Annotated in this window: 49 protein-coding genes, 1 pseudogene and 1 riboswitch (2 of these 51 cut by a window edge); of the genes and pseudogenes, 18 read left to right on the top strand and 32 right to left on the bottom strand. The window is 68.2% G+C overall.

What is annotated here, in order from left to right; translation table 11 throughout:
- The 5 genes from ACFVT1_RS04515 to hisC all read right to left on the bottom strand — a co-directional run.
- Positions 1-1626: the 5' portion of a GAF domain-containing sensor histidine kinase gene (locus tag ACFVT1_RS04515; RefSeq protein ID WP_389792488.1), read on the bottom strand. Its footprint begins 81 nt before the window's first position; only the first 1626 of its 1707 coding nucleotides appear in the window; the start codon lies at positions 1624-1626; its stop codon lies off the left edge, out of view.
- Between the two features lie 106 nt (positions 1627-1732).
- Positions 1733-5251, bottom strand: a complete 3519-nt coding sequence (cydD, locus tag ACFVT1_RS04520) for a thiol reductant ABC exporter subunit CydD (RefSeq protein WP_389792490.1) — start codon at positions 5249-5251, stop codon at positions 1733-1735.
- Positions 5252-5329: 78 nt separating this feature from the next.
- Positions 5330-6331 (bottom strand): cytochrome d ubiquinol oxidase subunit II, encoded by a 1002-nt coding sequence (cydB, locus tag ACFVT1_RS04525; protein ID WP_389792492.1) that lies wholly within the window; start codon positions 6329-6331, stop codon positions 5330-5332.
- 18 nt (positions 6332-6349) lie between these two features.
- Positions 6350-7861 (bottom strand): cytochrome ubiquinol oxidase subunit I, encoded by a 1512-nt coding sequence (locus ACFVT1_RS04530; protein ID WP_389792494.1) that lies wholly within the window; start codon positions 7859-7861, stop codon positions 6350-6352.
- Between the two features lie 295 nt (positions 7862-8156).
- Positions 8157-9236, bottom strand: coding sequence for a histidinol-phosphate transaminase (hisC, locus tag ACFVT1_RS04535; protein WP_389792496.1), 1080 nt, complete (start codon positions 9234-9236; stop codon positions 8157-8159).
- A gap of 403 nt (positions 9237-9639) precedes the next feature.
- Between hisC and ACFVT1_RS04540 the strand changes: the two genes are divergently transcribed.
- From ACFVT1_RS04540 to ACFVT1_RS04550, 3 genes are all read left to right on the top strand, one after another.
- The gene (locus tag ACFVT1_RS04540; protein WP_362201687.1) at positions 9640-10752 is read left to right on the top strand and encodes a LacI family DNA-binding transcriptional regulator; all 1113 of its coding nucleotides are present in this window, start codon (positions 9640-9642) and stop codon (positions 10750-10752) included.
- Positions 10753-10925: 173 nt separating this feature from the next.
- Positions 10926-11984, top strand: coding sequence for a metallophosphoesterase (locus tag ACFVT1_RS04545; protein WP_389792498.1), 1059 nt, complete (start codon positions 10926-10928; stop codon positions 11982-11984).
- Between the two features lie 181 nt (positions 11985-12165).
- Positions 12166-12990 (top strand): hypothetical protein, encoded by an 825-nt coding sequence (locus ACFVT1_RS04550; RefSeq protein ID WP_389792500.1) that lies wholly within the window; start codon positions 12166-12168, stop codon positions 12988-12990.
- Between the two features lie 89 nt (positions 12991-13079).
- Here ACFVT1_RS04550 and ACFVT1_RS04555 read toward each other — a convergent pair whose 3' ends face one another.
- Together ACFVT1_RS04555 and thiC are read right to left on the bottom strand one after the other, a co-directional pair.
- A complete protein-coding gene (locus ACFVT1_RS04555) occupies positions 13080-13667 on the bottom strand; it encodes a GNAT family N-acetyltransferase (RefSeq protein ID WP_362201696.1) in 588 nt (195 codons plus the stop codon).
- Between the two features lie 176 nt (positions 13668-13843).
- The gene (gene thiC / locus ACFVT1_RS04560; protein WP_389792502.1) at positions 13844-15619 is read right to left on the bottom strand and encodes a phosphomethylpyrimidine synthase ThiC; all 1776 of its coding nucleotides are present in this window, start codon (positions 15617-15619) and stop codon (positions 13844-13846) included.
- Positions 15612-15745, bottom strand: a riboswitch (TPP riboswitch). Its footprint overlaps the gene before it by 8 nt.
- A 70-nt stretch (positions 15746-15815) precedes the next feature.
- Here thiC and ACFVT1_RS04565 point away from each other — a divergent pair.
- Positions 15816-17138 carry a YibE/F family protein gene (locus ACFVT1_RS04565; protein ID WP_389792504.1) on the top strand — a complete coding sequence of 441 codons (1323 nt, stop codon included), beginning with the start codon at positions 15816-15818 and terminating at the stop codon, positions 17136-17138.
- An 80-nt stretch (positions 17139-17218) separates the two neighbouring features.
- On the opposite strand, the gene ACFVT1_RS04570 is transcribed toward ACFVT1_RS04565, so the two are convergent.
- The 4 genes from ACFVT1_RS04570 to ACFVT1_RS04585 all read right to left on the bottom strand — a co-directional run bounded on the left by ACFVT1_RS04570 (position 17219) and on the right by ACFVT1_RS04585 (position 19480).
- On the bottom strand, positions 17219-17656 hold the full coding sequence (locus ACFVT1_RS04570) for an SsgA family sporulation/cell division regulator (protein WP_266747352.1): 438 nt from the start codon (positions 17654-17656) through the stop codon (positions 17219-17221).
- Positions 17657-17757: 101 nt separating this feature from the next.
- On the bottom strand, positions 17758-18528 hold the full coding sequence (locus tag ACFVT1_RS04575; protein WP_389792506.1) for an IclR family transcriptional regulator: 771 nt from the start codon (positions 18526-18528) through the stop codon (positions 17758-17760).
- Between the two features lie 244 nt (positions 18529-18772).
- Positions 18773-18985: a DUF5326 family protein gene (locus ACFVT1_RS04580; RefSeq protein ID WP_114249160.1), complete on the bottom strand. Its 213-nt coding sequence runs from the start codon at positions 18983-18985 to the stop codon at positions 18773-18775.
- Positions 18986-19162: 177 nt separating this feature from the next.
- Positions 19163-19480, bottom strand: a complete 318-nt coding sequence (locus tag ACFVT1_RS04585) for a cupin domain-containing protein (RefSeq protein ID WP_362210735.1) — start codon at positions 19478-19480, stop codon at positions 19163-19165.
- 68 nt (positions 19481-19548) lie between these two features.
- Here ACFVT1_RS04585 and ACFVT1_RS04590 point away from each other — a divergent pair, with 68 nt between their 5' ends.
- From ACFVT1_RS04590 to ACFVT1_RS04605, 4 genes are all read left to right on the top strand, one after another.
- A complete protein-coding gene (locus ACFVT1_RS04590) occupies positions 19549-19926 on the top strand; it encodes a phage holin family protein (RefSeq protein WP_362210738.1) in 378 nt (125 codons plus the stop codon).
- A 69-nt stretch (positions 19927-19995) separates the two neighbouring features.
- Complete coding sequence (locus ACFVT1_RS04595; RefSeq protein WP_389792509.1) at positions 19996-21126, top strand: cystathionine gamma-lyase; 1131 nt, start codon at positions 19996-19998, stop codon at positions 21124-21126.
- 195 nt (positions 21127-21321) lie between these two features.
- Complete coding sequence (locus tag ACFVT1_RS04600; RefSeq protein ID WP_389792510.1) at positions 21322-22218, top strand: LysR family transcriptional regulator; 897 nt, start codon at positions 21322-21324, stop codon at positions 22216-22218.
- A gap of 63 nt (positions 22219-22281) precedes the next feature.
- A complete protein-coding gene (locus tag ACFVT1_RS04605; RefSeq protein WP_389792512.1) occupies positions 22282-22761 on the top strand; it encodes an NUDIX domain-containing protein in 480 nt (159 codons plus the stop codon).
- Positions 22762-22838: 77 nt separating this feature from the next.
- On the opposite strand, the gene ACFVT1_RS04610 is transcribed toward ACFVT1_RS04605, so the two are convergent.
- Entirely contained in the window at positions 22839-24179 is a 1341-nt protein-coding gene (locus ACFVT1_RS04610; protein WP_389793336.1) for a globin domain-containing protein, read from the bottom strand.
- 264 nt (positions 24180-24443) lie between these two features.
- Here ACFVT1_RS04610 and ACFVT1_RS04615 point away from each other — a divergent pair, with 264 nt between their 5' ends.
- Positions 24444-25001 carry a DUF2269 domain-containing protein gene (locus ACFVT1_RS04615; protein ID WP_389792514.1) on the top strand — a complete coding sequence of 186 codons (558 nt, stop codon included), beginning with the start codon at positions 24444-24446 and terminating at the stop codon, positions 24999-25001.
- A 5-nt stretch (positions 25002-25006) separates the two neighbouring features.
- Positions 25007-25876: a GNAT family N-acetyltransferase gene (locus ACFVT1_RS04620; protein WP_389792516.1), complete on the top strand. Its 870-nt coding sequence runs from the start codon at positions 25007-25009 to the stop codon at positions 25874-25876.
- A gap of 50 nt (positions 25877-25926) precedes the next feature.
- Here ACFVT1_RS04620 and ACFVT1_RS04625 read toward each other — a convergent pair whose 3' ends face one another.
- Positions 25927-26352 (bottom strand): heme-binding protein, encoded by a 426-nt coding sequence (locus ACFVT1_RS04625; protein ID WP_389792518.1) that lies wholly within the window; start codon positions 26350-26352, stop codon positions 25927-25929.
- Between the two features lie 99 nt (positions 26353-26451).
- Positions 26452-27663 (bottom strand): MFS transporter, encoded by a 1212-nt coding sequence (locus ACFVT1_RS04630; RefSeq protein WP_389792520.1) that lies wholly within the window; start codon positions 27661-27663, stop codon positions 26452-26454.
- A gap of 140 nt (positions 27664-27803) precedes the next feature.
- Between ACFVT1_RS04630 and ACFVT1_RS04635 the strand changes: the two genes are divergently transcribed.
- Positions 27804-28271: a MarR family winged helix-turn-helix transcriptional regulator gene (locus tag ACFVT1_RS04635; protein WP_389792522.1), complete on the top strand. Its 468-nt coding sequence runs from the start codon at positions 27804-27806 to the stop codon at positions 28269-28271.
- Positions 28272-28331: 60 nt separating this feature from the next.
- On the top strand, positions 28332-28784 hold the full coding sequence (locus ACFVT1_RS04640) for a GNAT family N-acetyltransferase (protein WP_389792525.1): 453 nt from the start codon (positions 28332-28334) through the stop codon (positions 28782-28784).
- Positions 28785-29015: 231 nt separating this feature from the next.
- Here ACFVT1_RS04640 and ACFVT1_RS04645 read toward each other — a convergent pair whose 3' ends face one another.
- Complete coding sequence (locus ACFVT1_RS04645; protein ID WP_389792527.1) at positions 29016-30398, bottom strand: serine hydrolase domain-containing protein; 1383 nt, start codon at positions 30396-30398, stop codon at positions 29016-29018.
- A gap of 167 nt (positions 30399-30565) precedes the next feature.
- Positions 30566-31150 carry a dihydrofolate reductase family protein gene (locus ACFVT1_RS04650; protein ID WP_389792529.1) on the bottom strand — a complete coding sequence of 195 codons (585 nt, stop codon included), beginning with the start codon at positions 31148-31150 and terminating at the stop codon, positions 30566-30568.
- Positions 31151-31273: 123 nt separating this feature from the next.
- Here ACFVT1_RS04650 and ACFVT1_RS04655 point away from each other — a divergent pair, with 123 nt between their 5' ends.
- Entirely contained in the window at positions 31274-31873 is a 600-nt protein-coding gene (locus ACFVT1_RS04655) for a TetR/AcrR family transcriptional regulator (RefSeq protein WP_389792530.1), read from the top strand.
- Between the two features lie 93 nt (positions 31874-31966).
- Here ACFVT1_RS04655 and ACFVT1_RS04660 read toward each other — a convergent pair whose 3' ends face one another.
- The 4 genes and pseudogenes from ACFVT1_RS04660 to ACFVT1_RS04675 form a co-directional block, all read right to left on the bottom strand.
- Complete coding sequence (locus tag ACFVT1_RS04660; RefSeq protein ID WP_389793374.1) at positions 31967-32095, bottom strand: hypothetical protein; 129 nt, start codon at positions 32093-32095, stop codon at positions 31967-31969.
- Positions 32096-32495: 400 nt separating this feature from the next.
- Positions 32496-32909: pseudogene (locus tag ACFVT1_RS04665) on the bottom strand (serine hydrolase); the annotation flags it as partial.
- Positions 32910-33989: 1080 nt separating this feature from the next.
- Entirely contained in the window at positions 33990-35264 is a 1275-nt protein-coding gene (locus tag ACFVT1_RS04670; RefSeq protein ID WP_389792532.1) for a hypothetical protein, read from the bottom strand.
- A 41-nt stretch (positions 35265-35305) separates the two neighbouring features.
- Positions 35306-35818, bottom strand: coding sequence for a SigE family RNA polymerase sigma factor (locus ACFVT1_RS04675; RefSeq protein ID WP_389792534.1), 513 nt, complete (start codon positions 35816-35818; stop codon positions 35306-35308).
- 1119 nt (positions 35819-36937) lie between these two features.
- On the opposite strand from ACFVT1_RS04675, the gene ACFVT1_RS04680 reads away from it, so the two are divergent.
- Positions 36938-38329 carry a restriction endonuclease gene (locus ACFVT1_RS04680; RefSeq protein WP_389792536.1) on the top strand — a complete coding sequence of 464 codons (1392 nt, stop codon included), beginning with the start codon at positions 36938-36940 and terminating at the stop codon, positions 38327-38329.
- Positions 38330-38718: 389 nt separating this feature from the next.
- Here the strand turns inward: ACFVT1_RS04680 and ACFVT1_RS04685 are convergent, their stop codons facing one another.
- The 6 genes from ACFVT1_RS04685 to dnaB all read right to left on the bottom strand — a co-directional run bounded on the left by ACFVT1_RS04685 (position 38719) and on the right by dnaB (position 48499).
- Positions 38719-41382, bottom strand: coding sequence for a TniQ family protein (locus ACFVT1_RS04685; protein WP_389792538.1), 2664 nt, complete (start codon positions 41380-41382; stop codon positions 38719-38721).
- The gene (locus tag ACFVT1_RS04690) at positions 41379-42539 is read right to left on the bottom strand and encodes an ATP-binding protein (RefSeq protein ID WP_389792540.1); all 1161 of its coding nucleotides are present in this window, start codon (positions 42537-42539) and stop codon (positions 41379-41381) included. Before ACFVT1_RS04690 ends, ACFVT1_RS04685 begins: the two co-directional genes overlap by 4 nt.
- Positions 42536-45583 (bottom strand): TnsA-like heteromeric transposase endonuclease subunit, encoded by a 3048-nt coding sequence (locus tag ACFVT1_RS04695; protein ID WP_389792542.1) that lies wholly within the window; start codon positions 45581-45583, stop codon positions 42536-42538. Before ACFVT1_RS04695 ends, ACFVT1_RS04690 begins: the two co-directional genes overlap by 4 nt.
- A 205-nt stretch (positions 45584-45788) precedes the next feature.
- Complete coding sequence (locus ACFVT1_RS04700) at positions 45789-46178, bottom strand: hypothetical protein (RefSeq protein WP_389792544.1); 390 nt, start codon at positions 46176-46178, stop codon at positions 45789-45791.
- Positions 46179-46303: 125 nt separating this feature from the next.
- Positions 46304-46552, bottom strand: a complete 249-nt coding sequence (locus ACFVT1_RS04705) for a hypothetical protein (RefSeq protein ID WP_389792546.1) — start codon at positions 46550-46552, stop codon at positions 46304-46306.
- A gap of 468 nt (positions 46553-47020) precedes the next feature.
- Positions 47021-48499, bottom strand: coding sequence for a replicative DNA helicase (gene dnaB / locus ACFVT1_RS04710; protein WP_327368615.1), 1479 nt, complete (start codon positions 48497-48499; stop codon positions 47021-47023).
- Positions 48500-48958: 459 nt separating this feature from the next.
- Here dnaB and ACFVT1_RS04715 point away from each other — a divergent pair, with 459 nt between their 5' ends.
- Entirely contained in the window at positions 48959-50296 is a 1338-nt protein-coding gene (locus tag ACFVT1_RS04715; protein WP_389792548.1) for an MATE family efflux transporter, read from the top strand.
- An 88-nt stretch (positions 50297-50384) separates the two neighbouring features.
- Here ACFVT1_RS04715 and rplI read toward each other — a convergent pair whose 3' ends face one another.
- From rplI to rpsF, 4 genes are all read right to left on the bottom strand, one after another.
- Complete coding sequence (rplI, locus tag ACFVT1_RS04720) at positions 50385-50831, bottom strand: 50S ribosomal protein L9 (RefSeq protein ID WP_266747338.1); 447 nt, start codon at positions 50829-50831, stop codon at positions 50385-50387.
- An 18-nt stretch (positions 50832-50849) separates the two neighbouring features.
- Positions 50850-51086, bottom strand: coding sequence for a 30S ribosomal protein S18 (gene rpsR, locus ACFVT1_RS04725; RefSeq protein WP_003967857.1), 237 nt, complete (start codon positions 51084-51086; stop codon positions 50850-50852).
- 43 nt (positions 51087-51129) lie between these two features.
- Positions 51130-51741, bottom strand: coding sequence for a single-stranded DNA-binding protein (locus tag ACFVT1_RS04730; RefSeq protein ID WP_389792550.1), 612 nt, complete (start codon positions 51739-51741; stop codon positions 51130-51132).
- 74 nt (positions 51742-51815) lie between these two features.
- Positions 51816-52106 carry a 30S ribosomal protein S6 gene (rpsF, locus tag ACFVT1_RS04735; RefSeq protein ID WP_389792552.1) on the bottom strand — a complete coding sequence of 97 codons (291 nt, stop codon included), beginning with the start codon at positions 52104-52106 and terminating at the stop codon, positions 51816-51818.
- 277 nt (positions 52107-52383) lie between these two features.
- On the opposite strand from rpsF, the gene ACFVT1_RS04740 reads away from it, so the two are divergent.
- From ACFVT1_RS04740 to ACFVT1_RS04750, 3 genes are all read left to right on the top strand, one after another.
- Positions 52384-52710, top strand: coding sequence for a hypothetical protein (locus ACFVT1_RS04740; protein ID WP_389792554.1), 327 nt, complete (start codon positions 52384-52386; stop codon positions 52708-52710).
- A gap of 273 nt (positions 52711-52983) precedes the next feature.
- On the top strand, positions 52984-54102 hold the full coding sequence (locus ACFVT1_RS04745; RefSeq protein WP_362210796.1) for a peptidoglycan bridge formation glycyltransferase FemA/FemB family protein: 1119 nt from the start codon (positions 52984-52986) through the stop codon (positions 54100-54102).
- Between the two features lie 104 nt (positions 54103-54206).
- Entirely contained in the window at positions 54207-55238 is a 1032-nt protein-coding gene (locus ACFVT1_RS04750; protein ID WP_389792556.1) for an alanine racemase, read from the top strand.
- 76 nt (positions 55239-55314) lie between these two features.
- Here the strand turns inward: ACFVT1_RS04750 and ACFVT1_RS04755 are convergent, their stop codons facing one another.
- Both ACFVT1_RS04755 and ACFVT1_RS04760 read right to left on the bottom strand, forming a co-directional pair.
- Entirely contained in the window at positions 55315-56808 is a 1494-nt protein-coding gene (locus ACFVT1_RS04755) for a glycosyltransferase family 87 protein (protein WP_389792558.1), read from the bottom strand.
- A gap of 111 nt (positions 56809-56919) precedes the next feature.
- A protein-coding gene (locus tag ACFVT1_RS04760; protein WP_389792560.1) for a transglycosylase domain-containing protein crosses the window boundary here: on the bottom strand, positions 56920-57671 show its final stretch. It continues 1978 nt past the right edge of the window; only the last 752 of its 2730 coding nucleotides appear in the window; its start codon lies beyond the right edge, outside the window; its stop codon occupies positions 56920-56922.

The raw sequence follows: 57671 nt of genomic DNA on the forward strand, positions 1-57671 counted from the left end.
CGATTCCGCTCGGCGCGCCAGGTTCCGCAGCCCGCTGCGCCGGCCGCCCACCGGGATGCCCACCCCGTCGTCGGCGACCGACAGCCTCACCGCGTCCCTCCCGTCGGGCAGCGCAACGGTTGCGTCGACGACCACGTCGATCGCCGAGGCATCGGCATGCCGGAAGGCGTTGGAGAGTGCTTCCCGCAGCGCCGCGATCAGATTCTTCCCGGTCAGTTCACCGACCAGCGAGTCGACCGGGCCGAGGAAGCGGTGCGAGGGCTTGAAGCCCAGCGGGACCGCCGCCATGTTGATCTCGCGCAGCACGCGGGTGCGCAGCCCGGACGGCGCCTCGGCCGGCTCCTGCTGGAGCGCGAAGATCGCGGTGCGGATCTCCTGGATGGTCACGTCCAGTTCGTCGACCGCCCGGCCGACACCTGTCTGCACCTCGGGCACGACCGACCGGCGCTGGGCGCTCTCCAGCATCATTCCGGTGGCGAACAGCCGCTGGATGACCAGATCGTGCAGATCACGGGCGATCCGGTCACGGTCCTCGTACACCGCGAGCCGTTCCCGGTCCCGCTGTGCCTCCGCCATCATCAGCGCGAGTGCGGCCTGTGAGGCGAACTGGGTGGCGAGGGTCCGTTCCGTCTCCGTGAACGGCCGGTCGCCCCGGGCGCGGGGGGTGGCGAGCGCGCCCAGCACCCGTCCGCCGCTGTGCAGGGGCAGCAGCATGCTGGGGCCGAAGTGGTGGGCCAGCTTGGTGACCACGCGGGAATCGGTGGCCGAGTCGTCGATGAAGACCGCCTCGCCGCTCAGCAGCTTCGCCGCCACCGGGCTCTCCGGCCCGATGATCACCCCCAACGGCACGCAGGGGTCGTCCGCGGAGACGGCGACGATCTCCAAGCCGCCCTCCTCGGCCGGCAGCAGCACGACCCCGGCGGCGGACGCGGCGAGATGGCGGGCCTGCTCGGCGACGACGGCGAGCGCATCATCGGCGTCACCGCCGGAGAGCAGGGCGGTGGTCACCGCCACCGATCCGTCGATCCACCGCTCGCGCTGGCGTGCCGCCTCGTACAGCCGGGCGTTGCCGATGGCTATCCCGGCCTCCGTGGCGAGCACCCGCAGCATGTGCAGGTCGTAGTCGTTGAACTCGCCGCCGTCGACCTTCTCCGCCAGATAGAGATTCCCGAAGATCTCCCCCTGGACGCGGATCGGGACGCCGAGGAAGGTGCGCATCGGGGGATGGCCGGGCGGGAATCCGGCGAATCTGGGATCGACCGTCAGATCGGCGAGCCTCACCGGGACAGGGTCGTGGATCAGTGCGCCGAGCAGTCCCCGGTGGCCGTCGGGGCGGCGGCCGATCTCGTGCGCCACCTCGTCCGGCACTCCGTAGGTGACGAAATCGGAGAGCCCCTCGCCCTCCTCGTCGACAACGCCGATGGCGGCGTAGCGGGAGTGGGCGAGTTCGGCCGCCGTCTCGCAGATCCGGTCGAGGGTGGAGTGCAGTTCGAGGCCCGTGCCGACGGAGCGCATGGCTTCCAGCAGTTGCGGTACGCGGGCGGTGAGTTCGGTGGACAGGCCCTGCAGGCTGCGGGTCGCCCGGGTCGCGGCTTCGAGTGAGTCCTTGGGGTCCTGCTCTGGCATACCCCGAGACTAGTTAGTCCCTATTGGGGAGGAAAGTCGGCTATCGTGCCGACTCGCTCACACCCGTACGCCGACGGCTGCCCCGGGATCCCCTTCGGCCTCCCGCTCACACCCGTACGCCCACCGCCTCCTCAAGCACCCCTTCGGTCTCCCGCTCGCGTTCCAGCATCCGGCGCAGCGGGCCGTCCTCTGCGGCAAGACCGGCGTACGGGCCCCGCTGCACGACCCGGCCGGCATCCAGCACCACCACCTCGTCGACGGCTTCGAGCCCTTGCAGGCGGTGGGTGATCAGCACCGTCGTGCGCCCTCGGGTGGCGGCCAGCAGGTCCGCGGTCAGAGCGTCCGCGGTCGCCAGGTCGAGGTGCTCCGCAGGCTCGTCCAGGACGAGTACGGGGAAGTCGGCGAGGATCGCCCTGGCCAGTGCGAGGCGTTGGCGCTGGCCGCCGGAGAGGCGTGCGCCGTGTTCGCCGACCAGGGTGTCGAGCCCCTCGGGCAGCGCCTCGGCCCAGTCGAGCAGCCGTGCCTGGCCGAGAGCGGCCCGCAGTTCCTCGTCCGTCGCCCCGGTACGGGCCAGCCGCAGGTTCTCACGGATGGAACTGTCGAAGATGTGGGCGTCCTGGGCGCACAGCCCGACGAACCGCCGGACCGCGTCCCCCTCCAGGGCGGAGGCGTCGACACCGCCGATCCGGTACGTCCCCTCCCGTGCGTCCAGGAAGCGGAGCAGGACCTGCGCGAGAGTCGTCTTTCCGGAGCCGGAGGGCCCGACCACGGCGATCCGCCGACCGGCTGTCAGGCGGAGGTCGACGGAGTCCAGGGCGTCCCGTTCCGCTCCGGCGTACCGGGCGGACAGCCCCCGTACCTCCAGGGGGAAGGGCGACCCGGGCGTCTCGGCCGGGTTGTCCGGTTCGCGCACGGGCAGCGGGGCGTCCAGCACCTCGTACACCCGCTCAGCACTGCGCCTGACCCGCTGCCGGTACTGCACGGCGAGCGGCAGGCCGGTCACGGCCTCGAAGGCGGCCAGCGGCGTGAGCACCACCACCGCGAGCTCCACACCCGCGAGCCGCCCGTCGCGGACGGCGGGGAGGGCGACGAGTGCGGTGACGACGACGGTGAGGCCGCCGATCAGGGCGACGAGGCCGCCGCCGAGCGCCGTGGCGGTCGCCGCGCGGGCGGCGATGCGGGTCAGTACGCCATCGGCCTCCCGGGTCCGCGCCGTGCGGGCGGGCAGAGCCCCCGCGACGGTCAGTTCGGCGGTCCCGCCGAGCAGATCGGTGATCCGGGTGGCGAGATCGGCACGTGCGGGGGCCAGTCGGCGTTCCGCGTGGCGGGAGCAGGCGCCGCTGATCAGCGGCACTCCCGCTCCGGCCAGCAGCAGTCCGGCGGCCAGCACGACGCCCGCCGCCGGCAGCAGCCAGCCGACGAATCCGGCGGTCGCCGCTCCCACGACGACGGCGGTGCCGACGGGCAGCAGCCAGCGCAGCCAGTAGTCCTGGAGGGCGTCGACATCGGCGACCAGCCGGGAGAGCAGGTCTCCGCGCCGGGTCCGGCGCAGCCCGGCCGGCGCGATGCGCTCCAGCCCCCGGTAGACCGCGACGCGCAGCTCGGCGAGCATCTTGAGTACCGCGTCGTGCGACACCAGGCGCTCGGCGTAGCGGAAGACGGCGCGTCCGAGGCCGAAGGCGCGGGTCGCGGTCACGGCAACCATCAGATAGAGCACCGGAGGCTGCTCGGAGGCGCGGGAGATCAGCCAGCCGGAGACGGCCATGAGGCCGACGGCCGAGCCCAGGGCGAGACTTCCCAGCAGCAGCGCGAGCGCCAGCTGTCCGCGCTGCGCCCCCGCGGCCTCCCGGACCCGGGCGAGGACCCGCCCGGAACGGGCCGCGGTGTCCCGCAGCACCTCGCGTTCCGGCGCCGCTTCGTTTCCGCCGGCGGGTGCGCCCGTCGGCCGCGGCACCGCGACGGACGTCTCGGGCCTCTCCGGCCGGAGTGCCGTTCCCGGTTCCAGTCTCACGACCCGGTCGGCCACCGGGAGCAGCGCCGGGCGGTGCACGACCAGCAGCACGGTCCGCCCGGCCGCGAGCCTGCGTACCGCCTCGACGATCCCTGCTTCCGTCTCGCCGTCCAGGCTCGCGGTCGGCTCGTCGAGCAGCAGCACCGGGCGGTCGGCGAGGAAGGCGCGTGCGAGTGCGAGCCGCTGGCGCTGACCGGCGGAGAGGCCCGCACCGTCCTCACCGAGGAGTGTCCGCACGCCGTCCGGCAGTTCCGCCACGAAGTCGTGGGCCCCCGCGTCCCGCAGCGCCGCCGCCACCGCGCCGTCGTCCGCGTCCGGCCTGGCCAGCCGTACGTTCTCCTCGATCGTGCCCGCGAAGAGATACGGGCGTTGCGGCACCCAGGCGATCCGTTCCCGCCAGCGCTCCGGCGCCAGGGTCGCCAGATCGACGCCGCCGACCTGCACCCGCCCCTCGTCGGGTGCCGTGAAGCCCAGCACCACGTCGAGAAGAGTGGACTTCCCGACGCCGCTCGGGCCGACCAGGGCGACGGTCTCCCCCTCGTCCACCACCAGCGAGGCCGCGTCCAGCGAAGGCTCACTGCGGCCCTCGTGCCGTACGGTCACGCCCTCCAGCTCCAGTCGCAGCGACTCCGGGACGTCCGCCGTGCCGCCCCGCCGGGGCTCGGTCTCCAGGACCGAGAAGATCTCCTCCGCGGCCGAGAGTCCCTCGGCGGCCGCGTGGTACTGCGCTCCGACCTGGCGGATCGGCAGGTATGCCTCCGGGGCCAGGATCAGCACCACCAGGCCGGTGTAGAGGTCGAGTTCGCCGTGCACGAGCCTCATGCCGATGGTGACGGCGACGAGGGCCACCGACAGGGTCGCCAGCAGCTCCAGGGCGAAGGACGACAGGAACGCGATCCGCAGGGTCCGCAGCGTGGCCCGCCGGTACTGCGAGGTGATGGTGCGGATGGATTCGGCCTGCGCCTTGGCACGGCCGAAGACCTTCAGCGTCGGCAGTCCGGCGACCACGTCGAGGAAGTGCCCGGAGAGCCGGGACAGCAGCCGCCACTGGCGGTCCATCCGCGACTGGGTGGCCCAGCCGATCAGGATCATGAAGAGCGGGATGAGCGGCAGCGTGACCACGATGATCGCCGCCGAGACCCAGTCCTCGGTGACGATCCTGGCCAGAACGGCCACCGGCACGACCACCGCGAGTCCGAGCTGCGGCAGGTAGCGCGCGAAGTAGTCGTCGAGCGCGTCGACGCCCCGGGTGGCGAGCGTCACCAGGGACCCCGTGTGCCGGCCGCCCAGCCCGCCGGGCCCGAGCTCCGCCGCCCGCTCCAGCAGTCGGCCGCGGAGTTCGGACTTGACCGCCGCGCTGGCCCGGTACGCGGCCAGTTCGGTCAGCCAGGAGACCAGCGCCCGGCCGAGCGCCACCGCCGCGAGCAGGATCAGCGGGGTCCGCAACCCGGAGACGGTCGCCCCGTTCTCGAACCCGCCCACCACCACTTCGGCGATGAGCATGGCCTGGGCGATGACCAGCGCCGCGCCGACGACTCCGAGCGCCACCACGGCTGCCAGGAAGAGGCGGGTGGCGCGGGCGTAGCGGAGCAGGCGCGGGTCGATCGGTTTCACGTGAAACAGCCCCTGGTGAACTCGGTCGGTGGGCCGGGGCCCGTCCGGCGGGTCAGTGCCGGACGGGCCCGGATGGGTTCAGTGCGCTTCGGCGATGTGCTGCGTGCCGATGCGCTTGCGGAACACCCAGTACGTCCAGCCCTGGTAGAGCAGGACGACGGGGGTGGCGATGCCCGCACACCAGGTCATGATCTTCAGCGTGTACGGGGTGGACGAGGCGTTGGTGACCGTGAGGCTCCAGGCGTCGTTCAGCGAGGACGGCATGACGTTCGGGAAGAGCGCCAGGAAGAGCATGGCGACCGCGGCCGCGATGGTCACGCCGGAGAGCGCGAACGACCAGCCCTCGCGTCCCGCCGCGATCGCGCCGATCGCACCGACCAGCGCCACCGCAGCGATGATCATCGCCAGCAGGCTCCAGCCGTCTCCGTTGTCGATCTGGGTCCAGATCAGGAAGCCGAGCGCGAGCACGGCGGTGACCGGCCCCAGCTTCAGCGCCAGCCTGCGCGCCCGCTCCCGGATGTCGCCGACGGTCTTGAGCCCCGCGAACACGGCACCGTGGAAGGTGAAGAGGGTGAGCGTGACCAGTCCGCCGAGGATGGCGTACGGGTTGAGCAGGTCCCAGAAGTTGCCCACGTACTCCATGTCGGCGTCGATCTTGACCCCGCGCACGATGTTCCCGAAGGCCACGCCCCAGAGCAGCGCCGGGATCAGCGAGGTCCAGAAGATCGCGTGCTCCCAGTTGGTCTGCCACTTCTCCTCGGGCCGCTTCGAGCGGTACTCGAAGGCGACACCCCGCACGATCAGGCAGACCAGAATGATCAGCAGCGGCAGGTAGAAGCCGGAGAACAAGGTGGCGTACCACTCGGGGAAGGCGGCGAAGGTCGCACCGCCCGCGGTGAGCAGCCATACCTCGTTCCCGTCCCAGACGGGTCCGATCGTATTGATCAGAACCCGCCGCTCCTTGCGGTCACGGGCCAGCAGCTTGGTGAGGACACCGATTCCGAAGTCGAATCCCTCCAGGAAGAAGTAGCCGGTCCAGAGGACGGCGATGAGCACGAACCAGACGTCGTGGAGTTCCATCTCTCAGCTCCTTCGCTCTCAGTAGGAGAAGGCCATCGGCCGGTCGGCGTCTTCGTGATCGTCGCCGCCGATCCTGGTGGGCGGGTTGAGGTCGGCCTCCGTGAGCTCCGGCGGTCCGGCCTTGATGTACTTCACGAGCAGCTTGACCTCGATCACCGCCAGCACGGCGTAGAGCAGGGTGAAGCCGATCATCGAGGTGAGGACCTCGCCCTGGGAGACGCCGGGGGAGACCGCGTCGCGGGTCTGGAGCACGCCGTAGACGACCCAGGGCTGGCGGCCCATCTCGGTGAAGATCCAGCCCCAGGAGTTGGCGATCAGCGGGAAGAGCAGCGTCCAGAGCGCGACGATCCAGTAGCACTTGGCGAGCTTCGGGCTGAGGGCCTTGTTCTTGAAGAGGACCAGATGGGGAACTTCGTCCTCACCGGTCCGCATCGCCGGCGGCAGCATGAACTTCCGCCGCGTCAGCCACAGTCCGAGGATGCCGAGGGCGAAGGACGCCATCCCGAAGCCGATCATCCAGCGGAAGCTCCAGAAGGCGACCGGGATGTTGGGCCGGTAGTCGCCGGGGCCGAACTTCTCCTGCTCGGCCTTGTTGATGTCGTTGATGCCGGGGACGTACGAGGTGAAGCTGTCGTCCGCGAGGAAGGACAGTACCCCCGGGACGGAGATCTCCACGGTGTTGTGGCCCTTGGCCACGTCGCCGACCGCAAAGATCGAGAAGGGCGCCGACTCCTGCCCCTCCCAGAGCGCCTCGGCGGCGGCCATCTTCATCGGCTGCTGCTTGAACATGACCTTGCCGAGCTGGTCGCCGCTGACGGCGGTGAGGAGTCCGGCGACCACCACGGTGACCAGTCCGAGCCGCAGCGAGGTCCGCATCACCGGGATGTGCTTCTTGCGCGCCAGGTGGAAGGCCGCGATGCCGACCATGAACGCGCCTCCGACCAGGAAGGCGGCGGTGATCGTGTGGAAGAACTGGGCGAGCGCGGTGTTCTGGGTGAGCACGTGCCAGAAGTCGGTGAGCTCGGCCCGGCCGCGTTCCTTGTTGATCCGGTAGCCGACCGGGTGCTGCATCCAGGAGTTGGCCGCCAGGATGAAGTACGCGGAGAGGATGGTCCCGATGGAGACCATCCAGATGCAGGCGAGGTGGATCTTCTTCGGCAGCTTGTCCCAGCCGAAGATCCACAGCCCGATGAACGTGGACTCGAAGAAGAAGGCGATCAGAGCCTCGAACGCGAGCGGGGCGCCGAAGATGTCGCCGACGAACCGCGAGTAGTCGGACCAGTTCATACCGAACTGGAACTCCTGGACGATGCCGGTGACGACGCCCATGGCGATGTTGATCAGGAAGAGCTTGCCCCAGAACTTCGTGGCTCTGAGGTACTTCTCGTTGTTCGTGCGCACCCAGGCGGTCTGCAGGCCGGCGGTCAGCGCGGCGAGAGAGATCGTCAGAGGGACGAACAGGAAGTGGTAGACGGTGGTGATACCGAACTGCCATCGCGCCAGGGTTTCCGGCGCCAGAGCTAGCTCCACGTCGTCTTCTCCTTACGTCGCCGTAGTCGCACCGGCAATTTGCCCGTTAAATCCGACTAATCAGGGGAGGAAACAGGACACGCTTGTGAACGCGTTCACATTCACAAGCAATTATGACGTACGGACTTTCGGGACGTTCGGGCGGGGTACCCCTCTTGGGATGTTCCGATCAATCCCCCCGAAGCAGACACCCCGGGACACTCCCGTCCGGACGCCTTCCCCCACGAACGCGAAGGGTCCCGCACCTCGCCGAACGAGGTACGGGACCCTGGGCCCTCCGGCACGCGCAGGCGCCCTACAGCTCCTTGCGGAACGACTCCGCCGCCTTCAGGAAGAGGTCGTTCGCCTCGTCCTCCCCGATCGAGACCCGCACACCCTCGCCCGCGAACGGCCTGACCATCACCCCGGCCCGCTCGCACACCGCGGCGAAGTCGGCGGTACGGTCCCCGAGCCGCAGCCAGACGAAGTTCGCCTGGGACTCCGGAACGGTCCACCCCTGGTCCGCCAGCGCCCGCTGCACCCGGTCGCGCTCGCACACCAGGGAGCCCACCCGCCCCAGGAGTTCATCCTCTGCGCGCAACGAGGCGACCGCCGCGTCCTGCGCGAGCTGGCTGACCCCGAAGGGCACCGCCGTCTTGCGCAGCGCGGCCGCCACCGGCTCGTGGGCCACGGCGAAACCGACCCGCAGACCGGCCAGGCCGTACGCCTTGGAGAACGTCCGCAGCACCGCCACATTGGGCCGGTCCCGGTAGATCTCGATGCCGTCCGGAACCTCGACGTCGCGGATGAACTCCCGGTACGCCTCATCGAGCACCACCAGGACATCGCCCGGCACCCGGTCCAGGAACCGCTCCAGCTCGGCCCGGCGCACCACGGTGCCGGTCGGGTTGTTCGGGTTGCAGACGAAGATCATCCGGGTGCGGTCCGTGATCGCGTCCGCCATCGCGTCGAGGTCGTGCACATCGCCGCCGGTCAACGGGACCTTCACCGAGGTCGCACCGCTGACCTGCGTGATGATCGGGTACGCCTCGAAGGAGCGCCAGGCGTAGATGACCTCGTCACCCGGGCCCGAGGTGGCCTGGAGCAGCTGCTGCGCCACTCCGACCGAGCCGGTTCCGGTGGCGAGGTGCGAGACGGGCACACCGAAACGGTCGGCCAGCTCGTTCATCAGACCGGTGCAGGCCATGTCCGGGTAGCGGTTGAAGTTCGCGGCCGCCGCGAGGGCGGTCTCCATCACCCCGGGCAGCGGCGGATAGGGGTTCTCGTTGGAGGACAGCTTGAACGCTACCGGTCCACCGGCCGCAGCCGGCTTGCCCGGCACATAGGCGGGGACGCCGTCCAGCTCGGCGCGCAGCTTGGGGCTCGTCTCGCTCACCGCAGGTCCTCCTCGACCGTCTGTACACATCAATACTGCTCACCTTATGAGGATTGGGCGCTGCTGCGAATGGCCGAAGCGCCCCGACATCCCGGTACTGCCGGGACCGGGGCCGCTTCCTCGTCCGGTACGACCGGGAATGGGGGAGCGCTTCCCACCCCGATGCGCGCCGGTGGCTCACTCCGTGGCGCGCGTCCCTCGAAGAGGTGAGATGAGACCTCTTCGAGACATCGACCATTTAGTAGGCCCATCGGGTCCGATACATGACACACTACGGTCAACCCCGCCAACACCTTTCGTTCTCAAGGCATTTGGTGCTTATTGATCATGCAGAAACGTGCCTGTCAACGAGCACATATGCGATCAGGCCAACCTCCCGTCCGAGCCCTACTATCGGCTCGCCATGACAGCAGCAGGGAAGCACCAGGTGAGCCGGACGGAGACACCCCGGCGCGGCGGCCGGCAAGGACGAGCGGGAATCCGGGATGTGGCCGCCGCCGCCGGGGTCTCCATCACGACCGTCTCCGACGCGCTCAACGGCAAGGGCAGGCTCCCGGAAGCCACCCGCCGCCATGTCCGCGAGGTCGCAGAGCGCCTGGGCTACCGCCCTTCCGCCGCGGCCCGAACCCTCCGTACCGGCAAGTCCGGCCTCATCGGCCTGACAGTGACGACCTACGGGGACGAACCCTTCACCTTCACCGAGTTCGCCTATTTCGCCGAGATGGCCAGAGCGGCCACCTCCGCCGCGCTCGCCCGCGGCTACGCCCTCGTCATCCTGCCCGCCACCTCACGCCACGACGTCTGGTCGAACGTCGCTCTCGACGGCACCGTCGTGATCGACCCCTCCGACCAGGACCCGGTCGTCACGGAACTCGTACGCCAGGGGCTGCCCGTCGTCTCGGACGGACGGCCGGCCGGAACCCTCCCGGTCACCGCGTGGGTCGACAACGACCACCGGGCGGCTGTGCTCGACCTCCTCGACCATCTCGCCGCCGCCGGAGCCCGCCGCATCGGCCTGCTCACCGGCACCACGACCGACACCTACACCCGCCTGTCCACCACCGCGTACCTGCATTGGTGCGAGCGCGTGGGCCAGGACCCGGTGTACGAGTCCTACCCCGCCCACGACCCGTGCGCGGGCGCGGTCGCCGCAGACCGGCTGCTCGCCCGCCCGGACCGGCCCGACGCCGTCTACGGGCTCTTCGACCCCAACGGCACCGACCTCCTGGCGGCCGCCCGCCGGTACGGTCTGCGCGTCCCCGAGGACCTGCTGCTGGTCTGCTGCAGCGAGTCCACCGTGTACGCGACGACCGAGCCCCCCATCACGACCCTCTCGCTCAAGCCGCGCAGAATCGGCACGGCGGTCGTCCAGCTCCTGATCGACGCCATCGAAGGCGTCGATCACGACGGACCGGTGGAGCAGGTCATACCGACGGAGCTCATCGTCCGGACGTCCTCGCAACGCCGTCCGCCCCGCACCACGGTCAGCCCGCCCCGCTCCCCCGCCGGGGATTGATCAGGCGATTTCGGACCAAACAACCGGTGAACCCGATGTGCGCCCGGATTCACCACCCCTGGTGCGTCACACAGCACGATCCGCATTCCTATGATGGGCGCACGACACCGCGGACCGCCCCGACCAGCTGGGCCCGTCAGGTGTACGGCGGCGCGACGGTGGTGGAGGGGTCGATGACACAGGGGGCCGGTCAGGAACCCGTGGTGCGGACTGCGACGTTGCGTGACTTCCGCGTACCGCCCTATGCGCAGACCCCGGTGCCGCCTCCATCGCCGCACCCGGGCAATGCCGTTCCGGGGGACGAGCCGCCGGAGGGGTACACCCCCACCGCGCGCGACCTTCCGGTGATCAACCGCGGTGACACCGTCCAGGTGCGGACCGTCCCCGACCCGCGGCCCACCCCGGAGCCGGGGCTCGGACCGCTGTACGTCGTCGGCGACGTCCACGGCTATCTGGACGAGCTCCACGCCGCCCTCGCCGAGCAGGGCCTCATCGACGACGAGGGCAACTGGTCCGCGGGCAATGCCCGGCTCTGGTTCCTGGGCGACTTCACCGACCGGGGCCCCGACGGCATCGGCGTCATCGACCTGGTGATGCGCCTGTCCGCCGAGGCCGCGGCCGCCGGGGGCTACTGCAAGGCCCTCATGGGCAATCACGAACTGCTGCTCATCGGCGCCAAGCGGTTCAGCGACACCCCGGTGAACTCCGGCGCGGGCACCGCCACCTTCCAGGCCGCCTGGCTTCTCAACGGCGGCCAGAAGAACGACATGGAACGGCTCCAGGACGTCCACCTCCAGTGGATGTCCCGGCTCGACGCGATCGTCGAGGAGGACGGGCATCTGCTGATGCACTCCGACACGACGGCGTACCTCGACTACGGCAACACCATCGAGGACGTCAACGACACCGTGCACGCCATTCTCACGCGCAATGACGCCGATGAGTGCTGGGACCTCTTCCGGAAGCTCACCAAGCGGTTCGCCTTCCGTGACGAGGCGGGGCCGCAGGCCGTCCGGGAGCTGATGTCGGCCTACGGCGGACAGCGCATCGTCCATGGTCACAGCCCCATTCCGTACCTCCTCGGCGAGGTCGGCTCGGAGGACGGGGAGGACAGTTCCGGACCCGTGGTCGAAGGTCCGCACGTCTACGCGGACGGACTCGCCATCGCCATGGACGGCGGAGTGACCATGGCCGGAAAGCTACTGGTCGTTCGACTGCCCCTGCATGACTGACGTCCATCCGGGAAGACGCTCCACGACCTGACCACGCCGACCACCGGGCCTATTTACGGAAACCCCCTGTCACGTCGTGCCGTGGGCGCTCTACCATCGGCGTGTCAGTAGCAGGCTCTCCTCCGTTTCCGCCCAACTGCCCGGTTCTCACGGGCACTCAGGCCCGACGGAGCATCGGGGGATGCACATGAACAGCGCTCCGCATCTGCTGGCCGAGGACCGCCCCGAGTACGAGCGGATCCTCGACGACGCACTGCGCCATGCTCATGAACGACCAGATCTGGCCGCGGTCGGCGAGCGGCTCAACGCCGTACAGCTGCGCACCATGGCGCTGGACGCCACGGCAATGATCACCGCGACGGCCGCCACGGAGTACGAGCACTACGTGCAGGCCCGCGAAGAGCTGCGCGGACCGGCCGAAGAGGCGGACGAGGGCACGGGCCCCGGGTACGGCACGATCCGTCAGAACCAGTCGGGCGCCGGCGTAGGAGCCGTCGTCACGGTCCTGGCGCCGGTGCTCGCCGGCACCGCCGCGTTCATATTCCTGCTGGCCGGCTATCTGCTGAAACTACTCAGCCCGCCGCCGTCCTTCGCCTCCACCATGGTCGCCGCGGGCTGGTTCTTCGCGGCGGTCATGGCCGCTGCCATGCTGGCCGCCGCCGTCGGGCTGCTCGTCACCGCGCTGCGCAACGGATCGGCGCCGCTGCCCGCCGAGGATCTCGGGAACGAGCTGCCGGAGGATGTGGCGCGCGCCAGGGAGGCGTGGCGCCACGCCCTGCTGGAGCGCGGAATCCTTCCGTTCCTCAGGGACGCGCTCGCCGACCCGGACGCCGGACCCGCGGCACGCACACCGCATCGCTCGGCGAACCGCATCCCGAAGATCGGCTACAGCCGGCCGGACTTCACCAGCCCCGACGAAGGCCCGGCGGCGGGCCCCCGCCCGACCTTCACCAGCCCCGACTTCACCAGCCCCGACTTCGGCGGCCCGGAGCACGAAACGGACTAACCGGCCCCGGCCTCCCAGGAGAACCGTGCGGCCCGGCCGGTCCCCGCGCCCTTCACCGCGTACGGGCCACGCGCCAAGGCCGCCGCGGGTCAGAGATCCCAGGCCTTCGGGCGCGCCAGTGCCTCCCATTCGGGACGGAGCAGGGAGAGCACCGCGATGTCGTGGCGGCGTCCCCGGTGCAGACACGCTGATCGCTGTATCCCCTCCCGCACGAACCCCGACCTGGCGAGGACGGCGAGCGCGGCCGCGTTGTCCGTGTGGGTGACCGCCTGGAGGCGGTACATGGGCAGCTCACCGAACGCCAGATCCGTCAGCGCGTCGAGCGCGTCCGTGCCGTATCCGTGGCCGCGGTGCCGCGGGGCCAGCATCAGTTCGACGTCGGCCGTTCCGTCGGCAACGTCCTGTGCGGTCAGGGCCAGGTGGCCGACAGGTGTGCCGTCGGCCAGCACGACGATGAAGTCGTCCCGGTCCTGGTCGTCGTGATTGCGCTCGATGCGCTCCCGCAGCGATGCGAGTGAACGCGGCCAGATACCCATCGCATGGGCGGTTGCCGGATCGGACCGCCACTCCTGCAGCAGCTCGGCGTCATCGACTTCGACAGGAACGAACGCGATGTTCCGCCCCCTCCAGCACGGCTGCCGGTCTGCCTCGGTCGTCTCCGCCGCGATATCGCCCATGCGCGGATCCTACGAACACATGATCGCCCTGATCATCTGCTTTTCACCCGTCCCCCCGTTCACCGGCTCTCCGGCACCGCCCCTCCCCATCCCTGCCGTGCGCCCGCGGGAGGGCAGCGGCCGGGTGGTGAAGACCTGCCGCACGCCTTCACCACCCGGCCACGCATCGAACGGGATCAGTCCGTGATCGGCAGATAGACCCGGTTGCCGGCCGCCGCGAACTCCTTGGACTTCTCCGCCATGCCCGCCTCGATCTCCTCCGGCGAACCGCCGTGCTCACGGCGGATGTCCTGGGAGATCTTCATCGAACAGAACTTCGGGCCGCACATCGAGCAGAAGTGCGCCGTCTTCGCCGGTTCGGCGGGCAGCGTCTCGTCGTGGAACTCCCGTGCCGTGACCGGGTCGAGAGCCAGATTGAACTGGTCCTCCCAGCGGAATTCGAAACGGGCGTCGGAGAGCGCGTCGTCCCAGTCCTGCGCCCCCGGGTGCCCCTTGGCGAGGTCCGCCGCATGCGCCGCGATCTTGTACGTGATGACGCCGGTCTTCACATCGTCGCGGTTGGGCAGGCCGAGGTGCTCCTTGGGCGTGACGTAGCAGAGCATCGCCGTGCCCCACCAGGCAATCATCGCCGCGCCGATGCCCGAGGTGATGTGGTCGTACGCCGGAGCGACATCGGTGGTCAGCGGGCCGAGCGTGTAGAACGGCGCCTCCTCGCAGATCTCCTGCTGGAGGTCGATGTTCTCCTTGATCTTGTGCATCGGGACATGGCCCGGCCCCTCGATCATGGTCTGGACGCCGAACCGCTTGGCGATCGTGTTCAGTTCGCCGAGCGTGCGCAGTTCGGCGAACTGCGCCTCGTCGTTGGCGTCGGCGATCGAGCCGGGGCGCAGACCGTCGCCCAGCGAGTACGTCACGTCGTAGCCGGCGAGGATCTCGCAGAGCTCCTCGAAGTGCTCGTACAGGAACGACTCCTTGTGGTGCGCCAGGCACCACGCGGCCATGATCGAGCCGCCGCGGGAGACGATGCCGGTCTTGCGGCGAGCGGTCAGCGGGACGTACGGCAGGCGCACGCCGGCGTGGACCGTCATGTAGTCGACGCCCTGCTCGGCCTGCTCGATGACGGTGTCCTTGTAGATCTCCCAGGTCAGCTCCTCGGCCCGGCCGTCGACCTTTTCGAGGGCCTGGTAGAGGGGAACGGTGCCGATCGGCACGGGGGAGTTGCGGAGAACCCACTCACGGGTGGTGTGAATGTTGCGTCCGGTGGAAAGGTCCATGACCGTGTCGGCGCCCCACCGCGTCGCCCACGTCATCTTCTCCACCTCCTCCTCGATGGAGGACGTCACCGCGGAGTTGCCGATGTTGGCATTGACCTTCACCAGGAACCGCTTCCCGATGATCATCGGTTCGATCTCGGGGTGGTTGACGTTGGCCGGCAGCACGGCCCGGCCGGCCGCGATCTCCTCGCGCACCACCTCGGGCCCGACGTTCTCCCGGATCGCCACGTACTCCATCTCCGGGGTGATCTCGCCCCGGCGGGCGTACGCGAGCTGGGTCACCGGCTGCCCGTCCCGACTGCGGCGGGGCAGCCGCGGCCGGCCGGGGAAGACGGCGTCGAGGTTGCGCAGCCCGCCACGCGGCGAGGTGTGCCTGAGCCCGTCGTCCTCGGGGCGGGCGGGGCGGCCCGGGTACTCCTCGGTGTCGCCGCGCGCGATGATCCAGTTCTCCCGCAGCGGTGCGAGTCCGCGACGGACATCGGTCTCCGTGGTGGGGTCGGTGTACGGCCCCGACGTGTCGTACAGCGTCACGTCCTTGCCGTTGGTGAGGTGCACCTGACGGACCGGCACCCGGAGGTCCGGGCGTGAACCCCGGACATATCCCTTGTGCCAGCCGATGGACTTCCCGGCCTCGTCGCTCTGGTTCGAGGCAGGCGTGCGTGCGTCCGATGTGGTCATGAGACCTACTCCCTACGCCGGCATTACCCGGTAACAGGTTCGGCGGTCGGCGCAGCCTGTCCCGTACAGGTGTACGGATATCAGCGCCCTCTCAGCCCGGTGCTCCGAGCTCCCGCGTGTGCAAAGGTTCCTCCACGCTAGCGCCCCGTCCGGCGCGATGAACAGAGGGCCCTTCCCTTCTTGCGATGATCGGCCGGTGACGTCCCCCCATATCGACCCCGACCCGCAGGGCCATCAGCACGGCCACTCACACAGTCATGGTCCTGCCGCGCCCGTCTCCAAGCATCTGCGCAAGGTGATCGCGGCCGTACTCATCCCGTTCGCCGCCGCGGTCGTCGTCGGCCTGGCGGTGCTCTGGCCGGGCGGTGCGCCACCGCACGAGCGGACCGGTGTCGGTTTCGACCGGCAGACCCAGCAGGGAAAGGTGGTGAACGTCGACAAGGTGGACTGCAAGGAAGTGAACGCCGCCCAGATGCCCACCAGCGGCGAGACCACCCCGCCGTCGGGAAGCGGGCCGGGGCTGTGCGAGAAGGCCACCGTCGAGGTGACGACCGGTCACGACAAGGGCCGGACCTTCGTCGAGATCGTCCAGCCCGATGCACCGCGTCAGTTGCGCAAGGGGCAGGGCGTGGTCGTGGCCTACGCGCCCGACGCGCCCCATGACCTGCAGTACTCGGTGACGGATGTGAACCGGAAGTTCCCGATGACACTGCTGGCCGGGATCTTCGCCCTGGTCGTGGTCACGGTGGGCAGGATGCGCGGGGTGATGGCACTGATCGCGCTCGCCGTGTCGTTCGCCGTGCTGACCCTGTTCATCCTCCCGGCCATCCTCCAGGGTTCGAATCCCCTGCTCGTCGCGGTGATCGGGGCCAGTGCGATCATGCTGACCGCGCTCTACATGTGCCACGGCCTGACCGCCCGCACCTCGGTCGCGGTGATCGGCACACTAATCTCGCTCCTGCTGATCGGACTGCTCGGATCGCTCTTCATCGGCTGGGCGAGCCTGACCGGCAACACCGACGACAGCACCGGCCTCATCCACGGCCTGTACCCGCACATCGACATGAGCGGCCTGCTGCTGGCCGGTGTCATCATCGGTTCGCTCGGGGTACTCGACGACGTGACGGTCACCCAGACATCGGCGGTCTGGGAGCTGCACCAGGCGAACCCGACGATGGGCGCGCGGGGGCTCTACCGAGCGGCGATCAGGATCGGACGCGACCACATCGCCTCGGTCGTCAACACGCTGGTGCTCGCCTACGCGGGCGCCGCGCTGCCGCTGCTGCTGCTGTTCTCGATCGCCCAGAGCAGCGTGGGGACGGTGGCCAACAGCGAACTGGTGGCGGAAGAGATCGTGCGGACGCTGGTCGGCTCGATCGGACTGGTCGCCTCGGTGCCGGTGACGACAGTGCTCGCCGCGCTGGTCGTCTCCGCGGACCGCACAGGGCTCGGCGCGGAAGCCGGAGCTCCTGCACCCGTACGGACCGGGAGAGGCCGCCGTCGCAGGACGAAGCCTTGAACGCCCCCGTACGGAGAGCGATTCACCCGTTCGGCAGGTGTCGCGTTCGACCGGCGGGCCGGTCTGCGACGCCGTGCTCTTCAGCCGGCGTTCTGCTCCTCGGCGAGGATCCGGCCCAGGGCCTCCTCCAGGTTGCCCTCGAAGTCACCCAGCGTGCATTCCTGCCCGAGCGGCACGAGTTTGTCCGTCCGGTCGAGAAAGGCCACGAGCGGCGCCGTACCGGCCCTGAAGAGGGCGCGGTCCTCGCCCACCTGAAGCCGGATGTGTACATCGGAAAGCCCCTCGGGCTCGGTGGGCCCAATGTGCACATCGCCGTCGCCACTGGGACTGTTGAGGCCGTCGAGCAGCAGCTCACGGCCGAATGCCCAGGTGACGGGGGCGTCGCCGGGCAGATGGAAGGTCATCCGGATCGCATATGGATCGCACACTTCATACCGGAGCTCCACCGGGATCCGGAAAGAGAGCTCCTCCGAAACGAGGAAGCTCATCATGACCTCAGCTTGAACCGACTCGCGCATCGTTCAACCCCGCAGTAGATGAATCTGGCCAGGAATGATCCCCCGTGGCCCTATTGACGCCATCGTGGTGCACGCGATAGCAGATCACAAGGAGTGATTTTTCAGATACTGATAGAGAACACGAACGAACGCAAGAGGTTGGCCACTTCGCCACGTAGTTGTTCGACTGCGGGGAGCAACCGGTCTTCCTGCTCCAGGGGTACTGAAATCGCCATCGCGGCGGCGGTGAATCCGGCAGTGATCGGGATGGCCGCGCAGACCGTCCCCAAGGCGTACTCCTGCCGTTCGACGACAGGCTCCATCCGCTCCAATGACCGCAACCGCTCAAGGAGCGTCGCGCGGTCCCGCACCGAGTAGCGGGTCAGCGGCCGCACCGGGTGCCGGTCCAGATGGTCCTCGCGGGCCTTCTCGTCGAGCTGGCTCAGCAGGCACTGGCCGATCGCATGGGCGTGCCCGGTCTCCTGGAAGGACGCCCACTCGGCCACCGCGGGGGTGGCGGGGGTGTCGGCGACCGCGACGAGTTCGATCTCACCTTCGCGGTAGACGGCGCAGTACACCGGTGCGCCGATGGTGTCGCGCCAGCGGCTCAGCGACTCCGTCATCCTGCTGCGACGATTCTGCAGCGAACGTTCACCGACCAGGCGCTCGGCCGCGGTTCCCAAGAGGAACACGCCGCTCTCCCGGCGCAGATAGCCCTCATGGGTCAGGGTGCGCAGCAGGTGGTAGGCGGTGGGAAGGGGAAGGCCCGCTTCCCTGGCCAATTGCTTCGCGGGCGCCCCTTGCCGATGGGCGCCCACGGCTTCCAGCAGCCTCAGCGCTCGCTGAACCGAACCGATCAACGTCGGTACAGCAGTGCTCGATGCCGTGGTCAACGGTCACCCCCACGCATGGTGACGGGCGGTCAGCCCGCCTGTGGGGGCCGCCCCCACAAACCGCCGCATGACTGGGGTTCGGAGACCGAACGCCGTGCAAACCACTGGTCAGGGTGGTGGCGGACAGTTAATTCCCAGGTGGTGGCGGCGGACTGCCACCATATCGGCCGCATCCGCAAGGGGGGTCGTTTCGTCTTCTACTTAGCTCAGCTGGGCTAATCGCCGCGGTCGGCTTCCGATCGTCCTACCAGTCGCCGCGCGAGGAGGACGACGACATGAACTTGCGTACGACGAAAACGAGTCCGCCGACCAGGATCACGAAGACCAGGACCTTGAAGAGCAGACCGATCACGAATCCGACCACACTGGCGATCAGACCGCCGAACACGACGATCGCGATGACCGGCACCGCGATCCACTTCACCCACCAGGGCATCCCCGCGAATATCTCCCGCACGGCCATCGTCCTTGCCTCGTCTCTGTGAGTTCCTGTTCCGATGCTTCTTCGATACCTCGATGCTAGAGGCGCGGAGGGGGCCGACGGGGATTCCACAGCCCTTGAAGTCCCCTGATCGACCCCCTAGGGATCCCTGAGTCCGGAGTCCGGAGTCCGGAGCCGGGAGCCCTGCGCTGCTCAGCTCTCCGGCGGGGAGAAGACCACCATGACCCGCAGGTCCTCGGTGATGTGGTGGAACTTGTGGGCGACGCCGGCGGGGACGTACACCACGCTCCCTCGTCCCACCTGCGTGGTTTCCATGCCGACCGTGATCGAGGCCCGGCCGCTGACGATGAAGTAGACCTCGTCCTCCTTGTGCGGCTGCTGCGGGTCGTGGTCGCCGGCGTCCAGTGCGTACAGGCCGACGGACATGTTCCGTTCCTTCACGAACTGCAGATACGCGCCGTCGTTCGCGGCCCGCTCCGCTTCCAGTTCGTCCAGTCTGAATGCCTTCATGGCCCGTCCGCCCCTTGCCTCTGTACTGTCGGTGTCCGCCACCGATCATGTCTGCCACGATCAGACACATGAAGAATTTCGTAGTCAAGACGATCGCCAACGCGGGTGCGCTGGCCGTGGCCATCTGGCTGCTCCAGGACATCACGCTGAGCGGCGGCAGCACCGGGCGCAAGGTACTCACACTGATCGTGGTGGCCCTGCTCTTCGGCCTGGTGAACTTCGTGGTCAAGCCGATCGTGAAACTGCTCACTCTGCCGCTCTTCATTCTCACGCTGGGGCTGATCACCCTGGTGGTCAACGCCCTCATGCTGCTGCTGACCTCCTGGCTGGCCGGCCAGTTCAGCCTGAGCTTCCATGTCCACGGCTTCTGGACCGCCGTCCTCGGCGGTCTGATCATCTCGATCGTGTCGTGGGCGCTGAACGTGATCCTGCCCGACGAGGACTGACCCGACACCCACGGGAACGGCGCGGGGCGGGACCGGTGGCACACCGGGGAGAGAGAAGTGAGGAACGGAATGGACACCATGGGTGACGGAACCCGGGCAGTACGGGCCGGGCTGCCCGAACCGGAGCAGTTCGAGCCCACCTTGCCCGGACCGGCCTTCGCCGCGCACTTCCATCTCTCCGGTGAACCGGTCGGCCCGTACACCTACGGCCGGGACACCAATCCGACATGGACCCATCTGGAACGCGCCATCGGCGAGCTGGAGGCGCCGGGCGAGCCGGTCGAGACCACCGTCTTCGCCTCCGGGATGGCGGCGGTCTCGGCTGTTCTGCTCTCCCAGGCGCGCACCGGCGATGTGGTCGTGCTGCCCGACGACGGATATCAGGCGCTGCCGTTGGTGCGTGAGCAGCTGGAGGCGTACGGCGTCGAGGTGCGGACCGCACCGACCGGTGGCGATGCCCAGCTGGCGGTCCTCGACGGCGCCAAGCTGCTGTGGATCGAGACCCCGTCCAATCCGGGGCTCGATGTCTGCGACATGCGCCGGCTCGTCGGGGCGGCGCACGCGGCCGGCACTCTGGTGGCCGTCGACAACACCCTCGCCACCCCGCTCGGCCAGCGCCCGCTGGAACTGGGGGCCGACTTCTCGGTGGCCAGTGACACCAAGGGCATGACCGGGCACGGAGACATCCTGCTCGGCCATGTGACCTGCCGCGATCCGGAGCTGGCAGCGGGGGTGCGGCGCTGGCGCAAGGTCGTCGGCGCGATCCCCGGGCCGATGGAGGCCTGGCTCGCACACCGTTCTCTGGCCACGCTGGAGCTGAGGATCGACCGGCAGTGCGCCACCGCCCTGACCCTCGCCGAGGCGCTGGGCAAGCGCCGGGGGGTGACCGGTCTGCGGTACCCCGGGCTGCCCGGCGACCCCTCGTATCCGAACGCCGTCCGGCAGATGCGGCGCTTCGGCTCCGTGGTGTCGTTCGTGCTCCCCGACCGCGAGCGGGCCGAGCGCTTCCTGACCGAGCTGCGGCTGGTCGACGACGCGACGAGCTTCGGCGGCGTGCGCTCCACCGCCGAGCGGCGGGCACGCTGGGGCGGCGACGCCGTCCCGGAGGGCTTCATCCGCTTCTCGGCCGGCGCCGAGAGCCCGGACGACCTGGTGGCCGACGTGGAGCGGGCGCTGGACGCGGCGCTCGGCGAGAGCTGAGCCGGTACTGGTGGTACGGACGGTCCGAGCCTCCCCCCTCGTGGCTCGGACCGTCCCGGTTCCCTGGGTGAAGAACCGTCCGGACAAGGCTAGTTGACTCTCCGTCAGTGTCCAATCACGGTAGCGACAGCGACCTATCGACATATTTATAGTTGTACGGGTCCGAAGCATCGCGAGGGTGGGAGGGGACAGGACATGGACCTGGCCCTGCTGCGCACATTCGTCACGGTGCACCGAGCCGGCTCCTTCACCAGGGCCGCCGCCCTGCTCGGCCTCTCCCAGCCCGCGGTCACCTCGCAGATCCGCACCCTGGAGCGGCAGCTGGGCCGCCCGCTCTTCCTTCGAGGGGCCCGCGGCGTGACCGCGACGACCATCGGCGACGAGCTCGCGCACCGGGCGGCGCCCCACCTGGACGCGCTGATCGAGATCACCGAGACCGAGCTCGACGAGGAGTCGGGCGTACGGACCCTGCATCTGGCCGGACCACCCGAGTTCACGTCGATGCGTGCCCTGCCGGCACTCACCCCGCTCATCGCCCGGGGTCTGGCTCTGCGCAGCACGTTCCTCACCGACGCCGAGGAGACGCTGGAGGGGCTGGCCGCCGGACATCATGACCTGGCCATTGCCACGGCCCGTCCGCGCGGTGAGCTGCTCACCGCGACCCCGCTCTGCGACGAGGAACACGTGCTGATCGCCGCGCCCCGCTGGGCCGGGCGCCTGGGGCCCGGGGCCTTGCGGCACAAGGGGCCCGTGGTGCTGGACCAGCTGCCGGTCGTGGAGGTGCACGAGAGCCTGCCGCTCGTCTCCCGCTACTGGGCCGCCGTCTTCGACGGCCGGCCCGCCGCCGCGGGTACCGTCATCGCACCGGATCTGCGGGCGGTACTGGAATGCACCGCGGCGGGCGCCGGACTCGCCGTACTGCCGCGCTACCTGTGCGAGGGGGCGCTGGAGCGGGGCGAGGTGGTGGCGCTTCTCGATCCTCCCGTGCCTCCGCTGCGCACCTACTTCCTGACCGTGCGGACCGGCACGCTCGCACTGCCGCACCTCGCGCGGGCGCACGAGTGGCTGCTGCGCGCTGCCGCCGCCTGGTGAGCGCAGGACGGTCCGGCGCGGGTCAGGTGTTTCAGAAACGGTTCGGTGGGCCACTCTCTTGCCATGACCGAACGCCCAGTGGTCAAGCGCACCGCACGCGCCATCCTGCTCGACGGCAACGACCTCATCCTCATCAAGCGCACCAAGCCCGGGGTCGATCCGTACTGGCTCACACCGGGCGGCGGCGTCGAGGCCGAGGACGCGACGGTCGTCGACGCCCTGCACCGCGAGCTGGACGAGGAGCTCGGCGCCAAGATCTCCGATGTGGTCCCCTGCTTCGTCGACACCGTGGAGCACATCGAGGGCGGCGGGGTGAAGGGCGTGAAAGTCCAGCACTTCTTCGTCTGCCGGCTGGAGTCCATGGACCTGTCCCGGCGCCACGGTCCCGAGATCGACGACCCCTGCGGGGAGTACGACGTCGTACGGGTGCCGTTCAGCCGGATGGGGATCGCGGCGGTTCATCTCGTACCGCTGTCGCTGCGGCACTACCTGGACGGCAATATCGAGGGCGTACGGGCGATGCACGCCCCCGACCTGGGCTGACGCCGCCGTTCGCGGGGGCGCCCCCGGCGCCGGGGGCGGGACCGGAGCATCGGGGTGCTCGGCCGGCGCTCGCCGGGTCAGAAGGGGCCGGTGGCCACCAGTTCCTCGACGGAGTCGTGCCGGATGCGCTCGGCCGGCATGCCGATGCCCCTGAGCACGTCCACACCGCTGCGGATCATGCCGGGCGGGCCCGAGAGGTAGGCGTCGTACTCGTGCCACGGCCCGCACGCGCGCACCGCCTCCGGCAGCGGCCCCTGGAGACCCCCCTCCGTCCCCGGGCCGGTGGAGACCACCGGCCGCACCGCCAGCCAGGGGTAGGTCTTCTGGAGCCGCATCATCGTGTCGATGTCGTACAGGTCGAGATCGCTGCGTGCCCCGTAGAAGACCTCCACGGGACGCCGGTCGCCATGTTCGGCGACATCCTCGACGAGCGCCTTGATCGGCGCGATGCCCGTGCCGCCGCCCAGGCAGAGCAGGCCGCTGTGGGTGGAGTGGTCGACCGTCATCGAGCCGGTGGGCGGGCCCAGGCGCACGATGTCGCCGGGGCGGGCGCGGTGCACCAGGGCGTTGGAGACCCAGCCCGCCGGGACGGCCTTGACGTGGAAGGTGAGCAGACCGTCGGGGCGGGGCGCCGAGGCGAAGGAGTAGTGCCGCCAGTTCCGGGGCCACCACGGGGTCTCCATCGCCGCGTACTGGCCCGCGAGGAAGGGATAGACCTGGTCGGGACGGACCGTGAGGACCGCTATGTCCCGGGTCCTGAGGTCGTGCGAGACGACCTCCGCGTGCCACCAGGCGGGAGCCCTCTCTTCGTCGTCGGCGGCCGCATCGATCATGATCTGCGACATCTCGGTGTAGGCACGGACCCACGCCGCTTCCGTCTCCGCGTCCCAGGTGGTGGCCGCATAGCGGCTCAGTGCCCCGAGAAGCGCCTCGCCCACTGCGGGGTAGTGCGCGGGCAGTGTGCCGTACTTGCGGTGCCCCCGGCCCAGTTCACCGAGGTACTCGGTGAGCGCGTGGGGGTCGTCCAGCCGGTCGGCCGCGGTGAGGATCGCACGGAGGAGCCGGTCGCGCTGGACGTCCATCGCGACCGGGAACAGGGCACGCAGATCGGGGTGCCGGATGAAAAGCAGGGCGTAGAAGTACGAAGTCACCTGATCCGCGATCGGCGCGATCTCGGCCAAGGTGCGGTGGATCAAGGTCGCGTCGGGAGTTCTGCCCGTTCCGTCTTCGGTCCACCTGGTGGCCGGAGCATCCATGCTGTGCCTCGCCTCGAACGTCTTCTGGTCGCCTGCACACCCACGCGGTCCGCTGCCGCGGTCTGCGGGCGTGGTCGGATGCCGCCCCCGGTCATCGGTCGCCGCCTGACCGCGGTTCCTCGCCCCAGCATGCCTCGTCGGGGACACAGACCGGACAAACAGCGGGAAGTCCGGGTATCCGAATCGGCTTTCCCGTTACGCTCTTCTGCCCCACGGCCGAGCTGCGCGTCCATCGCCACCGCCCGTTTCCGCACCGCCACGGCACCGGGTCGCAACTGCTTTCACCAGGAGGGCCGCAGGGGGAGGCACACCAACTGCCCTTGCCGGGAAGGCCATGAGAAGCGTGCTCTGTACGCCGAGGCCAGTACGCGCGGATACTCCCGCTGTCGGACGCCCGAGTGCCCCGTTCCCGGCACGGTGTTTCACGTGAAACCACTCAAGCGCTCCGCCCGCCGCAGCCTCCTCGTCGCGCACGTCTCGATATCCGTGAGCTGGCTGGGACTGACCGTCGGACTACTGACGCTCGGAATCACGGCCTTCCGCACCGGCGACCCCGCCACCGCGCAGGCCGCCACCCGCGCCATGAAGATCTTCGGGGACTGGCTCGTCGTTCCCATCGCCCTGTTCGCCCTGCTCAGCGGCCTCGTCCTGGCGCTCGGTACGCCGTGGGGGCTGGCCAGGCACCGATGGGTCTGGACAAAATTCTGGCTCACCCTGATCACCACGGCGCTGTCGGTCTTCTCGCTGCGCCCCGGCATCGACGAGGCGGCGGCGCGCGGCTCTGCCGACGTCGATCTGGTCGTCGCTCCGGCGGTGGCGACGGCAACGTATCTGTTCATCACCGCGATATCGGTGCTGAAGCCCTGGGGAATGACCCGGCGCGGCCGACAGCTCCGCGTCTCGGCCGGGTCCGGTACGGCCGGAACCCGGGAAAACGGAGCCGGTAAAGGAGTGGACGAACGATCGCCGCGTCGGACAGCCTGACCCTCATGCCCATCCCGCTGCCCCACCCGCTCGCCGAATTGCCTGTCCGGCGTCTCACCCTGGGCGACCTGGTCGCCTGTGCCGATCTCTGCGAGGACCGGGGCTGGCCGCGCGATGAGCACCGATGGGGTCTGCTCCTCGCCGCAGGCACCGGCTACGGCCTGGACGATCCCGGCGGCAAGGGCCTGATGGCCGTGTGTGTCGTGACCTCCTACGGTCCGCGACTGGCTGCCATCGGCATGCTGCTCGTCGCCGAGCGGTACGCGCGACAGGGAGTCGCCCGGTTCCTGATGCGGCACGTGATCGGCGAGACCGCGGGAATCCCCCTCAGCCTGTACGCGACACCTGCGGGACAACCGCTCTACGAACAGCTCGGGTTCTCGGTCGTCGGCCACGTCGAGCGGGTCACCGGATTCTTCCGGCCGACCGGCGGCAAAGCCTCCGCCGCGACCGTTCGGCCGGCCACGGCGGACGACCTGCAGTCCGTCGTCCGGCTGGACTCGGAGGTCTTCGGCGCCGACCGGACGCATGTCCTCGCCCGCCTGCCCGCGTACGCCGACCACATCCGGATCGCGGAGAACGAAGGACAGCTCATCGGTTACGCGGCGGTCTGGCCGAGCGACCGTACGCACGTGATAGGCCCGCTGATCGCTCCCGACACCGCGACGGCTCAGGCACTCGTCGCCTCGCTCGCCCGCGCGACGGATCTGCCCCTGCGCGCGGACATCGACACCCGTCACACGGACCTGCTCGCCTGGTTCAAGGAGTGCGGTCTGCGGACGGGCTCCGGGACCACGGTGATGACGTGCGGGGCTTCGGACCTGCCGGGCGACCGGGCCCGTCGCTACGCTCCGCTGACCGTGGCGACGGGCTGACGCACCCGGCTGCTGGACCGTTTACCGCCCTGTGAGCAATGGGACGGGTGTCAGACGAGAGCCTTCACGGCGGCCGTCGCGAAGCCGTGATCCTGGTCGGGAGCGCCTCCGCCCACGCCGATGGCACCGATGAGCCGGCCGTCGCGATGGACCGGGACACCGCCGGCGATGAAGAGCAGCGGCCGGTCGAGGGCGGTCGGCAGGGTGTGGAAGGGCCCGCCCGGCTGGACCGCGGCGACGAGGTCGGCGGTGGGAGCGTCGAGCTGGAGGGCCGTATAGGCCTTGCGGGTACTGGTCTCGCCCGCAATGAGAACGGCCCGGTCGTCCCGCCGGAAGGCCAGGAGATGACCGCCCGCGTCGAGGACCGTGACGGCAACGGCGACCCCGGCGGCTTCGGCGGCGCTGCGGGCCGCTTCGACGAGGGTCTCCGCGTCCGGTGTGGTCAGTGGGGCGACGGCGACAGTGGTGGTGCTCATGGGGGGACTCCTTGGTGCGGTGCTGTGCGGGTTGTGCGATGCAGTGCGGTGCGGTGCTGTGTGCGGGTGGGATCTTGGTGTGTGGGGGCGTGAGAGCGGTCAGCGCTGGGCCGCGGGTGCCGCGAGCGGTTCGGGGCTGTGCCGGGCGACGAGTCGGCTCCGGGTGACCGTGCGGCGTTCCAGAACACCGGAGACGACGGCGAGGACCAGGGCGGAGGCGGCCAGTGCGGCACCCACCCAGTTGGGCGCGGTGTAGCCGAGGCCGGCTGCGATGACGAGGCCGCCGAGCCAGGCCGACAGTGCGTTGCCGAGGTTGAAGGCACCGATGTTGACGGCGGAGGCGAGGGTGGGAGCGCCGGCGGCCTGGTCGAGCACCCGCTTCTGCAGCGGCGGCACGGTGGCGAAGCCCAGGCCCCCGATCAGGACGATGGTGACGGCCGCCGCGATCTTGTTGTGGGCGGTGAGGGTGAACAGGGCCAGGACCACGGCGAGGGCGCCCAGGGACACGTACAGCATCGGCATCAGACGGCGGTCGGCGAACTTGCCGCCGAGCAGGTTGCCGCCCACCATGCCCAGCCCGAAGAGGACCAGCAGCCAGGTGACGGAGGACGCGGAGTATCCGGCGACCTCGGTCATCATCGGAGTGATGTAGGTGATCGCGGCGAAGACGCCTCCGAAGCCCAGCACGGTCATCGCCATGGCGAGCAGGACCTGGACATTGCGGAACGCGGCCAGCTCGTGCCGGAGGTGTACGCCTTCGGGCCGGGGCTGTTCGGGGACGAGCCTGGCCACACCGAGAAGGCCGACGACGCCCAGCGCGGCCACGACGAAGAACGTGGTCCGCCAGCCGACGCTCTGTCCGATGTAGGTGCCCAGCGGTACACCGACGACATTGGCGACGGTGAGGCCGGTGAACATCATGGCGATCGCGCCGGCCTTCTTCTGCGGGGCGACCAGATCGGCCGCCACGACCGATCCGATGCCGAAGAAGGCACCGTGGGCGAGCGAGGCGATCACGCGGCCGGCGAGCATCACGCCGAAGACCGGGGCGACGGCGGAGACGACATTGCCCACGACGAACAGCCCCATCAGCAGCATGAGCATGCGCTTGCGGGTGACGCGGGTGCCGAGAACCGTCATCAGCGGGGCGCCGAGGACGACACCGAGTGCGTACCCCGTGACGAGGAATCCTGCGGCCGGAATCGAGACCTGGAAGTCCGCAGCAACCTCGGGGAGCAACCCCATGATCACGAACTCGGTGGTTCCGATTCCGAAAGCCCCGATGGCAAGGGCGAGGAGCGCGAGCGGCATGGGTTTCACCTTCCCTGAAGATTGCATCTGCGCCTTACGAGCGTCCACAATAATTGCAGGCGCACGTTAATTGCAAGCGCGGGCTATCTCGAAGGTCGCCTATCCTGGAGCCAAGCGGCTCCGAGACGGAGGAGAGACTCATGACAGCGAAAGACCCCGCACTGACCGCCCTCTCCCAGGGCTGGTGCGCTCTCTCCTTGCTCCACGGGAAGATCGAGGCCCGTATCGAGCGGGCGCTGCAGACCGGGCACGGGCTCAGCGTGCGGGAGTACTCCCTGCTCGACGTCCTGAGTCGGCAGCACAGCGGTCCCGGCGGCCATCTCCAGATGAAGCAGGTCGCGGACGCCGTCGTGCTCAGCCAGAGCGCCACCACCCGTCTGGTCACCCGGCTAGAGGACCGCGGACTGCTGACCCGGTATCTCTGCGACACCGACCGCCGGGGCATCTACACCGACGTCACCGAGGCCGGCCTCACCCTGCTCGCAGCGGCCCGGCCGACCAATGACACCGCGCTGCGCGCCGCACTCGACGAAGCCGCCAGGAATCCCGAGCTGGCCCCGCTCGTCACGGCGGTCGAAGAGCTGAAGGCCCCGGTACAGGTCGCGTGAGCCGCCGCAGAGGCCGGAGAACGGCCGCGCCGTGCTCGTGATCTGCGTAACCTGCCGATCATGAGCGATCTCGAAATACGCCCTGCGGCTCTCGCCGACATCCCCGCGGTCGTGGCCATGCTCGCCGACGATCCGCTGGGCTCACAGCGCGAGTCGCCGGACGACCTCACTCCGTACCGCGCCGCCTTCCGGCGGCTGGCGGACGACCCGAACCAGCGCCTGGTCGTCGCCGTACGCGAAAACCGCGTCGTCGGAACCCTGCAGCTGACCGTGATCCCCGGACTCTCCCGGCGAGGCTCCACCCGCTCGGTCATCGAGGGCGTCCGCATCCATGCCGACGAACGCGGCAGCGGCCTCGGCACCCGGCTGATCGAATGGGCCGTGGACGAATCCCGGCGCCAAAACTGCCAGTTGGTCCAGTTGACGTCCGACGCGACCCGGACCGATGCTCATCGCTTCTACGAGCGGCTGGGTTTCACCGCCAGCCACGTGGGCTTCAAGCTCGCGCTCTGATCGCAGTCCGGAGTCCGGAGCCCGCAGGCCGGAGTCCAAGGGGTGGTGGTACCGAGCGGCAGACCCTTGCCGCCCTCACTGCCCTCACTGCCCTCACTGCCCACGGTCCCGTGGTCCCGTGGTCCCGCCACCGGCGGCGAACGGAACGGAAGTTGACAGCCCGAGTCGTCCGCTCTCTGTCGTTTCACGTGAAACAGCGGAGAAACCGGCAGAGAGCGGACGACGCGGGGCTCAGACTCGGAGGCCCCGCCATCCGCCTTCGTCCACACCGCCGGGCACGGCCGCCGCAGGGTCGTACGGCTCACGCGTGAAGACGAACGAACCCAGATCCAGATGATTCGGGCTGCCGTCGGCGTTCCGGACGACACGCAGCGTCTCCCCCGCGTAATAGCCGTTGAGTCCGACCCAGGTGCCGTCGGGCTGTGCGGTGAAACGGGCGCCTCGGCCGTTGCCGCGCAGAGCCTGAAGATCCAGCCCACCGTCCGAGGTCAGTCGCAGGATGTTCGCGTGCGTGCCCCAGTACCAGGGACCGGTCAGCGCGAGAAGCTCCGTGTCCACCCCGGGCAGAGGGCGCCAGGGCTCCGGAATGCGGGGCTCGGCCTCGGCGACGATCTTCACGAGATCGGCGGCGACACCTCCGACCATCGGCCCCGACGTGGCGTTGGCGAGAACGACAGCCGTCACATCGTCCTCGACGTCGACCCACAGGGTGGCCAGGAAGCCGGGCAGCGAACCCGTGTGCCCGAAGAGCGTGCGACCGTCCGTCCGTACGAGCTGAAGACCGAGGCCGTATTGCGACTCCCAGCCACCGGTCTCGGGCGGCGCGGACGGTTCACGCATCTGTTCCACGGAGGCGGCACGGAGCACCCGGTCGTCCCCTTCGGCGAGAAAGGCCGCGAAGCGGAGAAGGTCGCCGGTGGTGGACCAGAGCTGGCCGGCCGGGGCCATCAGCCCGAGATCCTCGGTCGGCTCAGGCAGCATGACATCGGCCCAGGGGTGCACGGCCCAGCCACCTGCGTGCGGTGCCTGCGGCTGGGTGCTCGTGCGGTGCATGCCCAGCGGTTCCAGGATCTCGCGTCGCAGCACCTCCGCCCAGCTCGCTCCGCGCACCTTCTCGACCAGCGCACCCAGCAGCGTGTAGCCGGGGTTCGAGTAGTGGTGCCGGCGGCCCGGAGGGTGCATCCTCGTCCGCTCACCGAGTACATCGGCGAGCTCGGGCCGCAGGGCGCCCGGGGTCCTCTCCCACCAGGGGGCGGGCGACTCGGCAGCGAGTCCCGCGCTGTGGCCCAGGAGTTGGTGGACAGTGACTCCACCAACCCCCGTACCGGGCAGATGCTTCTCCAGCGGGTCGTCCAGGTCCAGGAGCCCCTCGTCGCGCAGCCGCAGGACCAGCACCGCGGTGAACGTCTTGGTGATCGAGCCGATCCTGAACTGCGTGTCGGCGTCCGGGGCGTGGCCGTCCACGCAGCTGCGGGTGCCGCTCCAGACGGCCTGCCCCTGCCTCTGTACCGCGGCGACGAGCGAAGGGGCGCGGCCTTCCGACTGCGCGACGGCGATGCGATGCAGCAGAGCGCGCCGGGTACCGGGGAGCAACTGTTCAGATGGGGAGGTCATGTTCAACAACTACCCGTAGGACCCGAGCTGTGGCGAACCCATTTCACAGCGCCCGGGCCACACTCGCCACTGCGAACCCATTTCACGGCACCCGGGCCATACCCCACCGCCGCGAACGCATTCCACGGCACCCGGGCCACACCCCGCCACAGCCACCGACTGCCCGGTCAGCGCGTCCGGTTGTAGATCCTGACCAGCGCGCCGCTGTCGAAGACACGAACCAAGTCCAGCGCGAACGTGGTGGGCGCGAAATCCGAGCCGAACATCGGCATGCCCGAGCCGTAGACGATCGGGTACGTCTTGATCACCAGCTCGTCGATCTCGTCGATCAGCTCTCCGGCGAGCTGGGAGCCGCCGCAGAGCCAGATGCCGAGCCCGCTGTCCTCCGCCTTGAGCTCCCGGACCCTTGCGACCACGTCGTCGGAGACGAGCTCGACGTTCGGGTCGGGTGACTCCTTGAGGGTTCGCGAAGCCACGAGCTCGCGCAGCTGGGCGTACGGACTGGTGATGTTGACGTCCAGCGCCAGTTGGTAGCTGGCCCGCCCCTGGATCACGGTGTCGAACCGCCGGCTCTCGGCGTCGTGGAAGCCGAGAGCCTTGCGGCCCTCGGTCGACACCGTCTCCGGGTACTGCGTCTTCAGGAACTCAAGGAATTCCTCGTCCACGAACTGGTGGAAGGACGACGCGTCACCGCTCGGATCTCCGATGAAACCATCGATGGAGCAAGCGATGAAGTAGGTCAGTTTTCGCACAGGATCCCCGTTCCGCTGCGGCGTGTCCGAGCCACAACCACTTCAACTAGAGTGCTTCATGCGTAGTGGTTGCGCAATCCCTTTCCGCCGACGACCCGAAGAGAAGACGAGGGAGGCCCAGGCATGGCCAGGAACCCCGAGCGCAGAACGGCGCTCGTCGATGCCGCCATCGAAGTGCTGGCGGACGAGGGCGCGCGAGGACTCACGTTCCGCGCCGTCGACGCACGCGCAGGCGTCCCGGTGGGCACGTCGTCCAACTACTTCACCAACCGCGACGACCTGTTCATGCAGGCGGCCGCCCGTATCACCGTCCGGGTGACACCGGACCCGGCCAGGGTCGAGAAGGCCATGCGCCCGGCACCCTCGCGTGAGCTGATCACCGATCTGATGCGATGGCTGGTGCAGCGCATGGAGGACGACCGCACCGGCTACCTCGCCATGCTGGAACTCCGCCTGGAGGCCACCCGCCGCCCGGCGCTCCGCGACCGTCTGACGCAGTCCGTCCGCGCCGACGTCGACGAGAGTGCCCGGTTCCACCGGGAGGCGGGCCTGCCGGGCGACGCGGACGCCTTCCTGGTGCTCTACCTGGCCATGACGGGCCTGCTGCTGGAGCACTTCACGCTGCCCGCCGTTCTCGCCGGCCCCGAGGGCGGTTCCCGGGCCGAGTCCACTGTGGACCGGCTGGTGGAACTGGTGGTCACGCGCGTCGTCCCGCCGTCCTGAACCGCCCCGGGGCCGGTCGTCCGAAACCGCAGAGACTCCACGGCACGGCACGGCGCGTCCGGCCACGGCTCCGGAGGCCTCGCCGCCGATGTGTCACTCCGCTTCGGCCGGCGCCGCGGTGCCCGCCGCCGGCCCACCGGTACCGCAGACCACCGCCTTGTTCAGCCGCATGAGCACCTCCGTGCCGCCGGCACCGCAGACCACCGTCTTGTTCAGGCGCATGAGCACTTCCGTGCCGTCCACCTTCCCGTAGTGCCCGCCGCGGTGACGGCCTGCCGGCGGCCGGCCGCGTCACCGAACATGATCGCGACGTTGCCGTGGATACCGCCCGTATGCCCCCAGACCTTTCCGCACCCCAGTGCGTCGAGCATGTCCATCCGCTGGATCCCAGGCCGTACCCCACACCCAGGCCGGTCTCGACGGTGCGTTTCATCTCGGACAGTTCGGCCGGGCGGAGCAGCTTGCCGCCGAGCAGTGCGGAGTGGAACCGGGCCAGGTCGGTGGCGGTGGAGACGCAGGCCCCGGCTGCCCCGGCGTCGGACGGATTGATCAGGGTGATGTCCACCGGTTCGCCCAGCCTGATACGCCCCTCACCGACCGGCTGGAGCACCACCGTCGCGGTGAACGTCTTGGTGATGCTGCCGATCCGGAACCGTCCGTCCGGATCGACCGCTGCCCCGGTGCCCAGGTCCGACACCCCGGCCGCGCCCTTCCACACCGTCCGGCCGTCCTCGACGACCCGAGCCATGCCCACGTCGCCTCCCTGCTGTCGATGGCCCTGGACACCACCTGCGACTGGCGGCCCGAAGTCCCGGTCCACCTCTTTCATGCCACGGGCGACAAAGACGTCGCTTTCGCGAACTCTCGGCATTGCCAACGCCGACTGACCGCCAACGGCGCCGACCAGCAGCTCACTGACATCGGCGATTTCAACCACTCCACGACAGTTCTGAAGGCCTTGCCCCAGGTGGTGCGCCAGTTCGACGCCGCCCGCCGAGGGCCACCGGGCGGTCGCCGGAGCGGGACCACACCCCATGACCGAGGCGGTCGACGCGTTGTCCACGCTTTCGCGCGTCCGGCAGGCGCCGGCGGAGAGCGGCCTCCCAAAGCTGAGCGGAGCGCGACGGATTGCCGCTGGAGCTGATCCACGGTCGAGCGCGCCGAACGCCGTGTCCGGGAAATCAAGACCGTCCCGACAGCGAGCTGAAGCTCCTCACCGCCTTCCGAGGGCTGCGAGACGCGTGGGACGCGGCAGTCGTGGACCCCTCTGACAGCCTCTTCGCCCTGAGACACTTGTGAGTGACAGCGTTACGCCCCCGCAGGCCGCTACCCACCGTGAACTGACCGGCCTATCCCGTCCTGCCAAGGGTTGACCGGCCACGTCACGCTCCGCGCGTGCCGGCGTGCCGGACCAGATCACCTGAGCCGACGAGCGAATGGGACCGGATCATTTGAGACGGGGACCCGATCGGCTGAGACAGGACAAGCGGCTTGACCTGCCAGTCTCGGATTCGTGTCAGATATGCCGTCGCTTGGCCATCGCTCGTGAGATTTGGACACGAAATCCGAGCCCCGTCAGATGGTGTACGAACTCGCCGCTCGTGGCACCGGTCATGCTCGCTGACCAGCGGTTCTTCCGCTGTCTCAGGTCGGGGGCGGAACCGCTCAGCCTCACGGACGTGGCACTTCCTTACGCCACCACGGCAAGCGGTGAAGTAAACCGAGCGTGACGATAGCGACGGCTCTTGCAGCTTCAGTCGAGTGACCGTTCATCTGTGCCCACAGGCCGGCCCCCTGCGAACGACGTCGGCCGAAGCCGGTCATGCGGGTGCGGCCGACGGGCAGTGCGCGACGCCACGCCGCAGGGCGCGGCAGCCTGCTTCTCCGGGTGTGCGGGGACACTGTGCGCCGGCGTACGCGCGGGTGTACCAACTGCGGGCGCTCCGGTGTCGTCCAGCAGGGTGGCGACGGTTTGCGACAGCGGCCGCGAGGGCGCCCGGACAAGGCAACAGCGCCGCGCAACGCTCACGTACGCAACACGAAGCGGGAGGCGGCCCACTCGAAAGGTGGTCCGCCTCCCGAACTGCCGCGAGGAGCAGGTGTGTTCCTCACGGCCCTACTTTCCGGCCCACTTCCCGCTCGTGGCGATCGACTTCAGCTGCTGCATGGTCAGCGCGGGTGTCTGCCGTGTGGCCTTCGCGTTCTGGGACCCGGAGTTGAACGCCGACACCACGACCCGCAGGCCGTCCGTACGGATGGTGTCGGCGGTCCACATCACCACGCCCGCGCCACCCTTCTCGCCCGGGCCCTGACGCGTGACGACCTTCGTCCCGTCCGGCAGCACCTCCGCCCCGGCCCCGAACAGTTCCCCCTCCACGTCCGACATGTTCGGCTGCACGTTGATCTGCACCAGGCTCGCGCCCTTGCCGTCATTCACGACGACGTACGCGTATCCGTCGTCACCGCGCTCGGAGGCTGCCTTCGCAGACACGGGCAGCAGCGACTTGAGCTTCCTCAGGATCGCCCGGCCGTCCTGCCCCTGCGCCGACGGCCGCCGTACCGGCTCCGGGGCCGCCTTTCCCAGTGCGTTCATCACGGGCCGCCACTCGTCGGAGATGACGAGCCCCTTCAACTGCCCCACAGTGAGCGGGGGCTCGGCCCGTGAAACGGCGGCGTCCTTCTCTGCGGGCGCGTTCCACTCGCTGGCATCGACCGTGTATCCGTCGGGAGTCACGAGATAGGCGTGCCACCACTTGGTGTCCACGCGCTTGTCAGGGTATTCGTACCCGCGCAACACCATCAGGCGCGAACCGTCGGCAAGCGTCTCATTCCGGCAGGAGTCGTACGGCACGAAGGTCTTGTCGGGGCATTCGAGCTGCTGCTCCGCCTCGGTGCCGTCCGGGTCGATGGCGCCGACGCTCACGCCGATCGCAGCTTTGCCCTCGCCATCGTCGAAGACGAGGTGCGCCGATGGCCCGAACCGGTCGGCCGTGCCGCGCCCTGCCCGCCCGCTGACCTTCCCCTCCGGCAGCAGCCCCTCCAACCTCTCGATCACCTGCTGTGCCGAGAGCTGCGGCCCCTTGCCGGGCGACGACTTCGTCGAAGGGCCGGTCTCCTGCGCCTTCGGCTGCGCGGCCACGCCCGCCCCGCCCTGCCCCGAGCCGCCGCCGAACGCCCCTGTGGGGTACGACGCCCCGAACCCCACGACGGCGAGCGCCGCGACGCTGCCGGTCACGGCCGCGACCCGCCTGCGCCGCACCCCCCGCCGGCCGCGCACGACGCCGCCGTCCACCAGCGGGCGCCCCTCCACGGAGAAGACCTCCCCGGTGCGGCGCAGCGCGTCACCGAGCCCGCCTTCGAACGCGTCCAGGTCCTCCTGCGTTCCAGACATGCCAAACCACCACCATTTCTCGTAATAGTCAGTCGGGCTGATCAGTGCGCGGCGAACTCTCCGATACTGCCGCCCAGTTGCACCCTCAGCCGGGCGAGTGCACGGGTGCTGCGGGTGCGTACGGCTGCGGAGCTGACGTTGAGGACGTCCGCAGTCTCCGTGACGGACCGGTCCTCCCAGTACCGCAGCACGACCACCGCCCGGTCCTTCGCCGGCAGCTTCCGCAGCGCGTCCAGGAGCAGGAGCCGCAGCGAGGCGTCGCCTTGCGCGGCCGTCTCCGAGACCTCGGGAATCTCGTCGCTCGGCCGCTCTCCCGCCGAACGCCGCCGCTGGTGCGCCAGAAAGACTCGTACAAGAACGGTCTGCGCGTACGCCGCCGGATTACCGAGCTTCGACGACCTGCCCCACACCACATACATCCGCCCCAGCGTCTCCTGCACCAGATCCTCGGCGAGATAGGTGTCGCCGCTGGTCAACAGGCACGCTGAACGGAAGAGATGCCCCATGCGGGCCGTCGCGAACTCCCGGAAGGCGCTCTCCTGGGACCGTCTCATCCGCCGCCCTCCCCCTTGCCTCGTCGCCTACACCATTTAGATGCGGTGGGGGCGGCGGGATGTTTCACCCGAGTTGCTTCCCCTCTCGGCGAGCTCATCGGCGAGTGGTTCCCGCAGCCCCCGACCACCGAGGTACGGGTCCCCTCCAGCGCTCAAGGCCGCGTTTGAGATCTGCGGGGTCCTCACCGAGCACGCCTGCAAGAAGGAGACCAGGCCCGTCCTGGACGCCCTGGAGACGGCGCTGTGGCAGCGCGACCGGACCAGCATCCCCACGAACGAGGCGCATTGATACATCAATCGGATGCCGGGTCGCGGTACACATCGTTCGCGTCGGCCTGCACCTGGACCGGGCAGGGATCGCGGCATCGATCGGCTCGGTCGGCGACGCCTACGACAACGCCCTGATGGAGTCCATGATCGGCCTGTTCAAGACTGAGCCGGTCAAGCCCGGCCGGCCCTGAAAGACGCTCGCCCAGGTCGAGCTCACCACTGCCGAGTGGGTCGACTGGTACTGCCACCGCCGACTCCACGGTGGGACAGGCCACATCCCGCCCGCCGCATATGAGACCAGCTACTACCGCAGAACCACGAAACCCCAGGTCACAGTCAGAACCTGGAGTCTCGATCGAACCCGGAACGATTCAGCTGAGATTGTGCCGCGAGATCTGAGCCCCGACATGTGGTGTAGGCCCTCAATCGGAATGTCCCGTTCCGTTGTAGCGACCTGCGCATTCTCAGCACGTCTCATTCAGGGGCCATGGCATCCTGTCTCAGGATCTTGTCCCTGCTCGGGGTCGAGGAAGCAGCGGACTACACGGAGGCAGGGTCCCTACTACACCGTGCGGAGTGGGATCTTCTCCAGGTCCTCCCAGGCGTTGGCCAGACCGAGACGGCATGGCCAGACCTCGCTTCACGGGCATATTGATCCTGCTCGGCGATCAACTGGAATAGGCTGGCCGTAGGTAGGGCGAGATGTCGGGGGGCACCGTGCAGAGCAGTGGCTCAGGTGGAGTCGTTCAGGTCAGCGGAACTCCGCTGGGCTCGCTGTTTAGCCAAGTGGGCGGGCTCCGATTCAAACGCGAAAAGGTCCCTGCGGGTACGTCAGGAGCGATTCGCATCGTGGCGCCCCGCGACATCGGACACGATGGTTCACTTGCCGCCCCCGATCCGACGAGCAGTTGGGTGGTGCCTCCGGATAGCCTCCCGCGGCTCGAGGTCGGCGACATGATCGCGACTGAGATTCTCGCTGCGGACGGCAGTATCAGGGCCGCAGTGGTTACAGAGGCAGACCTACCAGCTGTTGCGAGTGACAGCGTGCTGGTACTGCGTGCCCACGAGCCACTCGACCCCGGGTATGTGCGGTGGGTTCTTGCCTTCTTGCGCTCGTCGGACCTCCGGGCGATCGCAATCGGAACAGTCGGAATTGTCCGTGTGAAGCGGAGCGAGCTGGTCAACCTCGAAATTCCACCTCTGGACGACGCTCTAGCTGCGGCCCTGGACGATCTGGCCATCGTCCGAGAGCGGATGAGTGATTGGCAACGTGCCGCTACTCAGCTACTACAGTCGGCGTTCCATGACCGCAACGTCGTTCAGGCGCGTGAGCGGATCATCACTTCTGGACAGACACTGCGGCTGCGAGTCGAAGCTGCCACGCAACTGGATGAGTTCGGCTACATCATTCGTACACGTTTTCCATTTCCGATTGCCGCTCGTTGGCGAGAAGTGGAAGTACGGATGAGCGCTGGCGAACCGAAGGAGGCGTATGAGGCGGTGCTCGCCACGGCTGAGATCCTGTGCGGCTACAGTGCCCTGATAGTCGCGGCGCTCGCCCGTGAGGCGGGCATTGAACTCAGCTCCGTTCGCGCTATCCGGGAGAAATTGGCAGGGGGGCGCACAGGTCCCGGGTTCGGGGAATGGGTTGCGGTTCTTGAGGAGATCGTCAGCGGACGTAAGCGGAGAACGCTACCTGCAGAACACCCTCTCCAAGAGTTCGGCTCCCTGCTCGCAGGTTCCGAGACCGTAGCAGCGCGCAAGCGGCTCTACGATCAGCGCAATGCCGTGGCACACCACCGTGGCCCCGATCACGTAGAACTTCCTGCTGCCCTGAGCAGCGCTCATGCTGATCTATTCAAGCTGTTGGACAGGGCACGCTTTCTCGCCGACCTGCGCCTGGCGCACTTCACGGACGTGCGATGGGACCAGTTGCTAGGGTCTGCGACTGTGGACTATCGGAGCATGATGGGCGACCACCCGGTAGTCCCGACCAACACCATGTCGAGCAGCCGAAACGACCTTGAGCCCGACAGCCTGTATCTGATTGACCGCGAGCACGGACTGCATCTCCTACGTCCATTTCTGATTGGCCGCCCGTGCCCAAGGTGCCGGAACTGGTCAACCTTTCATGTTGATCAAGTTCCTCGCAGCGGGGCTGTTCTGAAAAGCCTTGACCATAGTCACACTCTGCCCGATGCCGCTGTGGGCGCTTCGTTGTCAGCGGTCGGCTTGATCTAGCCCACACTCCAGCAGCCTTCAGGGTTCCCGACCGTTTCAAACTGAACCATTCGATACAGAAGTTCAGTTTCTTCGGGGCGGACTTCGAGTCGCGACAGATCAAAGCCGAAATCAGCACCACGACGAGCGAACGGTCAGACGAGTTTTCACCTCACTCTCATGTCCTCTGGGCTAGAAGAGGGCCACCGTGAATGAAAAATTGACATCGGAAATGCGGGCCTACACCTGATTGTAGGCCACGATTTAGAATTCCCCATTCCTGATTGATGAACTGGGCGTTCTTGGGCTGTCTCACTTATTCGGGGACAGGGGAATTCTGTCTCGTGATCTTGTCCCGCGGCCGCCCAAACCGACCTCGGCCCGGGCTGAGGCTGATCCCTGCATGGGCCTCATCCGGGAGATCCAAGTGGCTCCGTGCTGTTGGAGGAACCTGTAATGGCTGTCCTGACGGCCCTCGCGACCTCGGCGCCGAACGGGGTCGGTCGCATCCCGCGGCCACGTTCGGCACGTTCGATCAGGGCGTGGCCCAAATTCCTTTCGAGCTCGTTGATCTTCTTGATCAACGTGGAGGGGTGGACACCGAGAGCTTGGGCAGCCTTTCTCATCGTGGGGTACGGCAGTGCGGCAACGACGATCTCCAACCACTTCCAGGCGTAGGGGGCGGTCAGAGTGTCTTGCACGGACGCCGGGACACAGGCAGCCCAGTCCGGCGCACGGTACGCAGCCGGGGGTGCTCCGCCACGGCGAAGTGGAATCTCGTGGTGACGCGCCCAGTCGGCCATGGTCTTCGTGTGCATGCCCCTCTCGCGAGCGAGATCGGACAAGAGCCTGCGGTGCACGACGTACTGGTCGTAGAGCCAGTCCCGTTCGACCGGTGCGTGCTTCTTGTAGTCCTCGCGGCTGCGCATCGGGATCGCGTACTCACGGACGAGACGGGTCAGCACCCTATAGGAGAAGCCGGTGAGCTCGGAGATCTCCGACAGAGAACGGTGCTCGTCAAGGTAGAAGCGGACCATGCGTTCCTTCGACAGGGTCTGCATGGCCCTGGCGTAGTTCTCCCTGGCGGTGCCCTGGGTGGTCGTCGGCGGGGGCAGTGGGGCGGGATGTTCTCCCAGGAGGTATCGGACGGCTTCGACAGAAGTGTCGAGGACGTCGGCCGTGTACTGGACGGCGTGCCTGCGCTGCCGAATGAGGCGATGCAGTTGTGGGAGGTCGACCTGGTCTGAATCGAGGCCGAGGAGGGCGAGTCCGTCCAGGAGGCCCTTGGGCGGCTTCCAGGCGACCGGCTCGTCTTGGATGTGCTGGGTGGCGAGGAATGCCTGCGCCTCGACGTCGAGTGCCTGTGCCAGCTGCGGGCTCTGCTGGGCGAGGAAGCGGAAGTATTCCGTACGGAACAACGCCTCACCAAGAGTCGGGGCGCCTGGCGCGAATTCGGGCGGGAAGCCGCTGATGTGCTGGAAGAGGTGGCAGCGGATGATCTGTTCTCGGCGCTCGCCTCCGGGGTGTGTGCCGGTGCGGCGGCAGATCTCACTCCAGCGTTCCGGCGGTAGCAGTCTGGTGTAGTCGAGACTGCGTCGCCTTGCGTAGTCGATGGGGATGTCCGAGGTGTCGAGATAGTCGGCCAGCCTGGTCAGGGCGGTGGCGATGTGGGGCCACTGCGGCTGATCGTCCAAGCGCTGCAGGGCGTGGGAGACGTCCATACGGTCGGCCACCGATCCCATGAGTTCCGTGGCGGTGTCAAAGTCGGTGCGGCTGTCGACGGTCAGCAGGGCGGCGGCCAGGGCGGGAGCCAGGATGCGCGGGACGGTGCCGTCGGGCGGGGTGAGCCGAAGGGTCCACAGGTTCCAGAACGTACTGGGGATCTTCCGGCTCCGCCGTGTGATGTCCTCGCTCTTCGCCATTGGCCGCCTCGGCACCGGTGACGTCATGCGATGCCGCAGGAAATCGGCGGGACGCAGGCCGCCTTTTGCTGCGGCCAGCTGGATGCCAGTGAAGACGGGGGTCACTCGGTTTCCCCAGTTCTTGAGCTGGCCGATGCTGATCTCGGACGGGTCGTCGTGCAGAGCCGTGAGCAGGTCCCGCATCGCCTCACCGGCCTGGTGAATGTCCGGCTGGTCAAGGATGTCCAGCGCGACGGTAACGGCGCTCGCCACGCTCACGGCTCTGGGCGGGGCCATGAAGCCGGGTCGATCCCCGGCCCGGGCGGCGAGCGTGCAGCCGGCATCGGGACGAAGGTGAGCTCCGGCGATGTCGTGCGGGGCCCGCCGGGTGAGGTCCTTGGCGGAAAGGTCGGACAGCACGCGTCCGCAGAGGGCACGGATGTCGCTGAGTGCGCCCGGCGTCGGCTGCGGCATGAGGGCGTAGACGCCGAAGGTGGAGGTGCCGCTCTCGATGATGTTCATGATGAGGTACTGCGCGGCCATGGCCGGATGGCCGACGGGTAAACGGAGGGTGAGCGTCTGCGTGAGGTCGAGGCCACAACCGCTGGTGAAGGAACCGTCCGGTTTTGAGGGAGCGTTCCCGCAGTGCCGGGGCCTGGGGATGGATTGCGAGCTTCGGGGCCGCAGACGGGGGACCCGCCCGCAGCTCGGACAGCAGTCGGCCAACAGTCGTTGGTGACGTAGACAGGCGAAGGACCAGCCCAGCCGCCAGGACAGCATCCAGCGCCCGTCGGATTCCGCCAGACAATCCGGGCAGAAGCGCGAGCCGCCACCCCGCCCCCAAAGCACCCGGCGGTTCACGAAGCGACGTTCGTGGTTGATCTCCAGGGCCCGCTGGTCGTAGTGGAGCAGCGTCATCTCACGGAGTCGGGCCACGTCCAGACCTGTCGCCACGGACAAAGCGGCGGCCTGTTGCGAGCCCAACAGGATCGTCCAGTCCGGCGGAATGCCGAGTACTTGGTTGCCGGTCTTCCGCAGAAGCGGCAGACCGACACTCTGCATCACCTCACCCAGCGGCGTCCGAAGCCTCACGGAGAGAGCCTCAATCCAGGAGTCCAGGGCCTCCCCGGGGAGCGGGGCCTGACGCAGCGGCAGCGTACGGATGCGACTCATGCCACGGTCTTGGCCGACGCGGTCTTCGCAGCGCGGGAGCGGGGCTTGGTCGTCATCCGCTTGCGCTCGAACTTCTTCTGCAGCGCCTTGCGCGCCCGCTCCGCCCCGGCATCAAGCTTCACCTGGTCCAGCAGGTCCTCGTCAAGGAGTTCAGCGCCAGTGCGGGCTGCTCTCTGGCAGCCGCGGTTGATGAGTGTCATCAACGAGCCGATGTGGCCGGTGGTGCGGGTGTAGAGGTAGTCGGTCAGGTCGTCAGCGAGCATGCCGGGATACTTCCGGGCCAGGACGAGGCGCTGTTCGAGCCCCAGCATCAGCTTGCGCCACTGCCGTCGTTCCTTGTCATTGCGCACCGAGTACGCGTCCATGGTCAGCGGGGTGGTGCGGCGCGCGGTCTGGGCGAGGGTGATGTCGCCACGCGCGTCGGACTCGGAGTACAGGCCGCGGTTGCCCAGTTCGACGCCGATGAAGATGAGGGTGACCGGGAACTCGTTGGCGATGTATTTGAAGTGGTTACTGACCTCCTTGCCGTTCTTGTCCTGCCACTTGAGGAAGTGCAGGTCGTCGATGATCAGCAGTTTCGTCTCGCATTCCAGAACGCAGTCCAGGGCACGCTGGACGAACAGCGCGGCCGTGCCGCTCTTGCGGCCCGGGTGTGCGAAAAACTCCAACAGGGCCCGGTTGAAGTCCTTCATGCCGATGTTGCTGGTGAGGCCGACTCGGCAAACGGGCCATCGTTCGTGCCCGGAGGCGGTGAAGGCTCCGGCCCGAGCGATTTCCTGCTGGTGGTATTTCAGAGCGAAGTCCAGTACCGCCGTCGTCTTCCCGAGTCCGGGGAACGCATCCACCGCGACGGCTCCCTTGGCCTTGTCACCGTCCTGCTGATTGCTGGCGATGATGTCCCACAGGTCCTCATGCAGCGCTTCGAGCTGCGGCGTCTTGAGCGGGCCGAGATTGGCGTGCCAGACGCTGCGGAGGTGGTCGTACTCCAGCCGCGCCGCCTCGCCGAGGGTAGCAATCTGCTTAAGGGTCAAGATCTCCGGTTGGACGCGGCGGGGTGCCTCAGCCAGGGCCCTCAGCCCCTCCTTGCGGGACAGCGTGAGGTTGTCCAGCCGGGGACGCGTACCTTCGGCCGGCTCGGCGGGATGGGGCGGCATCATGCGTCCTCCAGGGCGTCGGCGTAGAAGTCATCGGCCGCGTCCGGGCCGTCGAGCTCGTCCTCCTCGTCGTCATCGCTGGGCGCGAGGCCTTCGTAGGGCTCGGCCTCGTCAACGCCCGAGCCCTCGACAGTCTCCTCGTCGAGGGCACTGTCGTCGGCGAAGATCCGGGCGACCGACGGCAGCGTGCGGATGTCGTCGTCCTCGGTGGCGGGCAGGTCAAAGGCGGACTGTTCGCGGGCCTGTCGCAGGGCGATGCGCCGCTCGGCCATGGTCAGTCCCAGGCCGAGGTGCCAGCGTTCCAGCAGTTCGGCGACGGCGGTCTCGTCGTCGGGGAAGCGGTACTTCTTACCCGCTAGCTTCCGGGCGAGCTCGATCGCCTGACCGCTGATCGGGAACTTCATCGCCGGGGCGTGTTCCCACTCCAGGGTGTGCCAGCGCCGGGTGTCCAAGCGCCGGAAGTACACGTAGTTGATGTTGTCGGGGTCGACATGGATGGGCCACATCCCCTTGGCCTTCGCCCCCGTGTACGGGCTCGTCTCACCGCGGTAGCCGTCCAGACTCTCCCCGTTGTACCGGCATTTGCGGATCTCGACGCCGTAGTGGTGAATCGGCTTCCACTCGGTCTTCAGGAACTCGAAGCCAAGCGCCGGGTCGCGCGGCACCTCGATGTATCCGGCGCGAGCGATCCCGTGCTCGAACATCGCCGACGGCGACAGCCGCAGCCCTGGCACGTGGGTATCAAGCAGCCCGTCGTGGGGCCTCACGTGATACACGCAAGCCACCCACTCACGGATGATCGCCTCCAGCTCATGGAGGAAGAAGAACGCCTGCTCTTCCGGCCGTTCCCCGCGCGAGAACACATCCGGCCCCTTGTAGCCGGGCAACGACTCCAGCAGACCTTCACGCAGGGTCTTGAAGAATCTCTCGATCGGTCCCTTGTCCCGGCCCGTTCGCAGACGAGCCGGTTGGATCGACAGGCCGAGACGCTGACAGACCGAAGTGATGTGTTCGCTGATGAACGGCTTGCCGTGGTCGACCACGATGGTCTCCGGCACGAGGGCCGGCCCCGCGACACCCCTCTTCCCGCCGGCGTTACCGTCTCCGCCGCCCGCTTCGAGAGCCTCACGCTCCACGACGACGGTGCGGGGAATGCCGTGATCGGGCCAGACCGCCGATGCCGGCCAGTCCTTGCCCGCCGGACGGGGACGGTAGGTCTGGAACAACACCGCCGCGACGTCGATGGACTGTGTGGACACCGGGGTCACCCTGATCCCCGTGACACACCTGTCGTACCAGTCCATCGCAACCGTCAACTCAGCCTGCACCCACTTCAGCGTGATCGGGTCCATGGCGAAGACGTCCAGCCGCGTGGTGTCCATCAGCAGGTACTCGCCCGGTCGCGTCGGCCGCAGCTTTCCGTACGCACCCGGCGGTCTTGCGGCGATGTCTCGGTTGCGTTTCGTGCTCAGCCTGAAGGTTGGCTTGCGCCGCTCCAGCTCCTCGAGCCAGCGATACGCCGTCGCACGAGTCGGCAGCTTAACCTCGCCCCCGCCATAGCGGGCGGCAAGCCGAGGGCCGACGGTGCGGATCACCTTGGCCCGGGTCGGCTGCGAGTCTTTCTCATGCTCGGCCATGATCTCCAAGGCCATCTCCACCCATCGTGGATCGGCCCGCCCGAGCCCTCCCATGGTGCCGTCACCATGATCTGGCTTGTTATGAACGAGACCGGCTTCCCGATCGGCGCGGAAGGCCCGCACCCACCGCTTGACGGTGCGTACGCTCACCCCGAGTTCGTCGGCCTTGGCCGCGTACCGCTGCAGCTTGGGAACTGTCGCCGCGTACGGCGCTCTCGGTTCGCCCTCCTCTGGGAACTCGGCGCTCCCCGATCGGAAGCCGTAGAGAACCTCGTTGATGTGGGCGGCGCGCTCACGCACCGCCGCCAACTCCTCGTCGGTGAGCTGCGCCAGCAGCACGGAGGCCGTCTCGCGGGGCTCATCAGCCACGGGTCCCGGCCCTTCCGGGATGATCCCGGCCCGGCCTGAGGTGAGTGCCTCCCGTAGTGACAACCGAAGCCGGCGGCCCCGACCATCGCGCACCAGGACCTCGTTGCCGGCCGGGGAGGCGAACATCTCCTCCACCGTGACGACTTCGCCGTTGTACTTCAGCCTCGTGCCCACGCCGACACGTACCGCGGACTCGTTCACCTGACCTCCAGAGCGAGGCTCCCGCCCATAGACCGTCGTTTCGCTCTCCGCGACATCGATGCCCTGCTCACCGTCCACAACCGCCGGGGGAAGTTCGTACTTGCCGGAGCCCGTCACGGCGGCCGTCCCCTGCCGAAGCTCGTGTCGCTCGGACAGAGGCACAGCAAGATCCGTCACGAAGTGCTGGCACCACAGCAGCCGCAGGACAGACGCACGGACCCTCCATTCCGGATGGTGCGGAAAGGCACGGAACGCCTCTCCGAGCGAGGCCCCGTACAAATCTGCCTCCCGGATCTCCGCAAGCAGGTCCTCGTTGAAGAACCAGTCGCGCCGGTACCCGGCGAGGAAGCGCAGATTTGCCAGCTCTGCCTCCGGCGGCTCGCACCACACCTCGAAGTCCCAGCCTCGAGTCAGTACGACCTCGCGGGCCCAGCCGAGTGCGAAGTTCACCTTCGGCCGGGTCAGCAGATGCCGAGGCTTTACGTCGACGACCAGTGGTACGTCCTTCTCCCGCAGAACGAGGAAGTCCGGTACGTGGCGCCGCAGTCGCTCGTCCACCGTGGTGGAGAGGAGGAACGGCTGGGCGAAGACCGCCGTCACATCCCGATCGAAGTCGGCGTACAGCAGGCGCGTCAGCTCGAGCCGCGACTCATAGACAACGTGGTCACGCATCGTGGAGGACCAGTACGCACCCGAGTAGTGCTTCTGGCCGTGTCGCCAGCGGAATGTTCGCCACGGCACCGATGGCTCGAAGATATCGATACCTGTCGCCGGCCACAGCCGGTTCTCGTCGACCTGCCCGTCCGAATAACGAAGACTCATCGAGACTTCGCCAAGCACATGCGGCATACCCACCCCCAGCAGCGGGACGAGCGATGCGGGATCAGACTGAAGATCGCTAACTACCGGCCCCTGCCTCACACAGAAGTGCCCACTGGGAAAGATGGGTATGCCAGTGCACCCCCCTCCGCATGAACCATCGAAACTACGCGCGAGCTAGATGATCAATTCCAAGGGGCGCCTGCGGAGGGTGGGGGGTGGGCGGTCAGGCGTCAGGGTCGACTTCAGGGTGCGTGAACCGCACGGGCTTGCCCAGCGACCGAGCGTAGGCGATTTCGGCTCGCGTGCTGTCTCCGATGTAGTTGCCGACTACGAGCACCTCATCAGCGAGCCGGATCTTCGCCCGGTGCAGATCGTCGAGTCGAAGCTTCAGCGCCTCGGCCTCGACAGAATCGGACCAGAGTGCGTGCGGCGACCTCATGTCGATACCCGGTTTGAGGACAATCTTTCCGGCTTTGGTCTCCCCCAGATCGGCCTCGGTCATCTCGGTCATGAAGCGGGTGGAGCCGCAGATCACGACGATACGCGGGAGGCTCAGCTGCTTCTTCGCGTCGGCGAGTTTCTCCTCGGGGGTGCGCGGTTGCGGGTATGACACTGCTTCCTCCTACTGGTGCGCTCCAAGGGCTACCTGCGAAGACGAGAACGAGGGCGCCCAAGATCGTCTTATGGGGAACGACGTGGACACCCTCGCGACAGCACTCATCTAGACAGAGCAGCCCATCAACGCTGTTCCTCGAAAAAGTCCATGCGCCCCGTCCCGAACGGACCGTTCTCGTCCTCGTACGGGAAGGCCACCCTGTCCCACAAAGCAATCTGGCAAATAGTGACGGCCGCCTCGGGGCCCAGCTTCAGAGCGCGACGGGAGTCAGCCGGTTCGGTGTACCACTGCTCGATTCGCCCCAGCCGGAAAGCCCGCATGCTGTCCTGCCGACCGTCTCCCTCGTGCACCACCTTCGTGATGGCTGACACGACTTGGCCGTGGTGAAGGCGAAAGTCTCGCCCAGACGGATCAGTGAGGGAGAGCTGCCAGCTCCACCGGCATCCTTCAGGAAGCGGATCACCTGGTTCAAGGTCCTCCGGCGGCTCTCCCGAAAAGCCGTACAAGTACGCCGCGTTCTCCCCGACCGGAACTTGGGACCAAGCAATATCACCGAGATAGGGAGAAGCAGCCACAAACGTCTCGGCGATCCTCTGAGTCTCCTCATCTGTGATCCAGTGCGACCCCGAGGGGGCGTGAGAGGCACTACCGGTCTCGACGTTCACTCCATCGACTCCCATTCCTGCTCCTTCCTAGATCCTTCAGTTGCCATCGCATAAGGGATGACGGCCACTCAGCCACCTCGACCAATACGTCTCATCTCTGTGTCCTGCGGGCCAGACACGGGACACAGAGAATGAGAATGGGACACAAGAAATGGGAACCTACATGTGGCCCGCTCAGGTCTGTGCCATATCCACGAAACGCGAGTAGTGCCCCTGGAAGGCCACGGTGATCGTCGCCGTCGGGCCGTTACGGTGCTTGGCCACGATCAGGTCGGCCTCGCCCGCGCGGGGGGACTCCTTCTCGTACGCGTCCTCACGGTGCAGCAGGATCACCATGTCGGCGTCCTGCTCGATGGATCCGGATTCACGCAGGTCGGAGACCATGGGCTTCTTGTCGGTGCGCTGCTCGGGACCACGGTTCAGCTGGGAGAGCGCGATGACCGGGAGCTGCAGCTCCTTCGCGAGCAGCTTGAGGTTTCGGGACATGTCCGAGACCTCCTGCTGGCGGCTCTCGGCACGCTTCGAACCGCCGGACTGCATCAGCTGCAGATAGTCGATGACCACGAGCTTGAGGTCGTTGCGCTGCTTGAGGCGACGGCACTTCGCCCGGATCTCCATCATGGAGAGATTCGGGGAGTCGTCGATGTAGAGGGGGGCGGCCGAGACATCCGGCATCCGGCGGGCCAGCCGCGTCCAGTCCTCGTCGGTCATGGTGCCGGAACGCATGTGGTGCAGCGCCACCCGGGCCTCGGCCGACAGCAGTCGCATCGCGATCTCGTTGCGCCCCATTTCGAGGGAGAAGATCACGCTGGGGAGATTGCTCTTGATCGAACAGGCCCGTGCGAAGTCCAGCGCCAGCGTGGACTTACCCATGGCCGGACGGGCCGCGATGACGACCATCTGGCCCGGGTGCAGGCCGTTCGTCAGGGCATCGAGGTCGGTGAAGCCGGTCGGCACCCCGGTCATCTCGCCGCTGCGCGAACCGATCGCCTCGATCTCGTCGAGAGCGCCCTCCATGATGTCGCCGAGCGGCAGGTAGTCCTCGCTGGTGCGCTGCTCGGTGACGGCGTAGATCTCGGCCTGCGCGGAATTCACGATGTCGTCGACATCGCCGTCGGCCGCGTATCCCATCTGCGTGATCTTCGTCCCGGCCTCGACGAGCCGCCTCAGGACCGCCCGTTCGTGGACGATCTCCGCGTAGTACGAGGCGTTGGCCGCGGTCGGTACGGACTGGACGAGGGTGTGCAGATACGGAGCCCCGCCCACCTTGGTGATCTCACCGCGCTTGACCAGCTCGGCCGCCACCGTGATCGGGTCGGCCGGCTCGCCCTTGGCGTAGAGGTCGAGGATCGCCTGGTAGACCGTCTCGTGAGCGGGACGGTAGAAGTCGTGGCCCTTGATGATCTCCACGACGTCGGCGATGGCGTCCTTGGACAGGAGCATGCCGCCGAGGACCGACTGCTCGGCGTCGAGGTCCTGGGGCGGCACCCGCTCGAAACCGGGGGAACCGCCCTCCCATCCGCCGCTCTCCCTGCCGCGTTCGTGCTGTTCTCCGCGGTCCCGGCCCTCGCCGCGGCGCTGGCGGGTGACGGGCAGACGGTCACTGGGACCGGTGTCGGCCCAGGGGTCGTCCAAAGGCTCGGGAATGCTCACCGGGCCACCTCCTCCCGTCCGCTCCGCGGACCTCGCCGTGCCACTCTTTCTTACGGCACAGCACCGACAAACAAGACGCCCGACTCCGGTTCCGACGCGTCGAGTTCTACGGGGTTCCAAGGCCGGAACAGGGTGCGGGCGCCGGACCACGGTAGGCCGCTCAGCACCGTCAGCCAATCTGGTTATCCACAGGGCATGTGGACGACGGACCAGATGCTGTGGAGAAGCCTGCGGAACCTGTGCACGGAGCGGGGGACAGCACTGTGGACAAACTCATAGCCCCCCGACCATCACCGCTCTGACCTGGGGTTTCTCCATCCACGGGCTGTGGGGGAGAAAAACTTTCCGAGTCGGCGCAAGATCACGACAAACAGCGCACGGGAGAACGCCGACCGTGAGCAAATGTAAGGACTACCAAGGCATTGCATCTATTACCTGTGGAAGATTAGATTGACCCCCATGATCCAGGCCCCGGCGAGCCCGCCGCCCAGTCGTCGACGGCACGACCGCGAGATCATCTCGCTCGCCGTCCCTGCCTTCGGCGCACTCGTCGCCGAGCCGCTCTTCGTGTTGGTCGACAGCGCCATCGTCGGCCATCTCGGCACACCGCAGCTGGCCGGTCTGGCCGTCGCCGCCGCTCTGCTGACCACCGCCGTCAGCATCTTCGTCTTCCTCGCGTACGCCACCACGGCGGCAGTGGCGCGACGGGTCGGAGCGGGTGACCTGGCCGCCGCGATCCGGCAGGGCATGGACGGCATCTGGCTGGCCCTCCTGCTCGGCATCGTCGTCATCGCCCTCGCACTTCCCGCAGCCCCCTGGCTCGTGGACATCTTCGGCGCCTCCGACACAGCGGCCCCCTATGCCACCACGTACCTCAGAATCTCCAGCCTCGGCATCCCGGCCATGCTCGTGGTGATGGCCGCGACCGGCGTGCTCCGTGGTCTGCAGGACACCAGGACCCCGCTCTATGTCGCTGTCGGAGGCTTCGCTGCCAACGGGGCTCTCAACGCGGGACTCGTCTACGGCGCCGGACTCGGCATCGCCGGGTCGGCCTGGGGCACGGTGATCGCGCAGGTCTCCATGGCCACCGCCTACCTGATCGTGGTGGTACGGGGGGCGCGGCGGCACGGCGCCTCGTTGCGTCCCGACGCCGCAGGCATCAAGGCCAGCGCCCGGGCGGGCGTTCCCCTGCTGGTCCGTACGCTGTCGCTCCGCGCCGTCCTGATGATCGCCACAGCCATCGCCGCCCGCCTCGGCGACACCGAGATCGCCGCGCACCAGATCATCCTCTCGCTCTGGAGCCTGATGGCCTTCGCGCTCGACGCCATCGCCATCGCGGGGCAGGCCATCATCGGTCGCTGCCTGGGAGCAGGCGACACCGAGGGAGCACGTGAGGCATGCCGCCGCATGGTGCAGTGGGGCATCGCTTCCGGGGTGGTGTTCGGGGCCCTGATCGTCCTTGCCCGGCCGCTGTTCGTGCCTTTGTTCACCGGAGACCCGTCCGTACAGGACACCCTGCTCCCGGCACTGCTGGTGGTGGCGCTGTCCCAGCCGATCGCCGGTGTGGTCTTCGTGCTGGACGGAGTGCTGATGGGGGCCGGGGACGGCCAGTACCTGGCTTGGGCCATGCTCATCACCCTGGCGGCCTTCGCTCCGGTCGCTCTGCTGGTGCCGGCATTCGGCGGCGGTCTGACGGCGCTGTGGTGGGCGATGACCCTGATGATGGCTGTCCGCATGGCGACGCTCTGGCTGCGCACCCGGTCAGGCCGGTGGATCGTCACCGGTGCCACTCGCTGACCCACCGGCCGGCGCCCGTTTCACGTGAAACAGCGAAGGGCCGTACCCGCGGGGTACGGCCCTTCACCTGCTCTGATGAGCTATGCCCTTAGGCAGCAACAACCTCGATGCCGAGCTGAGCAGCGACCTCGGGGTGCAGACGCACGGACACCTGGTGCCCGCCGAGCGTCTTGATCGGCGAGCCGAGCTCGACGCGACGCTTGTCGACGTCGGGGCCACCGGCAGCCTTGATCGCCGAGGCGATGTCGGCCGGGGTCACGGAGCCGAAGAGACGGCCGGCGTCGCCGGAGCGAACAGCCAGACGGACCTTCACGGCCTCGAGCTTGGTCTTGATCTCGTTGGCCTGCTCGATCGTGGCGATCTCGTGGATCTTGCGGGCGCGGCGGATCTGCGCCACGTCCTTCTCGCCACCCTTGGTCCAGCGGATGGCAAAGCCACGCGGAACCAGGTAGTTACGGGCGTACCCGTCCTTGACGTCGACGACGTCGCCCGCAGCACCGAGGCCGGAGACCTCGTGGGTGAGGATGATCTTCATGATTCGGTCACCCTTCCCTTATCGCGCGGTGGACGTGTAGGGCAGCAGCGCCATCTCACGGCTGTTCTTGACGGCCGTGGCGACGTCACGCTGGTGCTGCGTGCAGTTGCCGGTCACGCGGCGGGCACGGATCTTGCCGCGGTCGGAAATGAACTTCCGCAGCATGTTCGTGTCCTTGTAGTCCACGTACTGGGTCTTGTCCTTGCAGAACGCGCAGACCTTCTTCTTAGGCTTGCGCACAGGCGGCTTCGCCATGGTGTTTCTCCTGTGTGATCAAGAAGTGGGGGTACGAGCTGCCCTAGAAGGGAGGCTCGTCCGAGTAGCCGCCGCCGGAGCCGCCGGAGCCGCCGGAGCTTCCGCCCCAACTGCCTCCGCCTTGCTGGCCCCCGCCCTGCTGACCGCCGGACGGAGCGCTCGTGGCCCACGGGTCGTCGGCGGGAGCACCGCCGCCGCCCTGCTGGCCACCGCCACCGGGACCGCCGCCCCAGTTGCCGCCGCCCTGCTGGCCGCCGCCGTATCCACCCTGGCCGCCCTGGCCACCGCGACCGGTGGTCTTGGTGACCTTGGCCGTGGCGTTCTTGAGGCTGGGGCCGACTTCCTCGACATCCAGCTCGTAGACCGTGCGCTTGACGCCCTCGCGGTCTTCGTACGACCGCTGCTTCAGCCGGCCCTGCACGACAACGCGCATGCCTCGCTGGAGCGACTCGGCGACGTTCTCCGCCGCCTGCCGCCAGACCGAGCAGGTGAGGAACAGGCCTTCGCCGTCCTTCCACTCATTGGTCTGCCGGTCAAAGATGCGGGGAGTGGACGCGACACGGAACTTCGCGACCGCCGCACCGGACGGGGTGAAGCGCAGCTCGGGGTCGTCGACGAGATTGCCGACGACCGTGATGACGGTCTCGCCTGCCATGGGTGAACCTCTCGGCGGGGATTGCTTCTGGCTGCTTGCTGCTACTCGGACCCGATGACCGCTGAGCTAGATGCTCAGTGGATCTCGGGACGGAGGACCTTGGTCCGGAGGACCGACTCGTTCAGGTTCATCTGGCGGTCGAGCTCCTTGACGACCGCAGGCGTGGCCTGCAGGTCGATGACCGAGTAGATGCCCTCGGGCTTCTTCTTGATCTCGTAAGCGAGACGACGACGGCCCCAGGTGTCGACCTTCTCAACCTTTCCATCGCCCTCACGGACGACGGAGAGGAAGTTCTCGATCAGCGGGGAGACAGCGCGCTCCTCGAGATCGGGGTCGAGGATGACCATCACCTCGTAGTGACGCATGTGGAACCCACCTCCTTTGGACTCAGCGGCCACGGTCGTTCCGTGGCAGGAGGGTCGTGATGCGTGAGCATTCAGTGTCTCCGAGTGGAACAGCCACCACTGACAACGCCCTCCTTCGAGAGGGGCTGACGTGCTGGCCTGGGCAGACACCGGTGCAGACCGTACAGAGTACCCGCACACCGGCTTCCGGTTGAAATCCGGTGGTGAGGAGACGCAATCTGGACACATCGGATGTGAGTGGCGCCACAACGCGCCACCTTCCGGCCAGGAGGTCTCCATGGCACAGGCAATGCGTTCCCGTCCCCGTCCCCGTCCCCGGATTTCCCTTCTCGCCACGGACGGCAGGCCCCACCCGCTCCAGGGGGCCCTGGTGGCGGCGACGCTCGTCCTCGGGGCGCTCGCCTTCGTGACGGCGATGTTCCACAACCTGCATCTGATCAGTTCGTGGGCCGGACTCATCGGAATCCTGGTGGGTGCGTACGGGCAGTACGTCTCGGTGACCACGCGCGAGCGGTTCCCCCTGATCATCGGCATGGGCGCGTCCGCCATCGGGTTCTTCCTGGGCATGGCCCACGGTGGCCTCTTCGGCGGCTTGGTGGGCTGATCCGCGACAGATACGACCAGACACATACGGCCGGATACAGCCGGTAGCGCGACGCCCGGCGCGAGGAGCCCCGAGGGCCCTGACGCCGGGCATCGTGCGGGAACGGGTCCGTCCGCTCCCCAGAAGGGGCGGGACCTTGCCGGTCCGTCCCGGCCGGGGCGGACCGGCAAGGTCCCATAGGGCCAGACGGCGCGCTCCCCGGTCGCAGTAGGCTTCGGCGCGAGAGCCGGAGCCCCTGACCGATGGGGACACACCTGCCGAGGAGCGCCCCGCATGAGCCTGACCCTGAGGACCATCAGCCGAGAGCAGCATCTGGCGTACATCCAGAACCTGCCCGCGGCGAGTCACATGCAGGTCCCGGCATGGGCAGATGTGAAGGCCGAGTGGCGCTCGGAGAGCCTGGGCTGGTTCGACAAGAGCGGGCAGCTCGTCGGCGTCGGCCTGGTGCTCTACCGTCAGTTGCCCAAGATCAAGCGCTATCTCGCCTATCTGCCCGAGGGCCCGGTCATCAACTGGTACGCCCCGAATCTGGACGACTGGCTCCAGCCGATGCTGACGCATCTCAAGCAACAGGGCGCCTTCTCCGTGAAGATGGGTCCGCCGGTCGTCATCCGCCGCTGGGACTCCGCCGCCATCAAGTCGGGCATCCAGGACCCGGACGTGAAGCGTCTGCGCGACGTCGAGGCCACCCACATCGAGCCGCGCGCCTTCGAAGTCGCGGACCGGCTGCGGAAGATGGGCTGGCAGCAGGGCGAGGACGGCGGTGCCGGATTCGGTGACGTACAGCCCCGCTACGTGTTCCAGGTGCCGCTGGCGAACCGGTCGCTCGAAGACGTCCACAAGGGCTTCAACCAGCTGTGGCGACGCAACATCAAGAAGGCCGAGAAGGCCGGCGTCGAGGTCGTCCAGGGCAGCTACGCGGAGCTCGACGAGTGGCAGCGGCTGTACGAGATCACCGCCGAGCGGGACCGCTTCCGTCCGCGTCCGGTGGGCTACTTCCAGCGCATGTGGACGGCCCTCAACACTGAGGACCCCAACCGGATGCGGCTGTACTTCGCCCGGCACGAGGGCGAGAACGTCGCGGCCGCCACCATGCTGATCGTCGGCGGGCACGTCTGGTACTCGTACGGTGCGTCCGCCAACCACAAGCGCGAGGTCCGGCCCTCGAACGCGATGCAGTGGCGGATGCTGCGCGACGCGTACGCCATGGGGGCCACCGTCTACGACCTGCGTGGCATCTCCGACTCGCTGGACGAGACCGACCACCTCTTCGGCCTGATCCAGTTCAAGGTCGGCACCGGCGGGCAGGCGGCCGAATACCTCGGAGAGTGGGACTTCCCGCTCAACAAGCTGCTGCACAAGGCACTCGACATATACATGTCGCGCCGCTGACAGGCACCGTCCCGCTGCCTGAACCGGCTTCATTCGTTTCAATGGGGCTTCGGCTCCGCACACCTCCCACACACCGCAGCCACCAGAAGGGTTCCGGACCGGCCATGGCGCTCTCCCTCTACGTCGACACCGCGCGCTGGCGGGCGCACCAGAAATCCGTCCTCGACCAGTTCCCCGGCCTCGTCCCTGTCTGCAAGGGCAACGGATACGGCTTCGGTCACGAGCGCCTCGCCGACGAGGCCATCCGCTTCGGCTCCGACATGCTCGCCGTCGGAACCACCTATGAAGCGGCCCGCATCAAGGACTGGTTCAGCGGCGACCTGCTGGTCCTCACCCCGTTCCGCCGGGGCGAGGAGCCGGTGCCGCTGCCCGACCGGGTCATCCGGTCCGTCTCCTCCGTGGACGGCGTGCACGCCCTGGTGGGCGCACGGGTCGTCATCGAGTGCATGAGCTCGATGAAGCGCCACGGGGTCAAGGAGGAGGAGCTCGGGCAGCTGCACGCCGCCATCGAGGACGTACGCCTCGAAGGCTTCGCCCTGCACCTGCCGCTGGACCGCACGGACGGCTCGGACGCGGTCGAGGAAGTGATCGGCTGGATGGACCGGCTGCGCGCGGCCCGGCTGCCGCTGCACACCATGTTCGTCAGCCATCTGCGCGCCGAGGAACTGGGCCGGCTCCAGCGGCAGTTCCCGCAGACCCTTTTCCGTGCCCGCATCGGCACCCGGCTGTGGCTCGGCGACCACGAGGCGACGGAGTACCGGGGCGCCGTTCTGGACGTCACGCGTGTCGTCAAGGGCGACCGTTTCGGCTACCGCCAGCAGAAGGCCGCCTCGGACGGCTGGCTGGTGGTCGTCGCCGGCGGTACGTCGCACGGTGTGGGCCTGGAAGCCCCGAAGGCCCTGCACGGTGTGATGCCACGCGCCAAGGGCGTCGCCCGCGCGGGCCTGGCCACCGTCAACCGGAACCTGTCCCCGTTCGTCTGGGCCGGCAAGCAGCGCTGGTTCGCCGAACCGCCGCACATGCAGGTGTCGATCCTGTTCGTCCCGTCGGACGCGCAGGAACCGAAGGTGGGCGACGAGCTGGTGGCCCATCTGCGCCACACGACCACCCAGTTCGACCGCCTCGTCGACCACTAGAGTCGAACGCTTCGTCGGCCACTGGCGGGCGGCAAGGCGCCGGGGCGCTTTCCGGGGATCCGGAGAGCGCCCCGTCTCAGTCGGCGACCGGTCCGTGCGCCGCGTCCCATTCCGCCTGCGGCCCTTCCACGGCGGCCGCGGCATGGTGCGGCGGATGCGCCGCCCGCCCCAGCACGAACACGTCCTGGGCGCCGTCGAGCACTCCGCCGGACGGATCGTCCGACCCGTCGCGTCGTACGACATCCCGCTCCGGCAGGAGGATGTCCCGTACGACAACGGCGCAGAGGTACAGCGTGCCCAGCAGATGCAGGGCGATCGCCAGCTGATACCCCTCCGTGGGAAGCCCCTGGTGCTTGTCCCCGCTCGTCGTGTACGCGAGGTACATCCAGATACCCAGGAAGTACATGACCTCGCACGCCTGCCAGATCAGGAAGTCGCGCCAGCGCGGCCTGGCGAGGGCGGCCAGGGGGATCAGCCACAGCACGTACTGCGGCGAGTAGACCTTGTTGACGAGGATGAACGCGGCGACGACGAGGAAGACGAGCTGCGCGAAACGCGGTCTGCGCGGCGCCATCAGCGTCAGCGCACCGATGGCCGCGCACAACAGGACCGTCACCAGGGTCGAGACGGTGTTGACGGTCGCGACCTCGATGGGCCGGCCGGTGCGCTGGGTGATGATCAGCCAGAAGGAGCCGAAGTCGATGCCCCGTTCCTCGCTGAACGTGTAGAACTTCTTCCACCCCTCGGGGGCGTAGATCATCACCGGCAGATTCGCCACCAGCCAGGACACGGCCGCCCCGAGCGTCGCCAGGCCGAACTGCCGCCATTTACCGGCCCGCCAGCACAGTACGAAGACGGGGCCCAGCAGGAACACCGGATAGAGCTTGGCGGCCGTGGCGAGTCCAATGAGGATGCCGAACGCCAGCGTCCGGCCGCGGGACCACATGAGCATCGCCGCGGCCGTCAGCGCGACGGCCAGCAGGTCCCAGTTGATCGTCGCGGTGAGCGCGAAGGCCGGCGCGAGGGCGACCAGCAGTCCGTCCCAGGGGCGGCGCCGGTGCGTACGGGCGACGCAGACCGCGATGATCACGGCGCAGATCATCAGCATGCCCGCGTTGACCATCCAGTACATCTGCTCACGGTGCTGAATGGATCCGCCCGGCGTCAGCCAGGACGCGATCTGCATGAACACACCCGTCAGAACGGGGTACTCCAGGTACTGCATGTCGCCGGGCAGCCGGTCGAAGTACGGCACCAGGCCATCGGAGAAGCCACGTGCGACATAGAGATGCGGAATGTCCGAGTAGCAGGCGTGCGTGTACTGCGAACCGGCACCCCTGAACCACGCCCAGTTGTAGCAGGGCAGCTTCTGCACCATGCCGAGCGCGAACATCCCGAGGGCCACCAGCGCGACGACGCCCACGGGCGTGAGTGCCGTGCGGCCGAGACGTGCCCAGCGCCCCGACCGCCCGCCGATCAGCTCACTGCCGGCCTCGGCGATCTCGTCCTGGTGCGTGGGCCGTACGACGGGCCGTTCCTCGTGCACACTCGTGTCTTCTGCGCTTGGCATGCCGCTCATCCTGCCGTACGGGGCTGCGGGAACGACGAGGGCCGCCGCACCGTGTGGTGCGGCGGCCCTCATGACCGGGTCGGGTCGCCGGTCCGTCCGAGCGGACCGGCGTCAGCCGGACGGGCCCCCGAAGATCCCGCCACCATTCGGGTTGCCGTTGCCGTTGCCGTTGCCGTTGCCATTTCCGTTGCCGTTGCCGTTGCCGCCCTCCGGCGGGGGTGACGGGGGCGGGCTGCCGCCGGGACCGCCGCCGGTTCCGCCGTTCGCAGCGCCGGCATTGGTTCCGCCGTTGTCGTTCTGGCAGTTCCAGTCCCATGTGCCACAGGTTTCGGTGGGGTCGGGCACAGGCGGGGACGGAGGCGCCGAGGGCCGCTCGGACGGCTTCTTGGGCGGCGGGGGCGAATCCTCCTTGGTGGGCGTCGGCCTGGGGCTCTGCGCGCCGCCGCCGTAAACCTTCTCACCGATCGGCGACGGCTCCGGGAAGGTCAGGACCGGCTGGCCCTTCAGCGCGCCCGCCATGTAGTCGTGCCAGATCTGGGCCGGGAACGAAGCACCGTGGATCGTCTTCTCACCACCCGTGCCGTACATCTTCTGGAACTCGCGGTTCGCGTTCTTCTCGTTGTCGTCGAGCCGGTACATGCTGATGGCCGTCGACAGCTGCGGGGTGTAGCCGACGAACCAGGCCGACTTGTTGTCGTCCGTCGTACCCGTCTTGCCCGCCACGTCGCGGCCGGGCAGCTGCGCGGGGGTACCGGTGCCCTTCTCGACGACGTTCTTCAGGACATCGGTGACGTTGTCGGCGATGTCGGCGCCGAAGGCGCTCTTGGTGACTGCCTTGTGCCGGTAGATGACATCGCCCTCGT

It is taken from the genome of Streptomyces sp. NPDC057963, assembly GCF_042887155.1.
Taxonomy (GTDB): Bacteria; Actinomycetota; Actinomycetes; order Streptomycetales; family Streptomycetaceae; genus Streptomyces.

Coding starts and splice junctions, on each gene's coding strand:
- ACFVT1_RS04635 (WP_389792522.1), top strand. CDS start 27,804: ATGACAGCGAAAGACCCCGCACTGACCGCCCTCTCCCAGGGCTGGTGC.
- ACFVT1_RS04660 (WP_389793374.1), bottom strand. CDS start 32,095: ATGCGCCTGAACAAGACGGTGGTCTGCGGTGCCGGCGGCACGGAGGTG.
- rpsF (WP_389792552.1), bottom strand. CDS start 52,106: ATGCGTCACTACGAGGTGATGGTCATCCTCGACCCCGATCTCGAGGAG.
- ACFVT1_RS04540 (WP_362201687.1), top strand. CDS start 9,640: ATGACAGCAGCAGGGAAGCACCAGGTGAGCCGGACGGAGACACCCCGG.
- ACFVT1_RS04570 (WP_266747352.1), bottom strand. CDS start 17,656: ATGCGCGAGTCGGTTCAAGCTGAGGTCATGATGAGCTTCCTCGTTTCG.
- ACFVT1_RS04620 (WP_389792516.1), top strand. CDS start 25,007: ATGCCCATCCCGCTGCCCCACCCGCTCGCCGAATTGCCTGTCCGGCGT.
- ACFVT1_RS04670 (WP_389792532.1), bottom strand. CDS start 35,264: ATGTCTGGAACGCAGGAGGACCTGGACGCGTTCGAAGGCGGGCTCGGT.
- ACFVT1_RS04685 (WP_389792538.1), bottom strand. CDS start 41,382: ATGAGTCGCATCCGTACGCTGCCGCTGCGTCAGGCCCCGCTCCCCGGG.
- ACFVT1_RS04655 (WP_389792530.1), top strand. CDS start 31,274: ATGGCCAGGAACCCCGAGCGCAGAACGGCGCTCGTCGATGCCGCCATC.
- ACFVT1_RS04750 (WP_389792556.1), top strand. CDS start 54,207: ATGGCGCTCTCCCTCTACGTCGACACCGCGCGCTGGCGGGCGCACCAG.
- ACFVT1_RS04675 (WP_389792534.1), bottom strand. CDS start 35,818: ATGAGACGGTCCCAGGAGAGCGCCTTCCGGGAGTTCGCGACGGCCCGC.
- ACFVT1_RS04600 (WP_389792510.1), top strand. CDS start 21,322: ATGGACCTGGCCCTGCTGCGCACATTCGTCACGGTGCACCGAGCCGGC.
- ACFVT1_RS04715 (WP_389792548.1), top strand. CDS start 48,959: ATGATCCAGGCCCCGGCGAGCCCGCCGCCCAGTCGTCGACGGCACGAC.
- ACFVT1_RS04555 (WP_362201696.1), bottom strand. CDS start 13,667: ATGGGCGATATCGCGGCGGAGACGACCGAGGCAGACCGGCAGCCGTGC.
- ACFVT1_RS04545 (WP_389792498.1), top strand. CDS start 10,926: ATGACACAGGGGGCCGGTCAGGAACCCGTGGTGCGGACTGCGACGTTG.
- ACFVT1_RS04730 (WP_389792550.1), bottom strand. CDS start 51,741: ATGGCAGGCGAGACCGTCATCACGGTCGTCGGCAATCTCGTCGACGAC.
- ACFVT1_RS04550 (WP_389792500.1), top strand. CDS start 12,166: ATGCACATGAACAGCGCTCCGCATCTGCTGGCCGAGGACCGCCCCGAG.
- cydB (WP_389792492.1), bottom strand. CDS start 6,331: ATGGAACTCCACGACGTCTGGTTCGTGCTCATCGCCGTCCTCTGGACC.
- rpsR (WP_003967857.1), bottom strand. CDS start 51,086: ATGGCGAAGCCGCCTGTGCGCAAGCCTAAGAAGAAGGTCTGCGCGTTC.
- thiC (WP_389792502.1), bottom strand. CDS start 15,619: ATGACCACATCGGACGCACGCACGCCTGCCTCGAACCAGAGCGACGAG.
- ACFVT1_RS04595 (WP_389792509.1), top strand. CDS start 19,996: ATGGACACCATGGGTGACGGAACCCGGGCAGTACGGGCCGGGCTGCCC.
- ACFVT1_RS04740 (WP_389792554.1), top strand. CDS start 52,384: ATGGCACAGGCAATGCGTTCCCGTCCCCGTCCCCGTCCCCGGATTTCC.
- ACFVT1_RS04745 (WP_362210796.1), top strand. CDS start 52,984: ATGAGCCTGACCCTGAGGACCATCAGCCGAGAGCAGCATCTGGCGTAC.
- ACFVT1_RS04630 (WP_389792520.1), bottom strand. CDS start 27,663: ATGCCGCTCGCGCTCCTCGCCCTTGCCATCGGGGCTTTCGGAATCGGA.
- ACFVT1_RS04605 (WP_389792512.1), top strand. CDS start 22,282: ATGACCGAACGCCCAGTGGTCAAGCGCACCGCACGCGCCATCCTGCTC.
- ACFVT1_RS04625 (WP_389792518.1), bottom strand. CDS start 26,352: ATGAGCACCACCACTGTCGCCGTCGCCCCACTGACCACACCGGACGCG.
- ACFVT1_RS04755 (WP_389792558.1), bottom strand. CDS start 56,808: ATGCCAAGCGCAGAAGACACGAGTGTGCACGAGGAACGGCCCGTCGTA.
- rplI (WP_266747338.1), bottom strand. CDS start 50,831: ATGAAGATCATCCTCACCCACGAGGTCTCCGGCCTCGGTGCTGCGGGC.
- ACFVT1_RS04690 (WP_389792540.1), bottom strand. CDS start 42,539: ATGATGCCGCCCCATCCCGCCGAGCCGGCCGAAGGTACGCGTCCCCGG.
- ACFVT1_RS04640 (WP_389792525.1), top strand. CDS start 28,332: ATGAGCGATCTCGAAATACGCCCTGCGGCTCTCGCCGACATCCCCGCG.
- ACFVT1_RS04585 (WP_362210735.1), bottom strand. CDS start 19,480: ATGAAGGCATTCAGACTGGACGAACTGGAAGCGGAGCGGGCCGCGAAC.
- ACFVT1_RS04590 (WP_362210738.1), top strand. CDS start 19,549: ATGAAGAATTTCGTAGTCAAGACGATCGCCAACGCGGGTGCGCTGGCC.
- ACFVT1_RS04645 (WP_389792527.1), bottom strand. CDS start 30,398: ATGACCTCCCCATCTGAACAGTTGCTCCCCGGTACCCGGCGCGCTCTG.